The organism is Cupriavidus taiwanensis, assembly GCF_900249755.1.
Classification (GTDB): Bacteria; Pseudomonadota; Gammaproteobacteria; order Burkholderiales; family Burkholderiaceae; genus Cupriavidus; species Cupriavidus taiwanensis_D.
On sequence record NZ_LT976855.1, the window covers coordinates 1 to 49,994 of the forward strand.

Sequence of the window (49,994 nt, forward strand, 5' to 3'; positions counted from 1 at the left end):
GGCCATGACTGGCGGGCCGAAGAATCGACAGTTGACGCCTATCGATCTGGCGGCGTTTCCGGAGGACAACCAGGACAGGTACGGGCCGCGGCGTCCGTTCGAGCGATAATTTTCGTTACGACCAAAGTGTAACAGTAATTGAATATTCGTAACGCGTAACGTAAAATAGAATCATCAACACGGGAGCTGAATATGCGTGACGTAACGGATAATCGAACTGGCGAGCTGGAAGTGGGCGAGGCCAAGCGGGGTCGTGGCCGTCCGCGCAAGGCCAATGCGATGAGCAATGCCGAGCGCCAGGCTGCGTACCGCGCCCGTCGCCGCGCTGCCGTTACGGTAACGAAAAATCTTTCGGCCCCGCGGCTGATTGTTGACCAGGTCGATGCTTACGACGAGTGCCGCCTGGAGGTCGAGGCCCTTCGCGCTGAGCTGGCCGAAGCCCACGAGACAATCGACGAGTTGCAGCAGGCGCTGACCGATGAGCTGCAGCAGCGTCGGGAGCTGATCCAGGGCAACCAGGAAGCCTTTGCCAAGCTCGATAAGTTGCGCGCCGAGCTGGCCGCGGCGAAGAAGGGCGCCGCAAAATCCGTAACGCGTAACGAAAATCGGGAAACGCAGCTCTACGCTGAAATCAAACGGTCCAGCAAGTACTACGGCCAGACGGCGGCTGGTGAGCTATTCCGCGTGCGCATCTTGCCCGCTTTGCCCGGGGGCGAATACGTGGTGCAAGGTGGCCCCGGCGGGCAATATCGCCTCAAGGACGTTTGGCTCTGGGCGGTCGAGGACGAGGGCAAAAAGGTCCGCTTGAGCTGAATCCGTTACGTGCAAGGCGTAACGAAAATGGGCGACTAGCGTCAGGAGTGTCGGCGCGCTGGTCCGGCAGATAGATTGCATATGCATGGGCCTGTGCTCGTAGCCTGTCCGGCCTCTAAGGCCACTCCGCCGACCGAGTAGCGGGTCATGCGACATCGCTCATTTCGAGCTCGTGGCCGGCGGGCCAGCCACCCCTCTGCATGCCGGGCCTTTCAACAGCCCCGCGCTGCCATCTCCTCGTCGATCTGCATCAGCTGAGCACGGACGTTGTCCTGCTCCAATTTCCAGCCTGTGCGCCGCAGCTGATCCCCCAACATATTTCGGTCGACCTGCAGCCGCTGGCATCGAGCTGGCGAGTACGGTGTCGCCCGCGTCGTTTCCGTCATGGTGGTGCCGGTGGCTTGCCTGGCTGCGGGTGTGGGCACCGAGTAGGTGGACAGGTTGCCGCCCATGCTGGTGGTGATGTCGGTGTAGCCAGGCGGGCAGCTTTCCTGTGTGTAGAGAACGCTCTTTCCACTGCGGCACTTGGCGGCGTGCGCAGGCTGGCCGCTGAGGGTCGCGAGGACGATGGCTGCGAGTCCCCACAGGTGTACGATAGAGCGCATATCGCTGCCGTTTTTTCGTTACTGGTGGCGTAACAATAACATGTAGGGGTCAAGTGTCGGAGCAGGAGTTGCAGATGGTGGCGCGGGAGATCCGCCACCTGTACTGGTTCATTCGTACGCTGCGGCGTGGTCTGCAGGATGCGCCGAGGCGGCGCTACTACCGCAAGATCGCGGGGCAAAAAAAACGCCTGCTGGATGCAGGCGTATCGAAGCGAGAGGTGCTGGACTTGCTGGCGTGCTGCAGGTCAGCCCGGTGCCGGTTCCGTGCGTGCCTGGACTGCTCGCAGCCGTTGTTTTGCGTAATTTTGTTACTCACACACTGACGGCGTGACGCTGCTTGTCGCTTGCCTAGTAACAAATTTAGTTGAACAAACTTTGCAGAAAATTGTTACTCCGTTGAACGGTTCAACTTAAAGTGTTCTTTGGATGTACGGCGGCCATGTTACGTCTTCAGTCTGTCAGGTAGCGTGCGAAGGGGCGTGTCTCCCCGGCAGGTTATTCGTTTGCCAGTTTAAACGTGCCGTCGCCCCTCGCAATAATGCGTTCTGACCTGATCAGCGACGCCAGTCCTTCCAGAACATCGGCTACTTCCATCTCGAGCAGCTTGGCGATTTGGACCGCGTGCAACTTCTTGACGCTCGCACTGACGAGGTCGAGAATCTGGCCTTCGGGCCCCGACTCATGAGGTAGCCAGCTCAGCCGGCGGTGCTTGTCTGCGGTCCTGTCAATCTCAGGTTCCCGCTCTCTTTGCCGTGCAAGAAGTCGGTTCCGCATTTGCTCGTCTTCTTCGGCACTGGCGCGCTGTCTCTCGCGCTCTGCCGCAAGCCGCTGCGGACCTTGGGCAATAAAGGCGTCCATCACCTCGATCGGTCCCTTTCGGAAAGGCACTCCTCGAAATGCGCCGTGCTCATATAGCAGCTGTCGCAACCGTTCACATCGATACGATTCGCTCTCGCAGACGTCGGGTAGGTATTGCGCCTGTTGCTCCGCCGGTATGTCACGGTAGTAACGGCCACCAATCATGACGTAGCGCTCGATGAGGCGGAGCAACAGCTCTTCTCTGCTTAGTTCGTCGGGGCTTCCCATTTGAAAAGAGGGCTGGCTCATCGAGTTAAAAATTGTAACAAATCTGTGCAGAGATCGAGCGGGTAGGCGATGAACTGTGCGTATCCGCCCGGCACGACGCTCGCTTGCTGGTGTCCTGGGGAAGTTTGCCAGCCTCGCACGACTGTCCGGAAGAGGACCGCAGCGACGGTCGGCAGACGGGGCGGGAAAGGCTGTAGCAAGTTCACTACGGACTTCTCCTGTGAGACGCGCCGAGCCTGACTGCGTGTCAGCCCTGGCCCGATGCGTCGCTTGCATTCTCGTGCAAGCCTTCTATCGTTCAAACGTTTTCCTAGGCAATGTCGCCCGTCCTGCCAAGTCGAGGACCGGTTCATGGATCCAGGCAACGATGAACATTACGGCGGCGGGCGAGTCGTTCGTGGCCAACGCGTCGACACGTCGGGTTGGCCAACGCCAGACGAGGGCGCGCTCGACGATCCGCGGCGCGCCTTGTACTTTTCCAGAAAACACGCGGTCCAGCTTTATCTTTCCGGCGCCGACGCCCACACCATCAAGCGTCTGACCTCGTTCAGCGACAAGCAAGTTTATCGTTTGATTTCCGAGCGTTGTCTTCAGGCGCATCCCGATGGCCGGCCGTATGGGTGGCGTGGCTTGGTGCCGTGGCTAAGAGTACGGCCATACCGCCGCCGCACGAAAATCCGTGTCGACCGGTTCGGCGGCGGGGCAGCCGGAGCACTGCAAGCCACGCTGGATGCGCACCCGGAACTGCGCTTGTCGTTCGAATCTCGCATCCGCTCCAGCCCATCGTCCAAACGGTTATCCGAGGCCAGGCGATCGCCCCGACGGCATTGGCTGTGGTTTCTTGACCAACTGCGCGAGCGCGGCTATGAGGCACGCGGCGACTGGCCGTTCAATACATCGACTCGCGCTTACTTTACGATCTGTCGCTTCGTTGAACAGGTGCTGTCCTCGGATCCGAAATCGCTCGCGGCCAGCATCGGGGGAGCCGATCTGGTGCGCAAGCTCAAGGCCGGCGATGGGTCCGGCCGGCCCGCGCTGCGGTTCATGCAGCGGGTCGAAATGGACGCGCACAAACTGGACGGTCGTTTCTGCGTGTCGCTGCCGCTCGCCGGCGGGGGCTTCACGGAGAAGATCGTGCACCGGCTCTGGGTGATTGTGATCCTCGAAGTGGTTTCGCGCGCGGTGGTTGGCTATTACTTCAGCACCGGGCGAGAAGTCTCCAAAGACGATGTGCTGCGGGCGATCAAGACCGGACTGAGCCGGCCGAAGCTGCGTCCCGTGACCTTTTCCGCCACCCCATACTTGCCTGATGCAGGGCTGCTTGGCTCGCTCGGCGAGGAATTTGTGGGGCTGTGTTGGGATGAAACCAGCGTCGACGGCGCACTGGCGGAAACCTGCCAGCACGTTCGCGCTGCGCTCCAACAGGCCGTGGGTTCGACCCTGCTGGAGCCGCGCAATTCGTTCGCGGCACGACGAAGCAAAGACGATCGCCCGTTCATTGAGTCGTTTTTCCGCAACCTCGCCGGACGTGGCTTTCAGCGCTTGACCAACACGACCGGGGCTAAGCCGCAAGATCGGCAGGGCCGTGAGCCAGACGGCGTGGCGCTGGCCAGCCGCTTCCAGTACGAATATGCCGAAGAGCTGTTGGGCGTGCTGATCGCCAACTATAACGCTACCCCTCACCGCGGCATTGGCAACCGGACGCCCTTGCAGTATGCGGCCTTCCTGCATCGGCATGGCGGCGAGACGTGGCGCCGGGTGGATGCCGCCGCCATGCAAGGCTTGTTTAGCGTGAGAAGGCGTTGTGTGGTCAGGGGCGGCGCGGCGGTGGGGCGGGCACCGTACGTGAACTTCCATTATGGCCGCTACAGCAACGAGGTACTGCACAACCGGCAGGATCTGGTGGGCACCGAGATCTGGGTGATCTGCCATGAAGAGGACGATTGCCGCGTTGCGCTGGCCTCAACGCTCGATGGTGTGCCGTTGGGGGTGCTGCGCGCAGCGCCGCCATGGCACTTATCGCCGCATAGCCTGGCGGTACGCGCGGCCATCTGCCGCGCTTGTGCCAGAGGCCAGTTTGCGATTTCCCCCGGCGGCGATGCGATCGAAGCCTTCATCCAGTACGTCGAGATGCAGCCGCACAAGAAGCTCCCGGTTCATCCGGCGTACCTGGAAGCCAGGCGCATCCTGGCGGCCGCCTCCCAGCTTTCCATTGGTGCCGTGATGCTCGATGCCGCACTGGAGCGCGGTCGCGGCGGGTCATCCCGAGGTGGACAGGCGCCCGAGGTCGCGCCGGCCGTGACACGGGCTGACACAACCGGTGACCTGGGCACGGATCGGAAGGGTGAGCTTCCCCCGCGGCGCATGGCGCGAACGGAGTAGAACGTGTCGTTCTCGCTGCCTGAGCGCATCGATCCGCGTCACTGCATTGTGACCAAGCAGTATGCGGTCTACACGCCGCCGATGCATGCCATGATCGAGCAGATGGGCGAATGGATCGATCAGCAGCGCCCGGGCGGCTATATCTATGGGGCGTCGCGGCTCGGCAAGTCGCGTTGCGTGCAGTGGTATGTCGGCAAGGTGCTGGAGGAACGATTTAGCGCAGTCGTGCCCCTGGTGGTATGGAGCCGACGCCCCGACAGTCATTCCAACGAAGCGGCGTTCTGGCATCAGATTCTGATGGCGTCGCACTTCGAGTTCGTCAACCCGGCCAAGGTGCCCAAGCGGGTCGAGGCGGCCTATCTCTGTCGGCAACGCTTCATTGCCATCGCCAACAATGCGTGTCGCAACTATGTCGTCTTGTTGATTGACGAAGCGCAGGATTTGACGCTGCGCGAGTGGAAGTGGCTGGTGGGCCTGCAGAACGATCTCGATTACGACGGTTACCTGCTCAGCGTCTTCTCGGTCGGCACGCATCAGTTGAACTATCGCCATGAATACATGGCCAGCACCGGCAACGCGCACGTGGCCGCCCGCTTCATGGCAGCCCATGCGCGCTTTCACGGTCTGCGCTCGGTGCGGGAGGTCGAGTATGTGCTGAACGGCTATGACGTCGACTCCGAATGGCCGGTCGACAGCGGGGTGCCGTTTCTGGCGTATTTTGCGCCAGAGGACTTTGCCCGCGGGCGCCGGCTGGCCGGCAGCGCCAAGCTTCTCTGGAACGCCCTGGTCGAGTTGTCACCGCAGCAGGCGCGACGGCGGCATGAGTTTCCGATGCAACACGTTGCCAAGGCGACCGAGAGCGTGCTGTTCCAACTGGCCCGCGGCATGGACTGGGACGAGGCGACCTGCTACGAGAATTGGCTCAGAGAATTGGCCAAGACCAATTTCTCTGACCACATGAGAATCATCGCCGCGGGCAGTTAGCAGTGGCGGGCTATCCCTCGGTCAACTGGTGGCCACACAATCTGCGCCCCTACGAGTCGGCGCTGTCGTTCGTCGCCAGGTTTTGTGCGCTCAATGGCGTCCCCGTGCGGGCCGGCACCGCGTTCCTGGGCGTCGAACCGCGCCATCTGGGGTTCGCCTCCGATGATGACGTCGCGCGGGTGTCTTCGCTCTTGGGCGAGGACCCGGCTCGGTTGGCCGATGTCCTCCAGCACGCGCTCAATTTTCGTCAGTGCGGCACCTATGCGCCCCCTGCGGCTTACAGTCAGGGGCCGAGCGTCCGGTATTGCGCAGCCTGTGCGCAACAGGGCTATCACAGTTACCTGCATGAGGTGCCCTGGCTAACCAAGTGCCCCATCCACCTGACGGCGCTGACCACCGTACCGGCCAACCGGACCGGGAACATAGGCGAGCGCCGCCTGGGGGCGTTCAAGCGCCTGATGCAGGGGCATTGCGCCGCTTGGCCGCACTTCGCCCCGGACGGATTTCCGACGCGCGAGCCCGGGGCGCTGCTGACCTTGGCAGCGTGGGTGCACGACGCGTGCGACGCTTCCAAGCGGATGCAGGCAGGCGAGTTGTGGCGGTCCGAGGCAGGGACGCATCGTGGCGCAGTCACGATGACGCAGGCCCTTGGCCAGCTGCATACGCTTGCCCCCCTGCCCACCGAGCTCGAGCCACTGCTTGCCGACCGCGGTGGCGCGTGGGTCGTCCATCAGGCGCGCTTTCCGCGCGCAGTCAGTCGCGAGCTGGCGCGTCTTGGCGAACGTGGCTTGCGGTTTGACTCTTTGTTTGCGTTCTACAAGGACAGCGGCGATACGTCCGAAGGCTCGCCAGCGTGGTACTGCCAGGCCGTTCAGCAGCAGATCCGGCAGCGCCATGGCACCTGCGGGTGTCGGTGGGAGCGCGTCAACGCCGGGTTCGGCGCGTTCTGTTGGATCCAGACCCAGCCTGATGAGTTGGGACAAGAGCCGTTGCAATGCCCGTTTGAAGTGGCGGTGCAGGACCTGGAGCTGGACTGGGGAAGCCAGGGCAGGGCGCTGCCGTCGCGGCTCGCGCAGCAAGAGATGTATCGCTTTCTGAAGGAATCGCACGCGATGCGCGATGCTGGCGTGCTCTCCTATAAGGAGGGAGCGCAGGTGTCCCCGGACGGTTATCTTTACCTCATGCAACGGGTATGGCCCTGCTGCGAATGGAATCGGGACTCCCCTTTGCTTGACCTGTTCCGGACTGCCGCGCGCTGGGAGATCGATAGCGAGCATCGCGCCATCACGCGCTGGTTGGACGATATTGAAGCCGGCAGCCACCCTTCCCACCGCCAGGATCCCCTCTACTGTGTGCGCTTGCGCAGCGATGAACAGGGAGCGTCGCTTCTGCATTGGCGATCGGCCGACCACCAGTCTCGAGGGTGAGGGGCGGCGCTGGCGGGCCGGGCGCACGAGGGACCGCCGGCGGCCGTCAACCGTCTACGGTCCCGAAATCAGGGCACCACCGGGCCGGCAGCTATCCGTTGGGCATCGTGGTCGCGTTTTGCGGATGTTCTGGGTCAGTCGGCCGTAGCGAGTAGGCTGGTGCGACCAGGGATGAAGCGCACCGATCGGCTGCCGATACGGTGAGGCGACAAAAAGCCCGCCTGTGACGGCAGGCGGGCTAAGACGGTCGACGCGGAGGTGCCTTGCCGCGCCGTTCCAGCTGCAGGGCACTGGCGGCAGCGCGGTCGCGGCGCGCGATCTGCACCGCTACGAGTGACGCCGGGCTGGCGAGGCGGCGCCCTGTTTCAATCAGCCCACCATACAAACCACAAGCGCGCGTCGCCTCAGCCATCGAATAGTGATGGCCATCAATCAACGCAAGGCGCACTTGGTCGCCATAGCGTATGCGCGAGCCATCCACGGGTTTCATGCATCGATTGTATAGCAGCCTGGAAGAGGAGCCGCTGTGCCCGCGGTGGCCGGCAGCCATCAGGGCCGGCGTCTGCTCGGTGAATGGGGCTGGGCAGACGCCGTTTGATGGCCGGAGGTCTGCCGTTCCTGGCCCACGGCCGGGCCGAAATCCACTTCACCGTGGCGGTTTTCAGGTGTGATGCCGGTGATCAGAGCCTCTACGTCATACTCATCCCTGGCCGCTTCCACGATCTCGGCCGGGAGCCGGAGCGAGGCGCCCTTGCCCGACTTCCGTATTCTTGTTCGCATCCGATGCTCCCGACGTTGCCACCCCGTCGATACTATACCGTGCCCCCGTTGCCAAGCGGGGCAAGCGCGCTCATGCCGTCAGCGGCAATCCCGGCCTCCGGTGGGCTTAGCAAGGGGTTACGCCACTGTACCCAGCGCCGGGCTGCCGTCAGGCGAAATCAGGCGCCGGCTCAGCTCCAGGAATTTATCGCTCGGCTGCAGGCGCCCTTGAAACGGCCGGCTGATATACAGCCCGGCGTAATCCCAGTGGCGCGCCTGAAAAGTAATCGCGATGTGCGACGTAGAGCGACTTGACGGCCACTGCTGCGAGTCAAAGCGCAAGTTTGCCTTGCGCATCGCTGACGAACAATGATCCCGTGTCCTGGGCATTGATGGCGAAGTCGAAGAGGGCGCGCTCCCGCAGGAGGCGGGCAGCGACACGACAGCGGGTTCCTGCAACGAAGTTGCGACGCCGGCGATCGCAAGTCATGCACCTGCAGGGTGCGGGAGATGCTGCGCTCGAGCGTCAGCGCAAGATTGCCCCCGGTCTCCAAGGAAACCAGCAGAGCGAGGGTGACCGCGCCGTCGAAGACCAAGCCGGCCGTGTCAAGCGCCGGCTGTGGCCTAGTAGATGTCTTGTCATTCCAGCGTCGCCCGCATGGAACTCCGTCGTGCCGCGATTGTTATCGCAGTATGCCGTTGCCTCAAACGGAAGTACATGGGAGAATCAACGCATATTTATGTTGTTAGCAACGCGAATGCCGACTGTTACCGCTATTCAGTTCACGCAGGATCAAATGCGTACCCTCACCGGGGTGTCGACGGAAACCGTCAGGCATTGGCGCAAGGCCATCCCCTACCTCGCTTCGAAGACGGGGAAAGCGGCCCGCTTTAGCTTCGCCGACTTGCTCGGTTTGTCCGTCACCCAGGCGTTGGTTAGTTCATTGGGCGTTCACATCGGTTCGGTCAGTGTCGGTGTGGATGCGTTGTTCCGGGTGCTCGCCGCAAGCGCGCCACTGATGGAAGGCGCCATCGTGCTGGTCACACCGACCACGGCCAGCCTGCATGGGGCCGATTCGTGGAGCGGCAAAGACGTACTGACGGAACCGACACTGGTGGTTGCGCTCGATCCGTTGATTGCCCGCTTGCAACAACAGGTGTTGCCCGCGATGAGCGCGCCGGCGCAAGCTGCGCTTCCCTTTCCACCCGAAGCCGTACGGAGCCGGGCGTGATATCGGCAACGCTAGAGCACGTTCTTGCGGCAACGGGTTTTCTTCCCGACGGACAACCCGCAGCCGGCCTGCGACTGGGCCGCGATGCCCAGGCTTCCCGGCGCGGCCGCGCCTTCGTGCCGGATGCATCATGGCGTAGCGCCTCGGCGCTGACGGTCTACTTCAAGTTCGAGGCGACTCCCCCGACCGATGACGTTGTCAGCCAATGGCGGCGTGAAGTATGGAACGAAGGATTTTCGCCACTGCTGTGGGTCGTTTCCCCCCAGCGCATCGACTTGTACAACGGCTTTGGTACCCCGCTGCAGGAGGGCGACGCGCAAAAGCACTTGATCGGGCGCTTCGAAACGATCGAAGACTCCCTGCATCGACTGGACGAACTGGCCGGGCGACTGGCGATCGAAACCGGTCAGTTCTGGGCGCAAGTACCGGCGGTGGATCGCAAGACCGGTGTCGACCAGAAGCTGCTTTCGGACCTGGCCTTTCTCGAACGGGATTTGGTCGCCGGCAATCTGGTACGCAGCGCGGCGCAAGCGCTGATCGGACGGGTGATCTTTACCCAATACCTGATTGACCGCGGCATCGTCAGTGCCGCGCGCCTGCGGCGCGTGTGCGGCTACACGGCGCTGCCGGCGATTCTGCGCGACCGCAGTGCTACAACCAAGCTGTTTCAGTGGTTGGCGCAAACCTTTAACGGGGACATGTTCCCGCCGTCGTCGGTGAGAACGACGCCGGCCGCTCAGCATTTGCAGCGCGTCGCCGAGTTCCTCGAAGCGGTCGATCCGCAAACTGGCCAGCTTACATTCTTCCCGTATCAGTTCGACGTCATCCCGGTCGAACTGATCAGTTCGATTTATGAACAGTTCGCGCATGCCGATCCGGACGCGAACGGGCAGAAATCGGAGGCATTGCGCAACGGCGTGCACTACACGCGCCTGTCAGTCGTGTCGCTGATTCTCGACGAGGTCATGGATGGCCTGACGGGACGGGAATCGGTGCTCGATCTGACCTGCGGGTCAGGGGTCTTCCTAGTCGAAGCACTGCGGCGCCTAGTGTATCTGCGCGCCGGTGGCAAACCGCCCACGCGGGAGTTGATTCGCTCCACCCTCTATGGACAAGTGCATGGTGTGGACATCAGCGAAGCCGCGATCCGGGTGGCCGCCTTCAGCCTGTACCTGGCCGCGCTCGAACTCGATCCGGATCCGCAGCCATCACAGTCGCTCAAATTCGAGCCGTTGATTGGCAGAACGTTGCTCGTGGGCGATGCCAGGACCATCGAACGGCAAGGCGACGGCAAGGCGGTGCTAACCACGTCGACGGGGCTCAGGCAGTTCGACCTGATTGTTGGCAATCCCCCCTGGAGCTTCAAGGGACAATCCGGTACGCAGGCACGGCGCCAAGCGATGACCACCGGGGTACCCACGCAGCCGCGGGGAGAGGGCCTGGACTTTGTACTGCGGGCGGCCGAGTTTTCGCATGCGCAGACTCGCTTTGGCGTGATTCTGAGCGCCACGCCGTTCTTCAGCCGCAGTGGCACGGGAATGAAGGCGGCCCACCATGTCATGCGCATGCTGGCGCCGGTGACGCTGGTCAATTTATCGAACTTGTGCAGCTGGCTGTTCGCCACCGCCACGATGCCGGCAGTGGTGCTTTTCGCCCGTCATCGGTCCGAGCAGCGGGCCGATCAGATCACCGTCGTGCAGATTCCATGGACACCCAGCGGCGCGAAAACTCATTCGTTCGAAGTCGCTCCAAGTGACATCCTCAAGCTCACCCTAGGTGAAATCGAAAAGCAGCCCCTGAAGCTCAAAGCGGCCGCGGTGGGGCGTCGCCGGGATCTGATGTTGCTCGATGAGCTGACGATGACGCATGGCAGTCTGGGGGAGCGGCTTGCCGTCCTGAATGCCAAATTCCGAGATGGGCTGACCCAAGGCAAACGGGAAAACTGGACGCTCGATGCCAGCGAGCTCAACGGATTGGGGCTGCTGCAGACCCGTGATATGCGGCACTTCCAGATTGCCGACGGTCTTGCGAGATACCACCATGCCAAGGCGCAACGACCGCGCGCACGCCAAATCTATCGGGCGCCCCTGCTGATCGTCAAGGAGATGCTGCTCGCTCAGCCAAGGGCGATCGTGGCGGTGGCTGAACAGGATCTGATCTTCACCGACGCATTTTTCGCAGCGTCATTGCCTGCGCGCCAGAAGCCGGTGGCCGATCTGCTCGCCATGATTCTGAGTTCCGCATTGGCTTCGTGGTTCTTCGGCCTGACTGCTTCCGAGTTCGGCGTCTACAAGCGAAAGCTGCTGATTCGAGACGTTGAGATGCTGCCGGTGCCGGAGCTCTCGTCCGCCGTCAGTTCGGCCGCAGGCCAGCGGCTTCTGGTGCTCGCACGGGCATTGCGCGAACGCGAAGTCCAGGCCGAAGACTGGAAGGCCTTGGATGATGCCGTGTTCGATTTGTATGAGCTAGGGCAGGCCGACCGCGTAGTGATCCAAGACGGACTATTGCGTGCGGGCTGGCAATGGGAGCAGGGGCGTGAAGCCGCCATGGCGCCATCGGACAGTAACGTGGAAGTGACCTCGTATGCAGGGACCTTCCTGTCCGTCATGGACGCGTGGCTTTCTGTGCGCAAGAAGCGGCATATGCGCGCAGAGATTATCGATCTGCCGAAGGAGGCCGCGCTTCGCGTCGTGCGCTTCATTTTGGAGGAGGGGCCGGGAAAGAGCAGCGTGTCCATGATCCGTCCGGGCGGGAAGTTGCGCGACGTGCTGGCGGGAATCGGCAATCGTCTGCAAGTGAAAATTGCCACGGCAGTCAGTGCCGAGCGAGAACTGCGCGTGCACGGGCGCAACGAGGTGGTCATCATCAAGCCGGCAGCGCGCCGTCACTGGATGGACATTGCCGCATTGGAGGATGCCGATGCCGTTGTGGCGGAGAGTTTTGTAGGGGGGCGCGCTTGAGGATTCCTTATGAGACGTCATCGGCCCTTGGCAGGCAGTTCATCGAACTGGCTCCCGAGGTGGTGGCTGCTATCTTGGTGACGGTGGCAGCAGGTTGGCAGCACGCGTGTGCGGCCGCAGACGTGAACACCGACGCAGGTGAGGTACTGATGACCGAGCGCTTGCGCGATGGCATGCGCCATGCACTGAAGAACTCGCCCTTGCAGTTGGTCGTGCTGCCGGGCACCGAGTCGCGCTCGACGCCCAGCGTGGTGCTGCCGGATGGGCGCACCGACATTCCGCTGGTTTTAATCGAAGTGTTCTTGCGCACGCAGGAGCACGATCCCCATGCCATCATCGAATGCAAGCGGATCGCCGGATCGAATACGCATTTGTGTCGCGAGTACGTGATCGAAGGCGTCGATCGATTCGCTGCCGGCAAGTATGGTGGGAACCACGCGGTCGGTTTCATGGTTGGCTATGTGCTCTCGGGCACCTGTGCAGCGGCGGTGCGCGGCGTCAACGCCTACTTGTCCCGTGTCTCGCGCCACGCGGACCGCCTAGCGCCAGCCATGATCATTGAGGGGCAAACGTGGCAAAGTCGGCATGCGCGAACCCCGCCATCCGAGGCCATCGCCCTACACCACGCGTTTTTGCCCCTGGACCATTGAAGTAAAACGCGGCGAGAGCCTGTGAGGGAGGAAAGAAGTGGGGAATAGCGCATCAGTGCGCATCCCGGCCGCGATCATGGAAGCGGCTAACTTGCGCGTGAATGCGGCCGTTGACGTACGCGGAGAGCACATTGTCATCGAGCCGCTGCGCGAGGCGCAGTACGACCTCGATGGGCTGCAAGCTGGCATCACGCCTGAGAATTTCCATGGGGAGGTGGATTTCGGCCCGCCCATCGGCAAGGAGCCTCCCTGATGGGTGCGGCCACTAGCCGATCATGCTGGTGAATCGGCAGCGCGCAAGCTCAACACGCGGTTGCGGCCGGCGCGCTTGGCCCGGTACAACGCCTCGTCGGCTGCACGAAAGAACGCCCGCAGGTCCGGATAGACGGGCGATGCGCTACCATTGCCTTCAGTCACCACGCCAACGCTGACGCTGATTCGGCCAAAGGGGCTTCCCGCGTTCTCTATGCCGAGCGCAAGCACCGACGCCCGTACGGCTTCTGCGATGGCCGCTGCGCGCGCCGCGTCAGTGCCGGGCAGCAACACGGCAAATTCCTCCCCGCCATAGCGGCCCGCGTAGTCGCCCGCACGGCGCAACTGCTGGCGAACGCATTTGCCCACGGCGGCGAGCGCATCATCGCCAGCCACATGGCCGTAGCGGTCGTTGAACTGCTTGAAATAGTCCACGTCGATCATCAACAGCGACAGCGGCCGCACCTCGCGCCGGCTGCGGCGCCATTCGCGGTCGGCGATTTCATCCAGGGCGCGGCGGCTGCCCAGGCCGGTCAAGCCGTCAGTGTCCGCCAGCCAGCGCAGGTGCGCTTCGACCGCGAGGCGTCGCCGCCATTGCCGTGCCAGCGAGATGGCCAGTGTCACGATGGCCAGGTTCATCGCCATCACCAGCCCGGCAAACCACCACGCTCGCGTGCGCCAGACGGCCAGCACGTCGTCCATCGCACGCCCCACCACAATCGTCAGCGGAAAACCATCGACCCGGCGGAAGCTGTACAGGCGCCGTATGCCGTCGACTGTGCCTGCCGCAATCAGTTCGCCATGCGGTTCACGAAGCATGGGGGCAAACGCGGGCGTGGTCGGCACCGTGCGGCCGATCAGGCTGGCATCCAGGGGCCGGCGCATGAGGATGGTGCCGTCATGGCGCATCAACGCCAGCGCGCCGCCTTCGCCCAGGGCCACGCCAGCGAACAGCTTGCGGAAATACTCCAGCCGCAGCGTGCTGGCCACGATGCCCGCGAATTGGCCGTCGGGGCCCGGCACGCGCAGACTCAGTGCGATCGATGTCGGGTTGTCGGGGACTAAGCGAGGCTGGAACGGCCGGCTCAAGTAGACCGCGGACTGCCCCAGGTCTCGTTGCGCGATGAAGTAGTCGCGATCGGCCAGGTTCACCGCGCGCGGCGGCCAGTGCCGGGAATCGAGGATCAGGCGCCCTTGTGCGTCGGCCACCAGCAGTGCGCCGATGTCTTCGCCTTCGTTGAACGCACCGAACAGCACGCGCTGGCGCAGCGACGGGGCCAACGCCATGACGGCCGGATTGCGCATGGCATCGAGCGCATGGCGCATCGAGGCCTCGTGCAACTGGAGGTTGCGCGCGATGCTGCGCTCCAGAGTCAAAGCAAGATTGGCTGACGCCTCCCGGGCGCTGGCGAGCGCGTCCCGGCGCATCTGCAGGAGTGCGGTGGCTGTCAGCGCCGTGATCGCGGCCACCAGCATCAAGGCAAGCGGGACCATCAACGCGGCCGGCGAAAAGCGGGCAGCCGTCATCGGCTGCGGCGGCAAGGGGGCAATGGCGGTGTCTGGAGCTGAGGTCATCGTTGTCGTCCGCGGGTTGCCCATTCGCTACACCGTAGCCATGGGCGGCAAATCCACGCTCGCTCGTCGGATTGGCGTTGTGCCTTCGCGCTCGCCAGGTAGCGCTCGAGCAGGGCGATACGGGCATGCAAGCGCCACAGCACGCTGTTCGCATGCGCCACACAAATGCGGCCAGGGCGCCAGCGTTGCCTGAATAGGCGACGGCGTTGTGCGGCCGCCTGCGTGTGCAGCAGGAGCAGAGTTGCCTCAAGTCGGGCCAGATTCATTGCGCGGGACAGTGTGGTTTTCCCGACGCCGATTATGTACCGTCTCTGGCACTTTATGGCGACTGGACTCTACAATCGCTGCCGTGCCCACTTTCATGTGTGCGATGACCGACCGAGCCGACGACCCGTTGATTGCCGCCCTCTACCATGTACCAGAAGGCTGGATGGTGGCGGAAGTACAAGGCAGCCGGGTCTTGCAACTGGGCCCGTTGCCCACCGAACCGATGCCGACCGATCTGATCGCGGCGATATTTCCCGACGCCCCGGTGTTGCACCTGGAGCCAGCGCCGGCGCCGTTGGAGGACGCCGTGCTGCTGCAGCGCCTGACAGCACACTCAGGCCCCTTTTCGGACCGTCGCTAGCGCGCCGTGTTCACCGGACGATCGATTTCGCCGGATTCCCGACCCGGCGTAGCGCCCGCTGCGGCGGGCGTCTTTTTCAGCGGTGGTGTTCGGTCAAGGCCGAGGACTGCCATGACTAGATACAAATAAGACATGACCCAGCGCCCTCACGGCTCGCCCACAGGATGCCTCCATCGTCAACGTTTCGGCGGGGCATAATGGCGCGCAACGCCGGATTCTTCCCGTTATGCGCGGTGCCGGACCAGGGCGTGGCGTGGCGTTACGACATTTCCCTATAATCAACCAGGACATCAAGTGGCCGAAGACAACAATGACGCGAGCGCACAGCAGCGGGCCGAAGACGCCGCGGCGCAAAACCGCTCGTTGACCATTCCTGTTGATGGGCCGTTGAGCGTGACGCTGAAAGGTGACCGCGTCGACATCAATATCGTCATGGGCGTCTCTGGCCAGGTGGAGGGGCTGCCCACCGTGTTGAGCTTGACGCCGCAGGCCTCAGGCCAATTGATTGGCTGCATCAAAAAGGCGCTCGATGAGGGGCTGATGACGTTCACCTTAGGCGGAGCTACCCCACTGCAGTGAACCGGGCGCGGCCGTGCACGGCTTGGCTGGATCGCTGAGACTCTGTTACCTTCTTCGCCTTAGGTGCGTCGCGGGCTGCCGTCACCGGCGAAGCAGCTGCCGGTTATTGTGCGCAGCGCTAAGCCCGGTCGCTTGCAACGTGACGACCGTCGGAGGAAAAATGGCCATCACGAGAGCCTTCAAGTATGGCGACGCGTTCGCGGTTTGTATTCCGGCCGCGCTTGCATACGAGGATACGGATATCGAACTGGAGATCGAGCGCATCGGCGACGAATTGCGGATCCGACCTGCACGGCGCTCGCTTGCCGGTGTCGTGCAGAAGTTCGCCAGTTTTTCCCCTGACGGATTGCCATACGAACGCGACGACCAGGAGCAGGCCGATCGCCAAGCCCCGTCATGACGGCCTTGAGCTGGCGCAAAAAAAAGCGCGAGCTTTCTGGGAGCGTCGCGCCAATGTCCGCATTGGGGTGCGGGCGGGGGAATTCTGCCATCGAATGGAGCCGTCAGCAATCCTAGTGGGCGCTGCAGTCCGTGAGCCCACGGGCTTGGCCAAAGACCCAGTCGACAAGTGCGCCAAAGGGCCAGTCGGCATTCTTATTTTGCCTTCGGTCGAGCCGCACGCGGGACACGCAATGCGATCACCGGCTCGAGCGGCAAGATTTGCTCGCACGCTCCTCAGTCGAACACAAAATCGGTCATCTGCATTCTCCCCGATGTGCCACTGCTTGAATCGGGCCGCATTGCGTCGCTAACCCAGTTCCACGCGCGGTCCTACAGCAATGCCCGCCGGGTTGCACCTACATCGAGCTTGGCCATCCGGCTGGCGACCTTGCCTACCGACACGCCGTTGCACCGAGCGGTTTCGATGAGCCGCTGGTGGCGCGCGCATGACACCGTGGCTTGGCCAGACAACAATGGGCGTGGGCGCACACTCGATGCGCGGCGTTCGTCAAGTAAAGTGACTGCTGTAGCCACGGTCGGTTTACGTGTTGGGGCACTAGTGCCTCCTCGACCGTGGCCCTGTTGGTCCCCGCTTGGGACTAGTCTCCTCCGCTATGCTGCCCTCTCGGGCTACCCGCTTGCCCGTGCAGTGGGCGGTCTACGCTGAAGGGCTGATAGTCGGCAATGTGGAAATGGCGTTCAAGCAGCTGTCGCATCTCGTCGACGGCCGCTGTCTGGACGTGCCACATCTGGGTGCAAAGGCGGATCAGCTCATCATGGCGCCGGTCCGCCCCGGTGATACATGCGTTCAACGGTTGGAGCAACGTGTAGTGATGGCGGCTGAAGACTTCCAGAAAAACATGGTCGAATTGCCTACCGGGTTGCGCGTTGTCCAAAAAAGCCAGCATTTGCTGCTGTTCCTGTCGCACACGAGGTTCATAGTCGATGCCGTACCATTGCCGCAACAACACGCGCAGATGTGCGATCTCTTCGCGCTGCGAGCGATTCTCCATCCTCGCCATTGACTTCACTTCATCAAGGGAAGACTTCGGGCGGGTGACCGGGTAGCCAGGCGTTGGCGACGTGCCTTCGTCGGGCGTAAGGTTGCCGGTGCGTTGTGGGTCGGTACCTGCCGCCAACTCCGTCATCCGCAATGCGGAATAGTGATGGTCAATAATCAATTGAATCAGTCGGACTTCGAAGCCCGCAGTGATCCCTCTGCCCGGCTGCGACCCGTGGGACAGCGGAGGGATCAATGCCATCACCAAGCCCAGACCGATTGCCCTTATAGCAACTCGACGAGCGAGATAGTCGCTCAGTTGGAATAGCGGTGATTGGCTGTCCCGGAGGGACTCGTTAGCGTTTTGCGTCGACATTTCCATTCTCCGGGTACAGGGTTCACTTCACTGAGGATTGGCCGGGGCGCAAGCAACCGCGCATTCCGGAACCGGATGCCAATAGCCGGTTCGTTTTACCGCTATTTCCTCTGCTCCAGCCATTGGTCGATCTTTCTGATATCGCGTTGAGACTCCTTGATGATATCGTCGGCCATCCTTTTCATCTCAGGCGATTTACCCTTTTCCGCTTCCGTTCTCGCCATATCGATCGCCATCTGATGGTGCATCTTCATCATGTTTGCGAAGTCGCGATCAATGTCACCGGTCGACTGCATCGACATCATGTTGTTCATGCCAGGCGCCATCGAACGGTGCATGTCCTGATCGCCTCCTCCACCACCCATGGTGTGACCATGATGCGGGTCGTGCCAAGATGCGGGCAATCGGCTATCATAATCCCTGAGGTTATATAGACAAGCAAAAACATTCAGGTTAGTTATAACGCTGGTCTAGAATTTTGCCACCGTTCTCGGCTAGACTGGCTGGCCCTTCAGAGATTGCCGAGATCCTGTATGGCCACCGTCGAGCGTACCGCCTACCCGCGTTTCCCGAAGGTTTTCTCCACCAAGGAGCTGCAGGCGTGCTACACGCCGGATGCCGAGGAACTGGAGTGGGCCACCCGCTCAACCCGTGGACAAGGTCCGCGACTTGGCTTGCTGGTGCTGCTGAAGGTCTTCCAGCAACTGCATTACTTCCCCAACCTGGACAGCATTCCCGTCGTCGTGATCGACCACGTGCGCGCCAGCGCTGGTCTGGCGTCAGATGCCGCGTTTGGCTATGACCGCAAGCTGTCCCCCACGCTGTACCGGCATTACACGGCGGTGCGCGAATTTCTCGGCGTCCAGCCCTATATTGGCACCGATGCCAACGAGGTCACGATCCGCGCCGCGCGCGAAGCCGCGGAAACGATGGACCAGCAGGTGGACATCATCAACGCCACGATCGATGCGCTGATCCTGCACCAGGTCGAGCTGCCAGCGTTTTCCACCCTGGTCAACATTGCCGAGCAGATTCACAGCCGCACGCAGACCGCGCTGTTTCGACGCGTCGCAAGGCGCTTGTCGGATGAGGATCAGCAGCGGCTGGACCGGCTTCTCACCCGGGAATTCACCAACCGCCTGACCGCCTACAACAACATCAAGCGCCACGCGCGCCGTCCATCACGCAAGCATCTCAACTTACTCATAGAACACCTGACCTTACTGGACGGTTTTGGCGATTTCTCTCGAGCAATCGCAGGCGTACCTGCCTCGAAGCTGCGCTCGCTGGCCAGCCAGGCCATGAGCCTGGACGCGGCCAATCTACGGGAGATCCTGCCTGAGAAGCGCTACACGCTGATCGTCGCCTTGCTCAATCATATGCGCGTGCGCACCCGCGACGACCTCGCGGAGATGTTCATCCGTCGCATGGGCGCGATCCACAAGCGGGCGCGCGACGAGATGGAGCGCATCCAGTCGCGTCAGCGCGCGCAGATGGAGAAACTCGTCACTGTGCTCGACGGCGTGGTCGATATCGTCGCCGATGGCCAGGACGACGCGCTGATAGGCCGGCAGGTGCGCCGCTTCCTCGCGCCGTCCGGCGATCTGGAGCCGCTGCGCGAGAGTTGCGCGGAGGTGCGGGCCTTCAGCGGCAACAACTACCTGCCGCTGCTATGGCGGCATTTCCGGGCGCACCGCTCGGTGATGCTCCGTCTGGCACAGGTGCTGGAATGGGAGTCGACCAGCCAGTCTCGCACCCTGCTGGCAGCGCTGGAGGTGGTGCTGGACAACGAATCCCTGCACCGCGAATGGATCGCCGACGAGGTCGATGTCAGCTTCGCCTCGGAGCGTTGGCGCAAGCTGGTGCGCCGCCCCCACGACCAGGGCGCGCCCACCAACCGCCGTTATCTGGAACTTTGTGTGCTGTCGCATATGGTCAACGAGCTGCGATCCGGCGACTTGTGCGTGGTGGGTTCGGATGCCTTTGCCGATTACCGTGCGCACCTGCTGCCCTGGCGCGAATGCGAACGGCGCCTGCCGGAATACTGCGCCAAGCTGGACATGCCAGCCAACGCGCAGGACTTCGTGGTGTATCTGCGCCAGTGGCTCGCCGACACGGCGCGCACGCTGGATGCCGGTTTTCCCGACAAGCGCCAGCACGTCACCATCGGCCAGGATGGCGAGCCGGTGCTCAAGCGCACCGTCGCCCGGGAGATTCCGGCCAGCGCCGTTGCCTTGCAGCAGGCGCTGATCCGACGTATGCCGACGCGCAACCTGCTGGACGTGCTGGCCAACATCGAGCACTGGACCCGCTTCACACGGCACTTCGGCCCGCTCTCCGGCAGCGACCCGAAGATCCGCAATGCGGCCGAGCGCTACCTGCTGACCATCTTCGCCATGGGCTGCAACCTGGGACCCACCCAGGCGGCCCGCCATATGGGGGAACGGGTCACGCCGCACATGATGTCGTTCGTCAACCGCCGGCATCTGAGCCTGGAGCGTCTCGAAACCGCGCAGCGGGAATTGATCGAGCTGTATCTGCGGCTCGACCTGCCCAAGCACTGGGGGGATGGCAAGACCGTCGCGGCTGACGGCACCCAGTACGACTTCTACGACAACAACCTCCTGGCCGGCTACCACTTTCGGTACCGCAAGATGGGCGCGGTGGCCTACCGGCATGTGGCCGACAACTACATCGCGGTGTTCCGGCATTTCATTCCGCCCGGCGTGTGGGAAGCCATCTACGTGATCGAGGGTCTGCTCAAGGCCGGCTTGAGCGTCGAGGCCGATACCGTGCATGCCGACACCCAGGGTCAGTCGGCCGCGGTGTTCGCCTTCACGCATCTGCTGGGCATCAACCTGATGCCGCGCATCCGCAATTGGCAGGATCTGAAGCTTTACCGTGCCGATGCGAACATCAAATACAAGCACATCGACCGGCTGTTCTCGGACACCGTGGACTGGGACCTGATCGCCTTCCACTGGAAGGACCTGATGCAGGTGGCGCTATCGATTCAGGCCGGAACAATCTCCTCGCCGCTCCTGCTGCGCCGGTTCGGCTCGGAAAGCCGCCGCAACCGCCTGTTTCTGGCGGCGCAGGAACTCGGCAAGGTCGTGCGCACGGCGTTCCTGCTCGAATGGATTGGCAGCCGCGAGTTGCGCCAGGAGATCACCGCCACCACCAACAAGATCGAGTCCTACAATGGCTTTGCCAAATGGTTCTCGTTCGGCGGCGATGTGCTGGCCGAGAACGATCCCGATGAGCAGCAGAAGCGTCTGCGCTACAACGACTTGATCGCCTCGGCCGTGATTCTTCAGAACACGGCGGACATGATGCAGGCCCTGCGCGCGATGGTGAAGGAAGGGATCAAAGTCGACGTGGCCGACATCGGCTTCCTGAGTCCCTACCTCACTAGCAACATCAAGCGCTTCGGCGACTATAAACTCAACCTGGAGCGGGTGCCGGAAGCCTGGATTCGCGACAGCCTCTTTGCCGCTCCCGCCCATTCCGTCCGCAAGCCTCGCCATGCCTGATACCGATACACCTTACGGCAGGGTCGACGCTGAGGCGTTGCAAGCGCTTCGGGACACGTTCGACACGACCACCATCCTGCGCGTGGTGGAACAACTCGATGCGATCCGCGCGCGTTGCTGTGAGCCAGCCGGACTGCGCGACGATCTGCTGCGCTTGCACGGCATGGCACATACTCTGATCAACGGCGCCGCATTGTCGTATCCAACCACTGGCCCGACCCTCGTGGACGAAACCGAGGCCATCATAGAGGAGTTGGATGACTGGATCTTGCTGCTCAAGCGCGCCGTTCAAGCGCTGCGCCCGCTGGAGCCGCTTCGCCCTCGCGACGATAGCTGACTCGGCTAGGTCGCTTGCGCGTCGAGACGGCGCATGTGAGGCCGGTTCCGACGAAGCAGCAGGACAAAAGTCAGTACGATAGCCGGAGCAACTTAGCCGCGTCCATTAGGCCCTTCGGCGCACTTTTTCCGCTTGCAGCGATGCGATCAACTGGCAGTACATTGCCTGTCGGGCATGGCAGGCGAACAAGCTCGGACATCATCAGATGTGTACAGTCGAGGTTGGTGTAGGAAATTGCAGCTATTTTTCTGACTTTCTGGTGCGCGCCAGTGAGTCGGCGCCGCATTGATTGGGCAGCCTTCGGTCGGGCTTGTGGGCGTCGCGGATACCAGGCAAACAGTGTAAGCGCTCAATTGACGACGTCTGGTATTGAAGGCTGAACGTTGGCAGGCTTGCGTCCGCAAAGACTTTGCGGACGCAAACATGATCCAAGACGAGATTGACCTATTTCCGCTGCAGGCGGTGCGAGTCCGCTCCAATGGGAAGCGCGACTACGAGCCAGCGGCCAAGCGGCGTCTGATTGAGTTCTGCCTTCAATCGGGAGCATCGGTTTCGGGCACGGCTCTCAAGGCTGGCATCAACGCTAATCAGTTGCGCAAATGGATTCGGGAGTACCGAGATTCAGCGCAGGCGCGAGGTGCATTGCCGGCATTCGTGCCGGTTGTCCAGGAGGTTCTGGATTCGCGGCCGATCGAGACACCTGCAAAGGTCGTGGTGCCTCGCCGCGAAGCGGCCTCAGCGACTGCCGATTCGCCACCGCAGCGAGCGCTACCGCTGGCACTCTTGAGCGCGAAGCTACCCAACGGGGTATCACTCGAGCTCGAATGCGACGAGCGACACGTGGCGCTCGTAAGGGCAATGATCGAAGCCCTGAATGGAGGCCATTGATGTTCCGCCTCGACGCTGGGCTGCGGGTGTACCTGCATCGCGACGCTGTGGACTTCCGTAAGAACATCAACGGCCTGGCACTGCTGGTCGAGCAGGCGCTCGGGCTGGATCCGTTTGCATCTGCTGTATTTGTGTTCCGCAACCAGCGGGCCGATCGCATCAAGATTCTCGGCTGGGATCGCAACGGCTTCTGGCTACTGTTGAAGCGATTGGAGGCGGACCGGTTTGCTTGGCCACGCGAGGCGTCGGTGGCCACGCTGACGGTCGAACAGTTGCACTGGCTGCTCGAGGGAATCGACATCGAGGCGATGCGCCGGCACCCGCACCGAGAATACCATCGCGCTGCGTGAACGCTGCTTGGCGGCAGCGGTCTAACCCGCCATGCCATCCACGCCCGTCACCGTTACCGCCGCCGAGCTGCAACTGTTGCGAGACGCCGAGCGCGAGCTCAAGGCAATACTCGCGGAACGCGAGGCAATCAAGGGCGAGCTGCGTGTGATGACGGTCCAGCGAGACCTGCTCTTGGAACAGCTCAAGGCGTTCCAGCGTAAGCTGTTCGCCGCCAAGAGCGAGGCGCGAGGCTCGGAGCAGAAGGACTTGTTCCTCAATGAGGCCGAAGCCATGGCGGCAGCGGCCGCGCAGCCGGCGCAGGAAGAAGAAGGTACGCCCGAGACCGAAGTGGCCGGGCACACACGCAAGAAGCGTGGCCGTAAGCCGCTCGACCCGGCGCTGCCCCGTGTCGAGGTTCGTCACGAACTACCCGAATCGGAACGCGTCTGCCCCCTCGATGGCCAGACTCTGGTCGAGATTGCCGTTGAGGTCAGCGAACAGCTCGACATCGTGCCGCAACAGGTCCGCGTGATCCAGCACCAGCGGGTCAAGTACGCCTGCCCATGCTGCGACGGCGGCATCAAGACGACGCCGGCACCGGCACGCATTATTCCCAAGGGACTCCTTACCGAATCGGCGCTGGCCTGGTGCATCACCTCGAAGTATCAGGATGGCCTGCCGCTGTACCGCCAGGCAGCGCTGCTGCATCGCTTCGGCGGGGACCTCTCTCGCGGCACCCTGGCCGCAAGCATAGTGCGAGTAGGCCAAGCGGTGCAGCCAATCATCAACCTGCTGCGTGACCATCTGCTGGAAGCAGACGTCGTGTACGGTGATGAGACAACGGTACAGGTGCTCAAGGAGTCCGGCAGGCCTGCCCAGAGAAAGAGCTTCCTATGGGCGCAGATGAATGGCACGGGCCCGCCGGTACGGTTGTTTGCCTATAGCCCCACACGCGAGACAAAGCAGGCTACGGCTCTCTATGCCGGCATCAAGCCTGGGTCGGTGTTGATGACCGACGGCTATGCACCATACGACGACGTCGCAAACACCTATCAGTTGGTGCACCTCGGATGCTGGGCGCACGCGCGGCGCTACCTGGTCGAGGCGGAGCAAGCCTTGCCCAAGGACAAGCGCGCCGACCACACGGTCACCGGATTCCTGCAGCGCATCGGCAAGCTGTTTGCCATCGAACGCCACACGCTCGAGATGAGGCCGGAACAACGGCAGCAAGTTCGCGCCGAACAAAGCCAGCCGCTGCTGGCCGAGATCGAAACGATGCTGCTGCAACACCTGCATACCGTACTGCCGCAAAGCCTGTTCGGCAAGGCGCTGCACTACCTGCATGGGCAGTGGCCAAAGCTCGTGCGCTACATCGAGAACGGAACTTGGCCGATCTCGAACAATCCCTGCGAGAACGCGATTAGGCCATTCGTGATCGGACGGAGAAACTTCCTCTTCTGCGACACCGTGGCCGGTGCCAACGCCAGCGCAAGTCTTTACTCACTGGTGGAAACCTGCAAGGCCAACGACGTCGATCCGTATCAGTATCTCGTTGCCTTGTTCAAGGCGTTGCCACACGCACAGACCGCCGACGACTACGAGGCTCTGCTGCCCTGGACGCTCAAGTCCTCAGACGCCTAGCGGATACCGCCGGCGGCCGCAAGGGACGCCCTCAAAAGACCGCTTACCAAACAGTCATACAAAAGATCCTTGTCAAGGAAATCAGGGGCGACGATCAGCACCAGGTGCGGCACATCAATTGGCGCGAAAGCGTACACAGGCCGCTAGGAGCGAGAGTATGAACAAATCGTCAATTTGGAAAGTCATCTTGATTGTGTGCGCCGCCGTCGGCGTGATTGCCATCCTTGGTGTGGTAGGGATGCTTTTGATGCATCAGCGCATGATGGGCGGTCTGAGCTGTTGCTAGTCCGGGTAAGCAACGTAGCGGCGCCTGGGCACCGGAATGGAAGCCCCCAGCCGTGCGAGCCATTGCAAGGAGGTAACCAGTGGACGCCCCCTTTCCGACCGCTATTTGCTCCGTCTGCTCGACTTCCTGGTGCGCTTGCGCGAGACCGTGCCATGCTGGTCGCGAATTCGCCGGGGGCCGTGCCGTCGTCGCAGATACCAAGCAAACAGTCCGAGCATACAAAGGAGGATGGCCAGTGAGCTCAGGACGACGACGAGGACATCGTGGGGCAGATCAAAAGGGTTGTGGCGCACGGTCTGATTCGATTCGGAGTTGGCTTGCCAGGATCGTTGCGCAGTGGCGCCCATGGCTGCCAGCGTGACGTTGCTAGGCCATGCCGTGACGCGCACGGCCGCCGGCGGCGAACCCGTGCGCGCATGGGGCGATTACTTGCGCTGCATATCCACGACCGTCGGCGCGCCATCCACCTTGTCGAATGTCACCGACACGGCATCGCCTTCCTTGAACTTGCCAAGCGAGGCGCGATCCTTGACCGGGAACACCATGGTCATGCCGGGCATGCCCAGATTCTCGATCGGGCCGTGCTTGAGCGTGACCTTCCCGGTTTGCGCATCAATCTTCTTGATTTCTGCGGGCACCGGCCGAGCTGCCTGTTGCGAGGCGGCGGGCGCCTTCATGTCCATGCCGTCCATCGAACCCGCGGCGAACACGGCCGGCGCGGCAATGATGGCCAGGGCGGCGGCGAGGGTCTTGAGGTGTTTCATTGTGATTCCTCCTGAGGTGTGAGGTTGGGGGAAAGGGAAGCCTGCTTGATCTGACGGCGGCGTAGCAGCAGATACACCGCCGGGACCACAAACATGGACAGCAGCGGCGCCGTCACCATGCCGCCGACCATCGGTGCAGCGATGCGCTGCATCACTTCTGAGCCGGTTCCGTGCGACCACATGATCGGAAGCAGGCCGGCCAGAATTACAGCTACGGTCATCGCTTTCGGGCGCACACGCAGCACGGCGCCTTCCTGGATGGCATCGAGCAGGGCCGCAAGACTGTTTTGCCCATCCTCGAGCCGTTCCTGCCAGGCATGCTTCAGATAGAGCAGCATGATGACGCCGAATTCCGCAGCGACCCCGGCCAGTGCAATGAAGCCGACAATCCCGGCCACCGACAGGTTGTATCCCAGCAGATAGAGTAGCCAGAAGCCGCCGATTAAGGCCAGCGGTAGAGTGCCCATGATGAGCAGCGCCTCATCCAGCCGGCCGAATACCAGGTAGAGCAAGACGAAGATGATCAGCAGGGTGAACGGGACCACTACCTTCAGCTTCGCGGTGGCGCGCTCGAGATACTCGAATTGTCCCGACCAGCTCAGGGAGTACCCGGCTGGCATCGGGACGGCTCTGGCGACTGCCACCTGCATGTCTTGCACGGCAGAGCGCAGGTCCCTGCCGCGAATGTCGACGTAGATCCACCCGGAGAGCCGCGCATTTTCACTGCGCAACATGGGCGGCCCTTGCACAACCTGGATGCGCGCAACGTCGGCCAGCGTGATTTGCAGCCCCTTGTCGGTCACGATCGGTAGTCTGCGCAGTTGCTCGATGGAGTCCCGATAGTCGCGCGGATACCTGACATTGATCGGAAAGCGCGCAAGCCCGTCGACCACTTCGCCGACGTTTTCGCCACCGATGGCCGACGAGACGATCGCCTGAACGTCGTCAATGTTCAGGCCATACCGGCCCGCAGCCGCCCGGTCGATATCGACGTCGATGTACCGCCCGCCAGTGAGCCGCTCGGCCAGCGCGGAGGTGACTCCGGGAACCGACTTGACGGCCTCCTCGATGCGCGTGGCCAGTCGATCGATTTCCTTCAGGTCCGTACCGGCGACCTTGATCCCCACCGGGCTTTTGATGCCGGTGGCGAGCATGTCGATGCGGTTGCGGATCGGTGGCACCCAGATGTTGGACAGCCCTGGCACCCTGACGACCCGATCGAGCTCCTCCACCAGCTTGTCGGTGGTCATGCCGGCACGCCATTGGTCCTTGGGCTTGAACTGGACGGTGGTCTCGAACATCTCGATCGGCGCCGGATCGGTGGCGGTATCGGCGCGGCCCGCCTTGCCGTACACCGTCGCGACCTCTGGCACTGTCTTGATGAGCCGATCAGTCTGCTGCAGGAGCTGGGAGGCCTTGCCTGCGGAAAGGCCCGACAACGCAGAGGGCATGTAGAGCAGATCGCCTTCATCCAGGGGCGGCATGAATTCGCCGCCAATGCGCATAATGGGCCACGCGGTGGCGATCAGCAGCACGGCGGCGATCGCCAGCGTGGTCTTCGGATACGTGAGCACCTTGCCGAGCAATGGCTGGTAGCCGCGAATCAGCCAGCGATTGAGCGGATTGGCCTGCTCCGACGGAATTTTTCCGCGGATCATGTAACCCATCAGCACCGGTACCAAGGTGACGGACAATCCGGCAGCGGCTGCCATGGAATAGGTCTTGGTGAAGGCCAGCGGCGAGAAGAGCCGGCCCTCCTGCGCCTCCAGCGTGAACACCGGAATGAACGACAACGTGATGATCAGCAGCGAGAAGAACAGGGCCGGCCCAACCTCGGCGGCAGATTTGCCGATGACGCGCCAGTGTTCATGGGCGCTGAGTTCGCGCTGCGGATTGTCGGCATGCCAGTGCTCGAGATGCTTGTGCGCGTTCTCGATCATGACCACCGCGGCATCGACCATCGCGCCGATGGCGATGGCAATCCCACCCAGCGACATGATGTTGGCATTGACGCCCTGGTAGCGCATCACCAGGAAGGCGGCCAGCACGCCCAGCGGTAGCGAGACGATGGCCACCAGCGCCGAGCGCAGGTGAAACAGGAACACCAGGCAGACCAGCGCCACGACCGCAAATTCCTCGATCAGCTTGGTGGTGAGATTGGCCACCGCCCGCTTGATCAGTGCCGAGCGGTCGTACGTCGTAACGATCTCGACGCCCTTGGGCAGGCTCTTCTGTAGGGTGGCGAGCTTGGCCTTGACCGCTTCAATGGTCTCCAGGGCGTTCTTGCCCGAGCGCAGCACGATGACGCCGCCGGCCACTTCGCCCTGGCCATTCAGCTCGGCAATGCCACGCCGCATCTCGGGGCCGAGCTGCACAGTGGCAACGTCACCCAGCCGTACCGGGATGCCGGCGTCGCTGGTGACCAGCGGAATCTGGCGAAAGTCGTCCAGCGTTTTCAGATAGCCGGTCGCCCGCACCATGTACTCCGCTTCGCCCAACTCCAGCACCGAGCCGCCGGTTTCCTGGTTGGCGCCCTTGAGCGCTGCCAGCACCTTGGCCTGCGATAGGTTATAGGCGCGCAGTCGATCCGGCATCAGCACGATCTGGTATTGCTTGACCATGCCGCCGAGCGAGGCCACTTCGGCGACGTTGGGCAGGGACTTGAGCTCGAAGCGCAGGAACCAGTCCTGCAGCCCCCGTAGCTGGCTGAGGTCATGCTGGCCGGTCTTGTCCACCAAGGCATACTCATAGATCCAGCCGACGCCGGTTGCATCGGGACCGAGCGCGGGCTTGGCTGCCGCCGGCAGCCGCGACTGCACCTGATTCAGGTACTCGAGCACGCGCGAGCGCGCCCAGTACAGGTCCGTGCCGTCTTCGAACAGCACATAGACATAGGAGTCACCGAAGAACGAGTAGCCGCGCACGGTCTTGGCGCCGGGCACCGATAGCATGGTCGTGGTGAGCGGATAGGTCACCTGGTTTTCCACGATCTGCGGCGCCTGGCCAGGGAAGGGCGTGCGGATGATCACTTGCACGTCGGACAGGTCTGGCAGCGCGTCAAGCGGCGTACTCTGTACCGCCCAAAGCCCCCAGGCGGTCACCATGACCGTGGCGAGCAGCACCAGGAAGCGATTGCGGATGGAGGCGAGGATGAGCCGGGCAATCATGGCTTCGCTCCTGCAACGGCGGCGGCCGACTCGACCGCGGACAGGGTCGCCACGCCGTCCTTGTCCAGTCCGAAGCGGAACCGGACCTGATCCCCTGGCTTGAATCCCTTGGGCATGCCGGCTGGCGGCGCGGCAAACTCCATCGTCATGGCGCCCCACTGCGCCGACGGAATGGGGCCATGGGAGATCGTCATGCTCTGCTCGGTGACGGTCTCGATCCGGCCGACGCCTTGATGTTCCGGCCCGGGCGCTGCAGCGGCGCCAGGCGCCGACGCGCCGGCTGCAGAGGCGGCCGTGGGCGCGGTCATGCGCTGCGCGGTGCCGCGCAGGCTCGCCTCCGAGTCGATCAGGAACTGTCCGGACACGACCACCTTCTGGCCCGCTTTGAGGCCCTCAATGACTTCGGTTTGGCCGCCTGCAGCCGCGCCGGTCTTGACCTCCACGGGGCTGAACCCGCCCTGGCCGGATGCCACCATCGCGACCGTGCGTGTGCCGGTACGGATCAGCGCCTCGGTGGGCACGAGCAGGCGATCCGGCCCAGGAGCGGCGTCAAAGCGCACCGAGACAAACATGCCGGGCAAGAGCTGACGGGCCTTGTTCTGCAATTCGATGCGCACCTTGACCGTGCGGGTACCGGCGCTGATATCTGGCAGGATGGCGTCGACCTTGCCCGACAGCGTCTGGCCGGGCAAGGCTGCCGCGGTGGCCGACACGGTCTGGCCGGGCCGCAACGGGGCGGCCTGACTCTCAGGCACCTCGGCGATCACCCAAACGGTTGCTAGGCTCGCAATGCGAAACAGGGTCGTTCCCGGCGAAACCGTCATGCCATCGCGCGCACCGATTTCGGTGACGATGCCGTCGACCGAACTGGTGACCGTCAGCCGCGGCTGCAGTTTGCCGGTGGACTGCACCAACCGGATATGACTCTCGGTCATGCCCACCTGACGCATGCGCGCAATGGCGGCCTCGCGCAGCTCGCGCTGGAGGCTGCCGTCCATCCGGCTCACGGCCAGATATTCCTCCTGCGCCGCGACCCATTCCGGCGCATAGATTTGCGCCAACGCTTGACCTTTGCTGACCGGATCGAGGGTGGTCCGAGCGTACGCGTGCTCCACGAATCCGCTGGTGCGGGCCTGCAGCACTTCGATGCTGCGTTCATTGAACGCGACATTGCCCGGCACTTGAAGTGCGGCCTCGAGTCGGCCGGTCTTCACCTCGATCGTGCGGATGCCAAGGTTCTGTGTCACGCGGCTGTCGATGGTGACGGCCGCGCCGCCGCTGGCTTCTTCGTACACCGGCGACAACGGCATATCCATGTACGGCGACTTGCCCGGCTTGTCAAAGCGCTGTCCGGGCACCATCGGGTCGTGCCAGTAGAGAATGCGCTTGCCAGTTTTCGGGTCAATGTCCCCAGCCTTGAGGGCGGCACCGCTGGCGCTGCTGCCAGAGGTTGCCGACGCGGGCGACTGCTGGCGCCCTTGCTGTTGACCGAGGTAATAGGCAGCCCCAACGCTTGCCACCACCATCAGGCCTGCCACCGTCCGTGCAATCGTGGTCTTGTTCATGGTTGAGCTCCTTGCAGTGACGTGGGCTGGACTGCGGTGGGTAACGGCATCAGGAAGGTCAGGTCCGCCCAGAGTCGGGCGGTGGCGGCCTCAAGTTTGAGGCGCTCAAGCGAAATATTGAGCGCCTTGCGGCTGGCATCGGCCACGGCGGTCAGGGTGCCGGCACCCGCTCGATAGGCAGTCAGGGCCGCTTCGGTCTGTGCCTTGGCCAGCGGCACCGTGGTGCTCCGATAGCGCTCGAGCCGCGCCTGGCTGAGCGCCAGCTCTGCCTGCTTGCCGCGCAACTGCCCGAGCAAGCCGCGGCGTACGACTTCGGCTTGCGCGCGCGCGGCGTCGGCCTGCGCAAGCTTTGCGGCCAGTTCCCGATCCTGGCGATGCTTCTGGTCCCAGGGAAGCGGCAGTGAGACGTTGAGCGAAACCATGTTGGAGTAGGCGGGGCCGCGCTGGCTGTACATCAGTTCCACGCTCACATCCGGGATCTTGTTCTCCCGAGCGACCCGGCTTTCCGCCTCGGCGACGCCAACCTGTGCCTCGGCCGCCGCCACCTCCGGCAGTTGCGCCACGCCGCCGGCATCCAAGGTATTGAGCCAGGCCGGCGCCTCAAAGCCAGGGGGTTCGGCCAGGGGAAGTTCTGCAGCCTCGCCCACCCAGCGTCGCAGCATCGCTCGGGCTGATACCAGTGCGGCGCGGGCCTCGTCTTCGCGATCTTGCAGTTGACGGAGCTCCAGTTCGGCGGCCAGGATGTCGGCACGGGAGCCGCGGTTGCCGCGATAGGCGGCCTGCGCCGCGTCTACCATCAGCTTGATGGATTGCGCTTGCTCATTGAGCACGCTGTAGGCACGTTCGGCGTTCCAGCGGTCCAGCCAGGCCGTCGCGGCGCCGCGCTGCACCGTCGCCAGCGCCGCCGTACGCTGGGCCTCTGCCGAAGACGCCTCGGCTTCGAAGCGCTGGGCGCGAGCCTCACGCTTGGCCGATCGCGTGAACTCCTGCATCAGGCTGATCGAGCGCATCGTCATCGATTCCGTGCCGAGGGAAAACCGGTCGGGTCCGTTCGCCGGCACGTTATTGACGCCAACCTTCAGGACTGGGTCAGGTAACTGCCGGCCAGCCACCGCCATCTCGATGGCGGACTGGACCGCCGAGTGCGATGTTTCGGCATCCGTCGAGTGGGAAGACGCGAGCGCCACGGCTTCCTGCAAGGAGAGTGCGGCCGCGGGTTGCGCCCATCCGGGATGGGCAGCGGCGAACAGCGTAAGGGCGAGCGTCAGATGGCACCCATACGCAAAGGGAAAACGCAAATGCATAAAGCCTCCGCTAAGCAACGACCACCCTGAACACCATGGTTTCAGGGCACGATAGCAAGCATTGCTTCGGAGGCTAGTTTCGGAAACAGCAGTGGAGAATGGGCAGGGGGCGAGGGGGCGCGCGCGGCACCGCGTCGGCGTAGACCGCTCGCTGGCTGACGAATATCGGCACCATCGCCGGCTCAACCAGATTGACAAGCACGGGCTGGAACGCAGGAATCTGCGGGCTGGGGTGGTCGGCCGACTTGGAGCCAAGCTGGCAGTGCTCCAGGCACAAGCCATCATGGGCAGCCGGCGCTTCGGCCTTCTGCGTCATCTCGGGACAGGACTCCGTCATCCCGGCCATGTCCGCCATGCCGTCCATCGAATACCGGCTGCCCGCGCAGGCGTAGGCGGCCGCTGCCAGCTGAACTGTCAGGAATGTACTCAGCAGGAAGGCGGCAAGCCAAAGCCGGCGAAAACGGGTACGCACGTTGAAGATGTCCGATTTGAGCCGAATGGTAGCAGCGTTTGGCCGCTTTCGGCACTTTGCCCTCGCGGCCGTTTGCCGCAGATCAAATGCAGACGGGGTAGCCCATCCGGGGAGCGTTCCGGCGAGCCACGCAAACTAGCTCGCCGGTTTCCAGGCTCGGTTACTTGGGCTGCCCCAACATTTCGCGGCACTTTTGCATCATCGCCGCGTGGTCCTCCGTCTGCTGTTTTTGTTGTTGCGCCTCAGCCCGCTTGGCATTACGAGCCTTTTCGATCACATACCAGTCCGGACCGGCGACCGCTGACAGCGAGAGCCCCAGGGCGACGGCGCCCCCTAGCGCGTGAAGAAAGAATTTCATGATGTTCCTCGTTCTGGGTATGCAGCGCGCCGCCTAAACCCACCAGCGAGCGGCAGGCGACACTGCAAATGTCGAAATCAGACAGGAGCACGTTGGTGCGATGGCACCCAGTGCCGCACCCTGCCGTGCGGGACCGCCCTACAGACAGAACCGTTTGGGCGGGCGCTCGAGGCGAGGCGGAACGACGGAGCGATATGCGAACTCCGGATGCGCGACCAACACGCTGGTCCATGCATCCGTGGCGGCGGCGGTGGCCAACGGCGTGCCCGCGAGGATTGCACAAGCGGAAATCGTGCAGGGAAGACGAGATGGGCCGCTGACATGTCGGTCATCGGCGCAACTGAATTGACTGACGCAGTCATGGGGACTGCCGCTCTCGACACTGGCTTGCGCCGCTTGAGCAGGTATGTGTGCTGGCATTTGAGCGATGCCAGCGATACAGCAGCTGTCCAACGGCCCGGCCTGAGCCCGCAGGGGCAAAGCCAGCGCCAGGGTCAGCAGCACGACGAGACGCCAAAGGCGATTCATGGGCTTACACATTGGGCCCCTCCGAGCCGACGTGCGGTAGCGCCGTCGCGGGAACCATATTGAGTATGGAACTTCATCTTGCGCGAGACACGGTTGAGTCCGACATGGCGCTGCCCGCAGGGCAGTTCGACGCGAACGACAGGTAGACCTCGTCGAGCATGCGATGCTTGTCGCCGGCCAATTGTTCCAGGGCAGCCAGGAGGTGCTCGGCCACGCCGTACTGCTGCTGTGCGCATGCCAGACGGAACGCGGCGAACACGTCATCAAATAACGTTGGCGTTGCAGTCGTCATGCATTCCCCGCTGGATGCGTGGTTCGGCCAAGGCGTGATCGCCGCGATGCCGTCCTCATTTGCACTATGGACCTTCCCACGGGGGTAAGGTCAAGCAGTGCGTAGGCTGGCGTCGCGCGTCGATTGAAGACGACCGGTAAGCGCCACCCATGCGCAGGCGCTAGGCGTCAGGCTGGTGTAGAGAGCGAACCCGCCGTGAATCGCCCCGGCATTCGCGGCGCATGCGTTTCAAAACCGTCGATGCATACACGGTCCACTTCCGGCACTGAGGCGTAACACGCAGTCACGCCACGGATCCGAGTCTTTCTGATAGCCGAGCTTTTCGCAAGCAGGCCCCTCAACGCGTAATGAGGTCTCCATATCGCGCTCGGCGTGCGCGGTACGTTCAGCGACGGTCGCGCACCCGGACAACATGACGGTAATGAGTAATAAGACACGCATGAATTTCTCCTTTGCTCCTAGATGAAGGGAGTCCGTTGCGGTGGTCCAGGGCGCGACACGACCGGGAACCAGCGAAGCGGTGTGCAAACGGCGATGCCGTTATCGTGAATCTAGGTTCTGATTGCTTTTGCACCAAGATCTGCCTTTGCAGAATGGCCCGCTGCGGGCCATCTTTCAGCGACCTTACTTCAGATTGCTATGCAATTACCCAACCATTTCAAGCTGGTCATCCATGTTCGGTTGGGCTTTCGTCCCAATGATGTTCCTCGGCTGACATTCACGACCAGCTCGTATTACGCGACCATTACGTGCAGGAAATTTTTTCTGTGTTGTCTTGGCCTGGCAGCAAGCGTTTCCGTTTGGAAATTGCCGCCATCATTACCCGAGCATTACGCGGCAGTCATCAAATTCGACTCGCGCGTCATTGCCAGGGCAATAGCGTTACAAGCGCTCACATTTGTAGGGAAACGCGAACACTGCCGGCAATGCAGAAGTCGTATGCTCCCACCCTCTACACATGCAAAGGAGAAAACATGAAAAAGCTTCCAATCCTGGTCGGCACCGCGCTGGTCATCGGGTTCAGTTACGCCAATGCGCAGACGCATGTCTACACGCATGATGGCTATGGTCGGGCAGGCCTCTACCCGTCACGGCCGGCGCCTGCCGCTGTGCACGTCGTGCCCGCGGTTGCGGTGGTACATGATGCGCAGCCCTCGTACGGGCATGGCACTGCGCTGCGCGAGGCGCATCGCCAGCCGCGCCACGGCATCGAACATGGGCGACGTGAGCCTGAGCGCCGCCGGCACAATGCCGCTCACGGTTCACGCGGCCACTGACGCACTCGCCTGTCATATTGATTGCCCGCAGGCGTGCCGACGCCGGTAGTGACGCCGGCGTCCGTTGGAAAAAGTCAGGGGAAGCGCTGCGTCTGTCATGTCCCCGTCATTCTACTGACAGGCGGCTCGTATAGACTCCCGACTCAATTGATGCTTGATGCCGCCGGATGAGAAGGCTGTTGCGCCACCTATTGCTTTGGCTCGTTGTATTTGCATTGCCGATGCAGAACGTCGGCGCAGCGGCTACTCTTTCGTGCGGCGAGCTGACCGAGCTGCGGCAGGGCGCCGGTCTCTTTGCCACCCTTGCCACCATCGACGTCGCTGACGAGGCGAGCGCCGACGAGGCCGACGCACACTGCGATCCGAGGTCGCATCACTGTCCAGCAAGCAAAGCGCGCGGCAAGGCGCGCGGTTGTCAGGCGTGTTCTGCCTGCTCGGCCGCCTCGCCACTTGCCATCTTTGCCTTCTTGGGGACCCAAGCGTTGCCCATGAACGGCGCACTACCTGCGTCTCTTCTGTGGATATTTGCCAGCACAACGCCTGAGACGTTGCTGCGCCCGCCTTCCCGCCATCTCTGACGCCGCCCACGCAACTCCTGGGCTGGCTACCTCCACCTTCGTAGATGTCGTCCTTCGGCCTGACCGAAGACGAAACAAACCTGCCTGCGCTCGTCCCTGTGCGAGAGCAAGGCAGGGCAATTATGGTGCGGCGTGCGATGTCGCCTGGCGGTCGCGCGCGCAGCACGATATTGGAGACAGCGATGCGCATCTGTAATCAATGTAAGGCCCCGCTCAAAATTGACGTGTGGGCGTGCACCGCGTGCGGTTGGCAGCCCCGTGTTCTCGCCGGCGTGCTCTGCCTGGCACCTGCCATGATGGTCGACCATGATGGGTTTCACGAACCGCTCTTTGTCGAGTATGAGAAGCTCGAAGCGACGCACTTCTGGTTCGTCTATCGCCGCAAACTGATCCTGGACGCACTGCAGCGCTACTTTCCGGCCTTGCGCTCGTTCATGGACGTCGGTTGCGGGACCGCGGAGAACCTGCGCGCAGTCCAGGCCCGCTTCCCGCGTGCACGCCTGGTCGGCGGCGAGGCCTCGTTGCGCGCACTGATGAAGGGGCAGCGCAAATGCAAAGCTCAGTTGTTGCAGATGGATGCCCGCGCAATTCCCTACAGCGACGCCTTCGATGTCCTCGGGGCGTTTGACGTCATCGAACACGTCGACGACGACGCCCAAGTGCTAGCGGAGATGTACCGTGCCTGCAGGAATGATGGGGGAATCGTATTGACAGTGCCCCAGCATCCGTCGCTGTGGAGCCATATGGACGATGCGGCCAAGCACAAGCGGCGCTATACCCGCCAAGAACTGGTGAAGAAAGTGGAGGCGGCCGGATTCGAAATCGTGGACGTCACCTCCTTCATGACGCTGCTGCTGCCTGCGATGGCCATCTCCCGGTTGTGGCAGCGCGCCAAGCCGCCCGGCGATGCCATGGACGACGGGTTTCGCATTGGGGCGGCCATGAACGGCACGCTCGGGTGTGTTTGCACCCTCGAGCACAACCTAATACGGGCCGGCTTGCGTTTCCCGGCAGGCGGCTCGCTGTTGCTGGTGGCCAGGAAGAAGGGATGTTCTTTGTAGAGAGCGCAGTCACGCATGGGCCCATCGCGGCGTTTAGCGTCAACGACGAGGACGCCGCGGGCCGCGTCTCAAGCGCTCGCCAGGCTCGTCTGTGCGCAAGAGCGGACCTTCTTCCGGAATGCCTTGGCTCGCGCTGCCGTCAGGGCAAGCGTCGCAGGCGCGGCCCTCGCGACTGACAATCCAGGTCGTTAACCGCGACGACGTACCCATTTCTGCAACGCAGATGGATGCGGGAAAGCTTACGGGGATGTAATTCGCGAGTAACGTCGTCGTGAGTCCCAGCCGCCTACCATGACACCTAAGAGGTTATGCCTCGAAACGTTATGGAGCGCATCATGAACACCAAGAAGACCGCTTTGACCGCTTTGACTGCATTGGCGCTGGCGGCCCTCTCCGTCCTATCCAGTTCACCGGCGTGGAGTGCGGACCAGACCAGAACCAATGCGGGCGACAACTGGGCGGAGCACGTGCGGCGGCAAGCCGCCGACCAAGCCAGCTCACCGGCACCGCTCACAGTGCCCAGCGCGATGGCTATAGCGCAGGCTGCTACTCCATTGGGGCCGCAGGCGACGCTCTTCGGTAGCCTGGCGCCAGCGAACACGGCTGCACGCGCGGTGACGCTCGCTCCCGGCCTGAAGTCTGTCAATGTGGCCTCCGGCGACACCGTTACTTTTCGCAGCGGCGCGCAGGAAGCCACCTGGACATTCGCCGAGCTTGTTCAAGGAAAATCCGTGGATCTTGGCGTCCTGTTCCCAGCGATGCCCAACGCCCAAGGCGTGCGCGTCTATATCGAGCGCAGCAAGCTCTATACCGGTGGCTAAGAAAGGCCGGTTTGCCAGGAGTGAAAACATGACACATTTGTAATTTTGTCGTCAGGCCCTGGTGGGGTACATCTTTCTACACTGCAAGTGCAGGCTCACTGAGCCACTATCGAAACAAGGAGAAATAGAATGCGTACATTGAAGAAGACTGCCTTGGTGGCATTGACCGTGGCAACCCTTGGTGGCGTCGCGGGCATCGCGAATGCTGGCGTCAATTCGCCGCGAGACCCCTTTACCGACGGCGGGCACGCCATGGGCACGCGCGATCCGTTCACCGATGGCAGTCACACCATGGGCACGCGGGACCCGTTCACCGACGGTAGCCACGCCGTAGGCCCTCGCGACACGTTCAGCGACGGCGCCTAAATCTCGGCAACGCGCCGACCCGTCGGGGCGATGGGCCGCTTGCTGGGCCGGTGCGTTGACGCGGGGCGGGTATCGGGAAACTGTCCCGATACCCGTTATTGTGCTTGCGCGCGCGCCGAGGTTCAGCCTTGCCCATGCGCCGGCTCGGGTCGGACCAGGCCTGATCTAGGCAGACGGCATAGGCTGCAGCGGCCGGACCGCACCCAGCCCAGCGAGTCATCATCGCGCCTTCGGCGCGATTCTTTTTGTCTACCGCCGGCTCAACACAGCGTTGCGTGCTGCAACGGCTGCGGCTGGTAATGCCCGGCCTTTCCCCCCATGCGCCAATGTTGGAACCGAATCTAAACCGGTCGCGCCGTGACCCGCCTTCGCCCGACACACCACCAAGCGGGGCGCGCGCAAATTGGGTGGGTCGCCCCTGGCGTCTGGAGGTCGGCGTCGAGACCTTGCTGCTCGGCTGCTGCCTATATTTTGTTCTCGTCCTGAACGGTCCGTTTTGGCGGGCGCTCTTCGCCGAACGGCCGTTGAGCGGGCTGCGCGATCTGGGCTACGGCGTGGCAGTGGGCACCGCGCTGGTCACGGCGCATTTTGTGCTGCTGGCGCCGTTCATGAACCGCTGGACCGCCAAACCGTTATTGACAATATTGGTCGTAGTGGCCGCCGGTGCCAGCTATTTCATGGGTCAATACGGCATCTACCTTGACCCCGGCATGGCCCGCAATGTGCTGCGCACCGACGTGGCGGAAGCTCGCGAGTTGCTGACGCTGCGTATGATGGGCAGCATCGCGCTCTTGGCACTACCACCATTGTTGTTGTTGCCGTGGGTGACGCTGCGCCAGCGTTCACTGACGCGAAGCGTTGGCCTGCGCGTGGTCGCGATGTTGGTGGCCGTTGTTGTCGGCGTGGGGACGCTGTCCTTGGTGTTTAAGGATTTCGCAGCCCAGATGCGCAATCATAAGGAGATCCGCTATCTGCTCGCGCCGGTCAATGTAGTGTACGCCTTTAGCGGGGCGCTGGCACGCGATGCCAGTATCGCGAACCGGCCGCGCCAGCCGGTGGGCACCGATGCCCGGCTCGGCGCTAGCTGGGGCGAGCACAACAAGCCCCTGCTCTTCGTGATGGTCGTGGGAGAAACCGCACGAGCGGCGAACTGGGGGCTCAGTGGCAGGTCGCCTCATGACACGACGCCGAACCTGGCGCAGCGCGCTGTGATCAATTTCGCTCAAGTCACCAGTTGCGGCACCAATACCGAGGTCTCTCTGCCCTGTATGTTCTCGTCCCAGGGACGTCGCAATTACGACGAAGATGCCATCAAGGCCAGCGAGTCATTGCTACACGTCATCGGACGAGCGGGACTGAAGGTGGGGTGGGCAGACAATCAATCGGGATGCAAAGGCGTCTGTGCAGGCCTGCCCACGTGGCAGCCGGATCCTCAGGCTATGTCGGCGTTATGCGATCGCGACCGCTGCCTGGATGAAGTGTTGTTAGCCGGGGCGGAAGCTTTGCGGCACCAGCTACCTGGCAGCTTGGTCGTGGTCCTGCACCAACTCGGCAATCATGGTCCCGCGTACTACCGGCGGTATCCGGCCCGATTCGCGCAGTTCGGTCCGACTTGCGACACCGATGATCTCTCGCGCTGTACCCCAGAGCAAATTCGCAACGCGTACGACAATGCATTGCTGTACACCGATCATATGCTCGCACGCACCATCGACTGGCTACAACAACTCGAGGCGCGCTATGACACGGCCATGATCTATGTATCCGACCATGGCGAGTCGCTGGGAGAGCGCGGACTGTTCTTGCATGGCATGCCTTACGCGATTGCTCCGCGGGAGCAGACCGATGTACCGATGGTGATGTGGTTCTCAGCCTCATTCGCCCACCGCATGCGGCTCGATGTCTCCTGCCTGCGCGCGCGTGCGCGCGAACCCGCCACGCATGACCACTTATTCTCCACGGTCTTGGGCCTGCTGGATATCCGCACCCAGACCCGGGATGCCACCATGGATTTGTCGGCACGCTGCCGCAACGGATAATGCCGCTCATGAGAGAAATGCCGTTGGTTCAGACGCCCGCCAGTCAGCGTTGGCTGCGCCAGCAATGGTGGCTGCTGGCATCGGCCGCGCTGGTGCTGGCCTACGTGTTCCAGCGCACCGAACTTGACCTCTGGCTTGAGGGCCGTTTCTACGATGCCGGTCGGGCGGTCTTCCCATTGCGCCAGCACTGGCTATTTGAAGCGGTGCTCCACAAAGGCGCGAAGTGGCTCACTTACCTCGCCGTAGCCGCGGCCATGGGTGTCTGCTGGCTGGGCTGGCGAGGGCGTCTGCCTTGGCTGCCGCGTCGCAATGTGTTGCTTGCCGCTGCGGGCATGGTGGTGATCCCGTTGAGCGTCACGCTCCTGAAGCTCATGACGGGACGCCATTGTCCCTGGGACATGGCTCAGTTCGGCGGCAGCCTGCCCTATATGCGGCTGCTGGATCCGCTGCCAGCTGACGTCAAGCCGGGACAATGCTTTCCTGCCGGTCACGCGGCCACCGGCTTTCTCTGGGTCGTGTGGGGGATCGCATTGCGTCCCGCCGGCCGTCGTTGGGCGTGGGTTGGGCTGGCTGGCGGACTGCTACTGGGCGGCACACTTGGCGCGGCCCGCATGGCGCAGGGCGCGCACTTCCTGTCGCACACGCTCGCGACCCTCTGGGTGGCGTGGGCGGTAAGTTTGCTACTCGCGTGGGCGCTGGGAGCCGACGTGCGGTTAGCCAGCGCCGCGCCGCGCCAAAGCCAGGAAGACTGCCCGCGCCATCGCAGACCACCGCCAGAACGCGACTCACAACTGTCTCGCGATGGCCTCGATCGGCTTTAAGCCACTGCCAAAGCGCGCAATGCTTTCGCGATGCTCGCGCAGGCTGGAATAGGGGACATAGCGGATATTAAGTGCCGACACACGGCTAAAGGCCGGGCGGCTCAGTTGCGCGCGCACGTCGCCTTCGCGATCATCGGGTGCGACGAGGAAGAGATGCTTGCGGGCGGACTGGTCGGAACCGAGCGCCAGATCCAGCATGCGCACGATGCCGGAATAGATCGAGGTGGTATGTTCGACTTCAAAGGCGGCTTCGACCTCGAGGGTGGTGGCGTTTAGCCAGACAGTGTCAATCAATGGAACGGTATCGCCTCCCGCCACAAGCAGCGCCGGCGGCAACGTTGAGAGACAGCCCTGGCTCAAGGGCTCGCCGTTGTACAGCCGACTTCGGTCGTTCGTGGCAATCCAAACGGCAAAGCCGAGCGACTTGCCGAGATCGCGCAGCCATCCCTGCACTTCGGTATGGGTGGCGTCTTCGGCCTGCCCCAGCTGAATCTGCCTGGCAAGCGCGGCAGCCTGCTCGCGCACCTTGGCCAGTTCCTGCTGCCAGACGGCCACATCGTGGGCCTGCGCTTGCCGCGGTGGCAGCGGATAGCGCTGCATGCCGATGTCAAACAGCAGGCCCGCGATCGCGCCAAGGTCATTGGAGAGCAAATCCCGATAACGCTGATTCAGGGCGAGCACCCCCTCGCGCATCGCCAGATAGTGATCCCATTTGCCAAGCTTGACCGACGAGCCTGTCAGGGCGTTATAGCCATTGACAATCGCGGTATTGAATGGCATCACCAGCGTGGGATGAATGAAATACAGCAGGTTGGCCGCCGCCGGCCCGAGACCCTTGATGCCGAGGCTGCTCAGCTGGCGAATCGCATCAAGGACTTCGGATTCGGTGTCACAGCAGTTGCAGGTATGGAGCAGTCTGGCAAAAGCACGCTGATTGTCGGCATGCTCATAGATGTCTGGAATGCGCAGTTTTGGCTTCCACAGAAAGGCGTGATCCGCGCCTTTGAAAATCTGCCGTTGCTCTGCGATTGAAGACACCACGGTCTCGAGCGATGACCCCCGATACGCGTTGCCGAATGTACCGGCCTGGATCTCGTCGACCACCGCGCCGATGCCACGCCGAATCGAGCGGAAATTCTTCAGCCGCTCCGGCCAAAGAAACCAGGTTTGATAGGCGCCGGCGGGATCGGTCTTCCAGCGCTCAATGAGGATGCGGATGGTGTCGGTCATGGTGTGCATTTTTGCCGGGCAGTGTATCACCGTGAGGCCTTTTGACCTGGCGCAATGTTGACGCGAACCGGCTTGACCTTCCCATTATCGGAAGCTCTACCGTTATCACAAGAAAGCTGGGCGCGGCGATTGACTGCCGGTCAGCTTCCCGTCATGGTCAAGTAAAGAGTCTGTCATGAAAGCATGTCATTCCCCATCGACGCATCACGGCACCAACGCCGGCCAAGTCCGTCGGTTTCGCTGGTCGCTGCGTTGGGGGATCGTCCTTGCTGCCGTGGCAATGATCGCCGCCATCGCGCTCGGGATGCCGCGTTGGAGTGCGGTTGCTTCCTGGTTGCCGTTTGCGCTAGTGTTATTGTGCCCGTTGATGCATCTATTCCATGGCGGCCACGGGCGCAGCGCGCCTTCGAAAGAGGGCGGCGATCCAGTGGACGGACAGCGCCACGACTAACAGGAGGCCTTCCATGAATGAACCCAGCAGCCAGCGCCACCCACCGAAAGCGGGCCACCATGACAACGCAACAAGCCCCGGTCATGGCGCGCATGCTGACCAGCACCATTCCCATGGCCACGGTGCGCCGCACGAGAGCCCTGTGTCAAGTGTCGGCACGGCCAAAGATCCGGTCTGTGGCATGGTGGTGTCGGCTGACTCGGCATTCCAGACCCAACACGCTGGCAACCCTTATTATTTTTGCAGCGCATCGTGTCAGCGCAAGTTCGAGGCGGACCCGGCCAAGTATGCCGTGGCTGCGGCAGCGCCTGCCGCGGCCCCTTCAGCCGCCCCGGATGCGGAATCGGGGCCGCCGGGCACGATCTACACCTGTCCGATGCACCCCGAGATCCGGCAGGATCATCCCGGCAACTGCCCGAAATGCGGCATGGCGCTGGAGCCGCTGTTGCCAGACCTGGACGAGACCGAGAATCCGGAGCTGGTGGATTTTCGGCACCGTTTTTGGTGGACGCTGCCGTTGACGGTGGTGACCACGGTGTTGGCCATGCTCGGCCATCGATTCGGGTGGATGCAGGCGGCGACGCAGAGCTGGGTCGAATTGGTCCTGTCGACGCCGGTGGTGCTTTGGGCGGGTTGGCCTTTTTTCGTGCGGTGCGCCCAGTCGTTCCTGCATCGCAGCCCCAATATGTGGACGCTGATCGGTCTGGGGACCGGTGCGGCCTATGCCTATAGCGTGGTGGCAACCGTGGCACCGGATGCGTTCCCGCAGACCTTTGCCGCCCACGGCCGCATCGGCGTGTACTTTGAGGCCGCGGCCGTCATCATCTCGTTGACGCTGCTCGGCCAGCTGCTTGAACTCAAGGCGCGATCGCAAACCTCCGCGGCGATCAAATCGTTGCTCGGGCTCGCGCCCAAGACGGCGCGCCGCATCGGGCGCGATGGCGCCGAGGAGGATGTGCCTCTCACTCATGTGCATGTCGGCGATTTATTGCGCGTCAGGCCCGGGGAAAAGGTGCCAGTCGACGGCATCGTGACCGAAGGCAGCAGTTCGGTGGACGAATCGATGATCACCGGTGAACCGATGCCGGTCACCAAGCGCGAAGGCGACCGCGTTATTGGCGCCACCATGAATACCTCAGGCAGCCTGATCATCCGGTCGGAGAAGGTTGGCGCACAAACGGTGCTCTCCCAGATCGTGCAGATGGTGGCGCAGGCGCAGCGCTCAAAGGCGCCGATGCAACGCATGGCCGATAAGGTCGCGGGCGTGTTCGTGCTCGGCGTCATCGGCGTCGCCGTGGTGACGTTCTTTGCCTGGGGCCTGTTCGGTCCACCGCCGAGTTGGGTGTTCGGTCTGATCAATGCAGTTGCGGTCTTGATTATCGCCTGTCCCTGTGCATTGGGGCTGGCCACGCCGATGTCGATCATGGTTGCCAGCGGCAAGGGCGCCACCAACGGCGTGCTGTTCCGCGATGCCGCCGCGATCGAGAACCTGCGCAAGGTCGACACCCTGATCGTCGACAAGACCGGTACGCTGACCGAGGGGCGGCCAGCCTTCGAGCGTGCAATTGGCGCCAATGGCTATGCCGACGACGAGGTCCTGCGGCTGGCGGCGAGCCTGGACCAGGGCAGCGAACATCCGCTGGCCGCGGCGCTGGTGGAGGCGGCCCGCATTCGTGGCTTGGCGCTGGAGAAGCCACAGGACTTTGAATCGAGCACGGGCATCGGTGTGCGCGGTACGGTCGGTGGGAAGACACTCGCCATTGGGAACACGGCGCTGATGCAAGCCGACGGCATCGACACCGAGGCGCTGCGCGCCCAAGCCGATACGCTGCGCGTACAAGGCGCGAGCGTTATGTATCTTGGCGTCGATGGCCGTCTGGCCGGGCTGCTGGCGGTGTCGGATCCCGTCAAAGGCTCAACGCCCGAAGCGCTGGCGGCCCTGAAGGCCGAGGGCATCCGCGTGGTCATGGCCACCGGCGACGGCGTGGCCACGGCAAAGGCGGTGGCCGCAAGGCTGGACATTGCGGAGTTCCACGGCGAAGTGAAGCCTGCGGACAAGCTTCAGCTGGTGAGCCAACTGCAGCAAAGCGGGGCGGTGGTCGCCATGGCCGGTGACGGCATCAATGATGCCCCGGCGCTGGCCAAGTCGGATGTGGGCATCGCCATGGGCACGGGCACCGATGTGGCGATGAACAGTGCTCAGGTGACGCTGGTCAAAGGCGACCTGCGTGGCATTGCGCGCGCACGCGAGCTATCCGAGGCAACCATTCGCAACATGAAACAAAACCTTGGCTTCGCGTTTATCTATAACGCGCTCGGGGTACCGTTAGCGGCAGGGGTGCTGTACCCGTTCACCGGTTTGCTGCTTTCGCCTATGATTGCCGCGTTGGCAATGAGCCTGAGCTCGGCCTCGGTGATCTCCAATGCGCTACGCCTGCGGCAGGCAGAGATTTAAGCTGGCGATGAGGCACTCGACCGGTGCTGACTTGTCTATTGACATGATGTTTTTCGGAGAATCCATGAAGTATTTCTTGGCCACTGCCGCATTGCTCGCGGCCGCCACCGGCGCGCAAGCGGCCTCGCCGACGCTAACGGTGTACAAGGATCCCAGTTGTGGCTGCTGTGCAGAATGGGTCAAACACGTGAACCAGGCCGGCATCCAGACCAAGGTCATTGATTCGTCCGACATGACGGCGGTCAAAGCCAGGCTCGGCGTCCCGACCCAGTTCGGCTCCTGCCATACCGCGGTGATCGATGGCAGCGCGCAGGTGGTGGAGGGGCACGTGCCGGCAGCAGCGGTGCGCAAGCTCGCTGCGAAGCCGACCTTGAAAGGGGTCGCAGTGCCCGGCATGCCGGCAAACTCGCCAGGCATGGGGCAGATGGACGGAAAGCTTGTGACAGTGGATTTTAGCGGCAAGCCATTCTCGAAAGACTAGGACTGCAGCGGGGCTGCGCGGGTAAGCGTTGCCAGAACTTCAGAACTGCCAGACAAAGGACATGGAAGAGTCAACTCAGTCGCGCTGGATCGTGGCCTGCGTGTTGGTGGTGGCCGCCGCGGCGGCCACCGGGGTCGCGCTCAAGGCGAAACGCTATCTGGAGCCACCCTCCGGTGGACCGCAGACGCTCAGGGAAGGGCGCCAACTGCGCATCGATGCCACGGATGCCGCGCAGCTCGGTCGCGGCAGGCAGCTGTACGCACAGGCCTGCGCGTCGTGCCATGGCGTCAAGCTCGAAGGCCAGCCTAACTGGCGCGAGCGGCTCGCAAATGGCCGGATGCCGGCGCCCCCGCATGATGCATCGGGTCATACCTGGCACCATGCGGACGCGGTGCTGTTTGCCATCACCAAGAACGGGCTCGTTGCCGGCGTGACCGCGCCGAGAGGCTATGTCAGTGACATGCCAGCCTTCGGCCAGTCGATGTCGGATGACGACATCATTGCCGTGCTCGCGTACATCAAGAGCACTTGGCCTGAGAAAATGGCAGTAGCGCAGCGCGAAGCGACCGCGCAGTATGCGAGCCCGAAGTAGCGACCCAAGCAAACACCGCAAGCAGGCGCTCCGGTCAGCGATGGCGCCTACGTCCGTTTCGAGCCTAGCCTGGGCTGCTGCAGTGACCCTGCACGAGCTGTCGCGGTGTGTACGCCACAGCTGACGAACATGTCGCGTTGAGCGGCCGGCTTGCTGGTATTCAGGCGCTTGGATCGCGCCTGGTAATTTCTGTCTCTTGCCTGCCTGCCCGCTCGCGCGTGGCACACAGCTGTATGCGAGCAGCGGTCGCGCGCCGTCGAAACGGCTCGAACACGCGTGCCGCTACGCCGATGACTCGTCGTGGGCGAAGATCGGCGAACGCTGCGCCGCACTAATCCCCTTACGTCGTCCAGAAGAGATACAAAAGCCCAAGCACGACCAGCGCCGCCCCAATGATCGAGTAGTAGCGCATGCCATGCAGGGGCTGGTCTGGATGGCCTCGCCGGTGAAAGACGAGTCTCATAGCCGTTATGGAAAGTCGAGCATTGCCATATGGTAGACCCAGCGCCGGTGATTTACCTTGACGTGTCTGCACGGCGGTCATTGAATGAATGCTGAAACGCGTCGCCACGAGAGCGGAACCATCCGCCGATTCACTTCTAGGGGTCCTGGAGACTACGATGCTGACACCACATGAAGTGGCCACCCTTATGCTGATCGACGACGCAGCCCCCAATCTCGCCGACCTCGATCACGCGTCGATCGAGGCATTGATTGAGCGGCAGCTGGTGCATCTGGAAAAATTGGCTTACGGCGATCGTCTGCACATCACGCCGCGGGGCAGTGACTTTTTGCATGCTCTCGCTAAATTGCATTAGGCTGGTCTGCAAACGCACTTGCGCACTGAAGGCTATGCGTTGCGCGTTGCGCAGTATGCCGCGATATGGCTAGACCCGGCGGTGCCCCTCGGGTCTGCAAGCGCCAAGTCAGCGGACCAAGGCGGACGTTCCACCGCCTACTGGTCCGGATGCGGCGTGGGGGAGGGCTGTCGAAGTGGTCGTCTGGCACAGCGTCCAGTAAGCAACCAATACGTCATGAGCTGCCCCGATAGAGCGGGCTTGGCGCGATGATGGCCGTGATGCCTTTGGCTTCCGGCAGATCCGGCAAAAGGAAGTTCAGCGCAACTGCCGATCGTCCACTACTTGTGGTCATAAAGGTCCAAGCCACCGTGCGGTTGGCGCCCCGGAAAGCAACGGTTTCTCCAGAGGTGACATTAACGTATCGCGCACCTGGCCGCAGCGTGATCGACCGAGTCGCCGTCTCGACGGCAGCGACGGTACCATACAAATCGGCCCTAGCAGGTGGCAAAGGCGCACACGCCGACGCCATGCCGAAGGCAGAGAGTGCCAGTGCGATCCGTAAAGCCTGCGTGGTAGTCATAATGAGACTCCCTGTCGATGTGCGGCAAGGTCTAACGGACCCGCCTTTGCGACAACCCGACTTCCACCCGCGCCAAGGACGCACGCAGCTTGGTGCTGCGCTGATCTGTGGGCAACTGGCAAGGCTACCGGCACCCAAACGCGAGTTGCCGCACGATCTAGTCTAATCAGGGCATTCCAACGATAACGTTGCCCAAACGTTACATTCTGGACAGGTAACAATGTGGTCCACGTCATGCCCCACAAGTCAACGCTTCCAAGTGGGGAGGATCACGCGCAAGAAAACGGGTCCGCCACGGCGGCACCATGACCCAACCTACGCTGTCGAACCCTCAGCATCGGTGCGCCGTTTTGTTCGCCGCCGGACGCACCCGTCGTCGCGCTTTTTACTTGACGGCCACCTTGCCGACCATGCCGGCTTCGAAATGGCCCGGCACCAGACAAGCGAAGTCGACGGTCCCAGGACCGTCGAACTGCCACACCAGTGTGCCTTGTTTGCCAGGTGCGAGCATAATCTGGTTCGGGATAGAGTGCTTAGCATCAGGCATGCTGCGCATCATCTGCGCGTGCTCTTTCAACTCAGCGGCGGTACCGATCACCATTTCGTGCTCCACTTTGCCGACATTCCGCACGACAAAACGCACGGTTTCACCGCGCTTGACCTGAATCGAGTCGGGCGCGAACCGCATCGTGTCGCTCATGGTCACGTTAACCGTGCGTGAGACCTTGGCCGGCTTGCCCGGCTGACCGGCAGCGGACTTACTGGCGCTAGCTGGGCTCGCATGGCCCTCCATGCTGCCGGCAGCCCACACCAGCATCGGCGACAGCCCCAACACCAGCAGCAACGACTTGAGCGTCTTCATGGCATCTCCTTGGCGGTTGTTTGAGAGCAAGACAAGCGCAGCCTTGCTGCGCGGTTCGTGAAAACGTGGCTACATGCCCGCGGGGGATAGGATGCCGAGCGAGGCGACAAGAGCTAGAATGAGCGTTGCCGCACTGGTCTCGAACATCAGGCTGCGCCGCAAGGTACGAACGGCGACGGCATGGTCGCCCGTCCGTAGGGCATGCTCCAGGCGCGGGCTCAGATGAAAACGGTTAGCCGCGGCAAGGGCGAGCATGGTACCGAACAGCGCCAGCTTGGACGCCAGCAGTCCACCGTATGAGTTCAGCGACAGTTCTGGCAAGACCGGACCGACAATCAACCAATAGTTCACTGCGCCGGTAATGACCAAGGTTGCGACAACGATCATACCCACCTGAGCGAAGCCGTTTGAGGTGCGGCTCAGTAGGGCAACCTTGGCAGGTGTGGCAGAGGGATGCGACAACAACACGAACGCGAGCAGAGCGCCGACCCATGCGCCGGCGGCCATTAGATGCGCGATATCCGAGGCAAGGTGAATGTAGCGTCGAATGCCATCATCCATGGCGCCATGGCCGCCCCAGGCAAGCGTGGACAGCGCGACGCCGCCCGCTGCAGCCAGAACCCAGAATTGAAGTTCTGGCCGTTTGCGGACAAACAACGCGACCAGCACGCAGAGGACCAGGGCAACGAGTCGCACGACCCAGGCCGCGCCAAACGCGGTGCCTGTCACAATCATTTCGAAGACATGGCCTTGCAGTTCGGCGTAGGATGCGGCACCGGTCATGCCCTTGGCCATGATGGTGATATTGGCCAGCGACAGGACGATGCCCAGGGCCGCGACCGCCGCGCCAAGCGTCAAAAAGCGCGCACCCGTTGGCGACGCCATTTCCTCACGGCGCAGTGCGTACAAGCCAAACAGCGGCAGACCAAACAGTGCAGTCAGGTCGAAATAGAGTGCGAAACGCACTGCAACAGTTGCCCAGTCCATCGGCGGATCACTTCACGGTGAACGCGATGTTGCCATTAATCGGGTGCGTGTCGGACGACACTGCACGCCAATCGACGCGGTAGCTGCCAGGCGCCAGCGTCTGGGCCGGGGTGATCACCATGGTCTTGGGGTCGTCGCTGCCGGCAACCTTGGCGGCAATTTTCATCGGCGCATGGTTGGCCATGCCGGGCATGCTGGTCATGACGAGGCTGGCCCCGGAGAATTGGGTCGCGAGGTTCTCTGAAAACTTCAGCTCGATCTTCTGCGGCGCCGCCACCTCGGCCTTGTCGGCGGGCATGGACGATACCAGCTTTGGATGGGCGAAGGCTGCAGTACTAGCCAGCACAGCGGCGGCTGCCAGAGCGGCACGAATGGTGAAGCGGGGCGCTTGCATGGTGAACTCCAAATATGAGTGTGGATTGAAATACGTGGTTAGAACCACATGCGAACACCCGCTACAAAACGGGTTTCGCCACTTCGGCCGCCGGCGGTGCGAACCATGTCGGCGGTATTGCCAAAGGTTTGGTACCGTTCAATGCCGATATAGGGAGCGAACTGACGGCTGAACTCATAGCGCAGGCGCAGACCCACGGCACCGCTGGAAAGCCCGCTGCCCACGCCGACCTCGGGATCGTTCTTGCCATAAAGATTGGCCTCGATTCGGGGTTGCAGGATCAGGCGCTGGGTAATTAGCAATTCATACTCGGCTGACAGGCGCAGCGCAGTGCGACCTTCGGTGCCGATATAGCCAGTAGCGTCGACCTCGAACCAGTATGGCGCCAGGCCCTGGATACCGAAGGCCAGCCAGTTTCGGGTTGGCCGGCCATAGCCGGCATCGTTGCGGATACCCAGCTGCGTGTCCCAATAGGTGGCAATGGCATGACCCCACAGCAATTCGGTCCGCGCCTCGTGGATCTTGCGCCTCTCGGATTCGCCTTCGGCCTTGATCACGAGGCGGTTAAAGCTGCTGCCAATCCACGCTTGCGCCTCATAGGCAGCGGCATTGCTCTCATTTCCCTTGACCCATTCCAGCCGGTCAACGAGTACCGAGGCAAATAGGTGTTCGTCTGCCATGTGCAGCGAACGGTGCGGACCAATGGCGTATTGACCCACGCCGAGCTGATAGCCCCCTGAGTAACCGTGCGGGTCGCGCGCATCCGCGGGCGCGCTCCCCCCTTGCATCTGCATGTCGCCATGATCCATGCCTTGCATCGAACCCGTGCCTTGCATCTGGCTGTGGTCCATGCCCTGCATCGAACCCATGCCCTGCATCTGGCTGTGGTCCATGCCCTGCATCGAACCCATGCCCTGCATCTGGCTGTGGTCCATGCCCTGCATCGAACCCATGCCCTGCATCTGGCTGTGGTCCATGCCCTGCA

47 protein-coding genes are annotated in these 49,994 nt (G+C 62.6%); 29 read left to right on the forward strand and 18 right to left on the reverse strand.

Features of this window, described 5'->3' with window-relative positions; genetic code table 11:
* The first annotated feature begins 192 nt into the window (after nt 1-192).
* On the forward strand, nt 193-813 hold the full coding sequence (locus tag CBM2594_RS26110; protein ID WP_232346780.1) for a hypothetical protein: 621 nt from the start codon (nt 193-195) through the stop codon (nt 811-813).
* A 212-nt stretch (nt 814-1,025) separates the two neighbouring features.
* Here CBM2594_RS26110 and CBM2594_RS26115 read toward each other — a convergent pair whose 3' ends face one another.
* Nucleotides 1,026-1,418 carry a hypothetical protein gene (locus CBM2594_RS26115; protein WP_116359799.1) on the reverse strand — a complete coding sequence of 131 codons (393 nt, stop codon included), beginning with the start codon at nt 1,416-1,418 and terminating at the stop codon, nt 1,026-1,028.
* 495 nt (nt 1,419-1,913) lie between these two features.
* A complete protein-coding gene (locus CBM2594_RS26120; protein ID WP_147310447.1) occupies nt 1,914-2,468 on the reverse strand; it encodes a hypothetical protein in 555 nt (184 codons plus the stop codon).
* 387 nt (nt 2,469-2,855) lie between these two features.
* Between CBM2594_RS26120 and CBM2594_RS26125 the strand changes: the two genes are divergently transcribed.
* From CBM2594_RS26125 to CBM2594_RS26155, 7 genes are all read left to right on the forward strand, one after another.
* Nucleotides 2,856-4,886, forward strand: coding sequence for a hypothetical protein (locus CBM2594_RS26125; protein ID WP_198048231.1), 2,031 nt, complete (start codon nt 2,856-2,858; stop codon nt 4,884-4,886).
* A gap of 3 nt (nt 4,887-4,889) precedes the next feature.
* A complete protein-coding gene (locus CBM2594_RS26130; protein WP_116359801.1) occupies nt 4,890-5,870 on the forward strand; it encodes an ATP-binding protein in 981 nt (326 codons plus the stop codon).
* Between the two features lie 2 nt (nt 5,871-5,872).
* The gene (locus CBM2594_RS26135) at nt 5,873-7,297 is read left to right on the forward strand and encodes a TniQ family protein (protein WP_116359802.1); all 1,425 of its coding nucleotides are present in this window, start codon (nt 5,873-5,875) and stop codon (nt 7,295-7,297) included.
* A gap of 1,556 nt (nt 7,298-8,853) precedes the next feature.
* A complete protein-coding gene (locus tag CBM2594_RS26140; RefSeq protein WP_227311961.1) occupies nt 8,854-9,288 on the forward strand; it encodes a hypothetical protein in 435 nt (144 codons plus the stop codon).
* A complete protein-coding gene (locus CBM2594_RS26145) occupies nt 9,285-12,248 on the forward strand; it encodes an HsdM family class I SAM-dependent methyltransferase (protein WP_116359805.1) in 2,964 nt (987 codons plus the stop codon). Before CBM2594_RS26140 ends, CBM2594_RS26145 begins: the two co-directional genes overlap by 4 nt.
* Complete coding sequence (locus CBM2594_RS26150) at nt 12,245-12,898, forward strand: hypothetical protein (RefSeq protein WP_223819830.1); 654 nt, start codon at nt 12,245-12,247, stop codon at nt 12,896-12,898. Before CBM2594_RS26145 ends, CBM2594_RS26150 begins: the two co-directional genes overlap by 4 nt.
* Before the next feature lie 37 nt (nt 12,899-12,935).
* The gene (locus tag CBM2594_RS26155; RefSeq protein WP_116359806.1) at nt 12,936-13,151 is read left to right on the forward strand and encodes an AbrB/MazE/SpoVT family DNA-binding domain-containing protein; all 216 of its coding nucleotides are present in this window, start codon (nt 12,936-12,938) and stop codon (nt 13,149-13,151) included.
* A gap of 20 nt (nt 13,152-13,171) precedes the next feature.
* Here CBM2594_RS26155 and CBM2594_RS26160 read toward each other — a convergent pair whose 3' ends face one another.
* Nucleotides 13,172-14,725: a sensor domain-containing diguanylate cyclase gene (locus tag CBM2594_RS26160; protein WP_223819832.1), complete on the reverse strand. Its 1,554-nt coding sequence runs from the start codon at nt 14,723-14,725 to the stop codon at nt 13,172-13,174.
* Nucleotides 14,726-15,095: 370 nt separating this feature from the next.
* Between CBM2594_RS26160 and CBM2594_RS26165 the strand changes: the two genes are divergently transcribed.
* The 3 genes from CBM2594_RS26165 to CBM2594_RS26175 all read left to right on the forward strand — a co-directional run bounded on the left by CBM2594_RS26165 (nt 15,096) and on the right by CBM2594_RS26175 (nt 16,332).
* Nucleotides 15,096-15,353 carry a hypothetical protein gene (locus tag CBM2594_RS26165; protein ID WP_147310448.1) on the forward strand — a complete coding sequence of 86 codons (258 nt, stop codon included), beginning with the start codon at nt 15,096-15,098 and terminating at the stop codon, nt 15,351-15,353.
* Nucleotides 15,354-15,647: 294 nt separating this feature from the next.
* The gene (locus CBM2594_RS26170) at nt 15,648-15,932 is read left to right on the forward strand and encodes a hypothetical protein (RefSeq protein ID WP_116359808.1); all 285 of its coding nucleotides are present in this window, start codon (nt 15,648-15,650) and stop codon (nt 15,930-15,932) included.
* Between the two features lie 160 nt (nt 15,933-16,092).
* Nucleotides 16,093-16,332, forward strand: coding sequence for an AbrB family transcriptional regulator (locus CBM2594_RS26175; RefSeq protein WP_116359809.1), 240 nt, complete (start codon nt 16,093-16,095; stop codon nt 16,330-16,332).
* 640 nt (nt 16,333-16,972) lie between these two features.
* On the opposite strand, the gene CBM2594_RS26180 is transcribed toward CBM2594_RS26175, so the two are convergent.
* Entirely contained in the window at nt 16,973-17,749 is a 777-nt protein-coding gene (locus tag CBM2594_RS26180; protein WP_223819833.1) for a DUF305 domain-containing protein, read from the reverse strand.
* A gap of 101 nt (nt 17,750-17,850) precedes the next feature.
* A complete protein-coding gene (locus CBM2594_RS26185; protein WP_232346781.1) occupies nt 17,851-18,087 on the reverse strand; it encodes a DUF305 domain-containing protein in 237 nt (78 codons plus the stop codon).
* A 195-nt stretch (nt 18,088-18,282) separates the two neighbouring features.
* On the opposite strand from CBM2594_RS26185, the gene CBM2594_RS26190 reads away from it, so the two are divergent.
* The 6 genes from CBM2594_RS26190 to CBM2594_RS27055 all read left to right on the forward strand — a co-directional run bounded on the left by CBM2594_RS26190 (nt 18,283) and on the right by CBM2594_RS27055 (nt 24,764).
* The gene (locus CBM2594_RS26190) at nt 18,283-21,282 is read left to right on the forward strand and encodes a Tn3 family transposase (protein WP_116359811.1); all 3,000 of its coding nucleotides are present in this window, start codon (nt 18,283-18,285) and stop codon (nt 21,280-21,282) included.
* On the forward strand, nt 21,275-21,619 hold the full coding sequence (gene tnpC / locus CBM2594_RS26195) for a Tn3 family transposase post-transcriptional regulator TnpC (RefSeq protein WP_053821762.1): 345 nt from the start codon (nt 21,275-21,277) through the stop codon (nt 21,617-21,619). Before CBM2594_RS26190 ends, tnpC (CBM2594_RS26195) begins: the two co-directional genes overlap by 8 nt.
* Nucleotides 21,620-22,042: 423 nt before the next feature.
* Entirely contained in the window at nt 22,043-22,507 is a 465-nt protein-coding gene (tnpA, locus tag CBM2594_RS26200; RefSeq protein WP_017514071.1) for an IS66-like element accessory protein TnpA, read from the forward strand.
* Nucleotides 22,507-22,857 (forward strand): IS66 family insertion sequence element accessory protein TnpB, encoded by a 351-nt coding sequence (tnpB, locus tag CBM2594_RS26205; RefSeq protein WP_017514072.1) that lies wholly within the window; start codon nt 22,507-22,509, stop codon nt 22,855-22,857. Before tnpA ends, tnpB begins: the two co-directional genes overlap by 1 nt.
* 31 nt (nt 22,858-22,888) lie before the next feature.
* The gene (gene tnpC, locus CBM2594_RS26210; protein WP_034021473.1) at nt 22,889-24,478 is read left to right on the forward strand and encodes an IS66 family transposase; all 1,590 of its coding nucleotides are present in this window, start codon (nt 22,889-22,891) and stop codon (nt 24,476-24,478) included.
* A gap of 157 nt (nt 24,479-24,635) precedes the next feature.
* Nucleotides 24,636-24,764, forward strand: a complete 129-nt coding sequence (locus CBM2594_RS27055) for a hypothetical protein (RefSeq protein ID WP_255637895.1) — start codon at nt 24,636-24,638, stop codon at nt 24,762-24,764.
* A 425-nt stretch (nt 24,765-25,189) separates the two neighbouring features.
* On the opposite strand, the gene CBM2594_RS26215 is transcribed toward CBM2594_RS27055, so the two are convergent.
* From CBM2594_RS26215 to CBM2594_RS26245, 7 genes are all read right to left on the reverse strand, one after another.
* Nucleotides 25,190-25,528, reverse strand: coding sequence for a copper-binding protein (locus CBM2594_RS26215; RefSeq protein WP_053821763.1), 339 nt, complete (start codon nt 25,526-25,528; stop codon nt 25,190-25,192).
* A complete protein-coding gene (locus CBM2594_RS26220) occupies nt 25,525-28,695 on the reverse strand; it encodes an efflux RND transporter permease subunit (protein ID WP_116359812.1) in 3,171 nt (1,056 codons plus the stop codon). Before CBM2594_RS26220 ends, CBM2594_RS26215 begins: the two co-directional genes overlap by 4 nt.
* The gene (locus tag CBM2594_RS26225; RefSeq protein WP_053821765.1) at nt 28,692-30,260 is read right to left on the reverse strand and encodes an efflux RND transporter periplasmic adaptor subunit; all 1,569 of its coding nucleotides are present in this window, start codon (nt 30,258-30,260) and stop codon (nt 28,692-28,694) included. Before CBM2594_RS26225 ends, CBM2594_RS26220 begins: the two co-directional genes overlap by 4 nt.
* On the reverse strand, nt 30,257-31,564 hold the full coding sequence (locus CBM2594_RS26230) for a TolC family protein (RefSeq protein WP_116359813.1): 1,308 nt from the start codon (nt 31,562-31,564) through the stop codon (nt 30,257-30,259). The genes CBM2594_RS26225 and CBM2594_RS26230 overlap by 4 nt, the downstream gene beginning before the upstream one ends.
* Before the next feature lie 73 nt (nt 31,565-31,637).
* Nucleotides 31,638-32,036 carry a copper resistance protein gene (locus CBM2594_RS26235; protein WP_116359814.1) on the reverse strand — a complete coding sequence of 133 codons (399 nt, stop codon included), beginning with the start codon at nt 32,034-32,036 and terminating at the stop codon, nt 31,638-31,640.
* Between the two features lie 160 nt (nt 32,037-32,196).
* A complete protein-coding gene (locus tag CBM2594_RS26240; protein ID WP_053821766.1) occupies nt 32,197-32,394 on the reverse strand; it encodes a hypothetical protein in 198 nt (65 codons plus the stop codon).
* Nucleotides 32,395-32,995: 601 nt separating this feature from the next.
* Nucleotides 32,996-33,214, reverse strand: coding sequence for a hypothetical protein (locus CBM2594_RS26245; RefSeq protein ID WP_116359815.1), 219 nt, complete (start codon nt 33,212-33,214; stop codon nt 32,996-32,998).
* A gap of 974 nt (nt 33,215-34,188) precedes the next feature.
* Between CBM2594_RS26245 and CBM2594_RS26250 the strand changes: the two genes are divergently transcribed.
* The 7 genes from CBM2594_RS26250 (at nt 34,189) to CBM2594_RS26280 (ending at nt 40,177) form a co-directional block, all read left to right on the forward strand.
* The gene (locus tag CBM2594_RS26250) at nt 34,189-34,491 is read left to right on the forward strand and encodes a hypothetical protein (protein ID WP_035862553.1); all 303 of its coding nucleotides are present in this window, start codon (nt 34,189-34,191) and stop codon (nt 34,489-34,491) included.
* Between the two features lie 179 nt (nt 34,492-34,670).
* Nucleotides 34,671-35,069 (forward strand): hypothetical protein, encoded by a 399-nt coding sequence (locus tag CBM2594_RS26255; protein ID WP_144200244.1) that lies wholly within the window; start codon nt 34,671-34,673, stop codon nt 35,067-35,069.
* Nucleotides 35,070-35,362: 293 nt separating this feature from the next.
* Nucleotides 35,363-36,130 (forward strand): class I SAM-dependent methyltransferase, encoded by a 768-nt coding sequence (locus CBM2594_RS26260; protein WP_227311959.1) that lies wholly within the window; start codon nt 35,363-35,365, stop codon nt 36,128-36,130.
* Between the two features lie 335 nt (nt 36,131-36,465).
* The gene (locus CBM2594_RS26265; protein WP_116359825.1) at nt 36,466-36,951 is read left to right on the forward strand and encodes a CzcE family metal-binding protein; all 486 of its coding nucleotides are present in this window, start codon (nt 36,466-36,468) and stop codon (nt 36,949-36,951) included.
* 129 nt (nt 36,952-37,080) lie between these two features.
* On the forward strand, nt 37,081-37,317 hold the full coding sequence (locus tag CBM2594_RS26270; protein WP_116359816.1) for a hypothetical protein: 237 nt from the start codon (nt 37,081-37,083) through the stop codon (nt 37,315-37,317).
* 407 nt (nt 37,318-37,724) lie between these two features.
* A complete protein-coding gene (locus CBM2594_RS26275) occupies nt 37,725-39,356 on the forward strand; it encodes a phosphoethanolamine transferase (protein ID WP_232346782.1) in 1,632 nt (543 codons plus the stop codon).
* Nucleotides 39,357-39,373: 17 nt separating this feature from the next.
* Nucleotides 39,374-40,177, forward strand: a complete 804-nt coding sequence (locus CBM2594_RS26280; protein WP_217435659.1) for a phosphatase PAP2 family protein — start codon at nt 39,374-39,376, stop codon at nt 40,175-40,177.
* Here the strand turns inward: CBM2594_RS26280 and CBM2594_RS26285 are convergent.
* Nucleotides 40,142-41,407 carry a type II restriction endonuclease gene (locus CBM2594_RS26285; RefSeq protein ID WP_116359826.1) on the reverse strand — a complete coding sequence of 422 codons (1,266 nt, stop codon included), beginning with the start codon at nt 41,405-41,407 and terminating at the stop codon, nt 40,142-40,144. The two genes, CBM2594_RS26280 and CBM2594_RS26285, sit on opposite strands and share 36 nt — an antisense overlap.
* A gap of 280 nt (nt 41,408-41,687) precedes the next feature.
* Here CBM2594_RS26285 and CBM2594_RS26935 point away from each other — a divergent pair, with 280 nt between their 5' ends.
* The 5 genes from CBM2594_RS26935 (at nt 41,688) to CBM2594_RS26310 (ending at nt 46,204) form a co-directional block, all read left to right on the forward strand.
* Nucleotides 41,688-41,858 carry a DUF2933 domain-containing protein gene (locus CBM2594_RS26935; protein WP_223819837.1) on the forward strand — a complete coding sequence of 57 codons (171 nt, stop codon included), beginning with the start codon at nt 41,688-41,690 and terminating at the stop codon, nt 41,856-41,858.
* A 13-nt stretch (nt 41,859-41,871) separates the two neighbouring features.
* Nucleotides 41,872-44,313 (forward strand): heavy metal translocating P-type ATPase, encoded by a 2,442-nt coding sequence (locus tag CBM2594_RS26295; RefSeq protein WP_116359819.1) that lies wholly within the window; start codon nt 41,872-41,874, stop codon nt 44,311-44,313.
* A 64-nt stretch (nt 44,314-44,377) separates the two neighbouring features.
* Complete coding sequence (locus tag CBM2594_RS26300) at nt 44,378-44,794, forward strand: DUF411 domain-containing protein (RefSeq protein WP_053823085.1); 417 nt, start codon at nt 44,378-44,380, stop codon at nt 44,792-44,794.
* 61 nt (nt 44,795-44,855) lie between these two features.
* Nucleotides 44,856-45,386: a c-type cytochrome gene (locus tag CBM2594_RS26305; RefSeq protein ID WP_053821772.1), complete on the forward strand. Its 531-nt coding sequence runs from the start codon at nt 44,856-44,858 to the stop codon at nt 45,384-45,386.
* A 620-nt stretch (nt 45,387-46,006) separates the two neighbouring features.
* On the forward strand, nt 46,007-46,204 hold the full coding sequence (locus CBM2594_RS26310) for a hypothetical protein (protein WP_082371627.1): 198 nt from the start codon (nt 46,007-46,009) through the stop codon (nt 46,202-46,204).
* 214 nt (nt 46,205-46,418) lie between these two features.
* On the opposite strand, the gene CBM2594_RS26315 is transcribed toward CBM2594_RS26310, so the two are convergent.
* From CBM2594_RS26315 to CBM2594_RS26335, 5 genes are all read right to left on the reverse strand, one after another.
* Nucleotides 46,419-46,766: a CzcE family metal-binding protein gene (locus CBM2594_RS26315; RefSeq protein WP_082371461.1), complete on the reverse strand. Its 348-nt coding sequence runs from the start codon at nt 46,764-46,766 to the stop codon at nt 46,419-46,421.
* 385 nt (nt 46,767-47,151) lie between these two features.
* Nucleotides 47,152-47,628 carry a cupredoxin domain-containing protein gene (locus CBM2594_RS26320; RefSeq protein ID WP_053821774.1) on the reverse strand — a complete coding sequence of 159 codons (477 nt, stop codon included), beginning with the start codon at nt 47,626-47,628 and terminating at the stop codon, nt 47,152-47,154.
* 69 nt (nt 47,629-47,697) lie between these two features.
* A complete protein-coding gene (copD, locus tag CBM2594_RS26325) occupies nt 47,698-48,615 on the reverse strand; it encodes a copper homeostasis membrane protein CopD (RefSeq protein WP_053821775.1) in 918 nt (305 codons plus the stop codon).
* A gap of 7 nt (nt 48,616-48,622) precedes the next feature.
* Nucleotides 48,623-49,009, reverse strand: coding sequence for a copper homeostasis periplasmic binding protein CopC (gene copC, locus CBM2594_RS26330; protein WP_053823086.1), 387 nt, complete (start codon nt 49,007-49,009; stop codon nt 48,623-48,625).
* Between the two features lie 38 nt (nt 49,010-49,047).
* On the reverse strand, nt 49,048-49,994 hold a 947-nt coding region (locus CBM2594_RS26335), incomplete at its 5' end, for a copper resistance protein B (RefSeq protein WP_345775029.1).

Coding starts and splice junctions, on each gene's coding strand:
- CBM2594_RS26305 (WP_053821772.1), top strand. CDS start 44,856: ATGGAAGAGTCAACTCAGTCGCGCTGGATCGTGGCCTGCGTGTTGGTG.
- CBM2594_RS26270 (WP_116359816.1), top strand. CDS start 37,081: ATGCGTACATTGAAGAAGACTGCCTTGGTGGCATTGACCGTGGCAACC.
- CBM2594_RS26300 (WP_053823085.1), top strand. CDS start 44,378: ATGAAGTATTTCTTGGCCACTGCCGCATTGCTCGCGGCCGCCACCGGC.
- CBM2594_RS26175 (WP_116359809.1), top strand. CDS start 16,093: ATGGCCATCACGAGAGCCTTCAAGTATGGCGACGCGTTCGCGGTTTGT.
- CBM2594_RS26315 (WP_082371461.1), bottom strand. CDS start 46,766: ATGACTACCACGCAGGCTTTACGGATCGCACTGGCACTCTCTGCCTTC.
- CBM2594_RS26310 (WP_082371627.1), top strand. CDS start 46,007: ATGCTGACACCACATGAAGTGGCCACCCTTATGCTGATCGACGACGCA.
- CBM2594_RS26125 (WP_198048231.1), top strand. CDS start 2,856: ATGGATCCAGGCAACGATGAACATTACGGCGGCGGGCGAGTCGTTCGT.
- CBM2594_RS26230 (WP_116359813.1), bottom strand. CDS start 31,564: ATGCATTTGCGTTTTCCCTTTGCGTATGGGTGCCATCTGACGCTCGCC.
- CBM2594_RS26295 (WP_116359819.1), top strand. CDS start 41,872: ATGAATGAACCCAGCAGCCAGCGCCACCCACCGAAAGCGGGCCACCAT.
- copD (WP_053821775.1), bottom strand. CDS start 48,615: ATGGACTGGGCAACTGTTGCAGTGCGTTTCGCACTCTATTTCGACCTG.
- CBM2594_RS26260 (WP_227311959.1), top strand. CDS start 35,363: ATGATGGTCGACCATGATGGGTTTCACGAACCGCTCTTTGTCGAGTAT.
- tnpC (WP_034021473.1), top strand. CDS start 22,889: ATGCCATCCACGCCCGTCACCGTTACCGCCGCCGAGCTGCAACTGTTG.
- CBM2594_RS26320 (WP_053821774.1), bottom strand. CDS start 47,628: ATGAAGACGCTCAAGTCGTTGCTGCTGGTGTTGGGGCTGTCGCCGATG.
- copC (WP_053823086.1), bottom strand. CDS start 49,009: ATGCAAGCGCCCCGCTTCACCATTCGTGCCGCTCTGGCAGCCGCCGCT.
- CBM2594_RS26265 (WP_116359825.1), top strand. CDS start 36,466: ATGAACACCAAGAAGACCGCTTTGACCGCTTTGACTGCATTGGCGCTG.
- CBM2594_RS26220 (WP_116359812.1), bottom strand. CDS start 28,695: ATGATTGCCCGGCTCATCCTCGCCTCCATCCGCAATCGCTTCCTGGTG.
- CBM2594_RS26245 (WP_116359815.1), bottom strand. CDS start 33,214: ATGACGACTGCAACGCCAACGTTATTTGATGACGTGTTCGCCGCGTTC.
- CBM2594_RS26285 (WP_116359826.1), bottom strand. CDS start 41,407: ATGACCGACACCATCCGCATCCTCATTGAGCGCTGGAAGACCGATCCC.
- CBM2594_RS26250 (WP_035862553.1), top strand. CDS start 34,189: ATGAAAAAGCTTCCAATCCTGGTCGGCACCGCGCTGGTCATCGGGTTC.
- CBM2594_RS26280 (WP_217435659.1), top strand. CDS start 39,374: ATGCCGTTGGTTCAGACGCCCGCCAGTCAGCGTTGGCTGCGCCAGCAA.
- CBM2594_RS26225 (WP_053821765.1), bottom strand. CDS start 30,260: ATGAACAAGACCACGATTGCACGGACGGTGGCAGGCCTGATGGTGGTG.
- CBM2594_RS26160 (WP_223819832.1), bottom strand. CDS start 14,725: ATGACCTCAGCTCCAGACACCGCCATTGCCCCCTTGCCGCCGCAGCCG.
- CBM2594_RS26190 (WP_116359811.1), top strand. CDS start 18,283: ATGGCCACCGTCGAGCGTACCGCCTACCCGCGTTTCCCGAAGGTTTTC.
- CBM2594_RS26115 (WP_116359799.1), bottom strand. CDS start 1,418: ATGCGCTCTATCGTACACCTGTGGGGACTCGCAGCCATCGTCCTCGCG.
- CBM2594_RS26935 (WP_223819837.1), top strand. CDS start 41,688: ATGATCGCCGCCATCGCGCTCGGGATGCCGCGTTGGAGTGCGGTTGCT.
- tnpC (WP_053821762.1), top strand. CDS start 21,275: ATGCCTGATACCGATACACCTTACGGCAGGGTCGACGCTGAGGCGTTG.
- CBM2594_RS26185 (WP_232346781.1), bottom strand. CDS start 18,087: ATGCACCGTTCGATGGCGCCTGGCATGAACAACATGATGTCGATGCAG.
- tnpA (WP_017514071.1), top strand. CDS start 22,043: ATGATCCAAGACGAGATTGACCTATTTCCGCTGCAGGCGGTGCGAGTC.
- CBM2594_RS26215 (WP_053821763.1), bottom strand. CDS start 25,528: ATGAAACACCTCAAGACCCTCGCCGCCGCCCTGGCCATCATTGCCGCG.
- CBM2594_RS26240 (WP_053821766.1), bottom strand. CDS start 32,394: ATGAAATTCTTTCTTCACGCGCTAGGGGGCGCCGTCGCCCTGGGGCTC.
- CBM2594_RS26180 (WP_223819833.1), bottom strand. CDS start 17,749: ATGTCGACGCAAAACGCTAACGAGTCCCTCCGGGACAGCCAATCACCG.
- CBM2594_RS26110 (WP_232346780.1), top strand. CDS start 193: ATGCGTGACGTAACGGATAATCGAACTGGCGAGCTGGAAGTGGGCGAG.
- CBM2594_RS26140 (WP_227311961.1), top strand. CDS start 8,854: ATGCGTACCCTCACCGGGGTGTCGACGGAAACCGTCAGGCATTGGCGC.
- CBM2594_RS26165 (WP_147310448.1), top strand. CDS start 15,096: ATGACCGACCGAGCCGACGACCCGTTGATTGCCGCCCTCTACCATGTA.
- tnpB (WP_017514072.1), top strand. CDS start 22,507: ATGTTCCGCCTCGACGCTGGGCTGCGGGTGTACCTGCATCGCGACGCT.
- CBM2594_RS27055 (WP_255637895.1), top strand. CDS start 24,636: ATGAACAAATCGTCAATTTGGAAAGTCATCTTGATTGTGTGCGCCGCC.